The sequence below is a fragment of the Hominibacterium faecale genome, assembly GCF_020734085.1.
In the GTDB taxonomy this organism is placed as follows: Bacteria; Bacillota; Clostridia; order Peptostreptococcales; family Anaerovoracaceae; genus Hominibacterium; species Hominibacterium faecale.
This window is the reverse complement of the sequence record NZ_JAJAGH010000012.1, coordinates 173,014-227,423: the sequence shown is the minus strand read 5'-3', so window position 1 is coordinate 227,423 and position 54,410 is coordinate 173,014. Positions and strand designations below refer to the sequence as shown.

Below are 54,410 nucleotides of genomic sequence, written 5' to 3'. Positions count from 1 at the left end.
TGCCGGGAGTATCTGGAGGATCTGCGAAGTCAGGGAGGAAAGGAGATTGCCATGACGGAAAAACTATTGCGAAAGGCCACGGCTGACGAGATCGTCCGTGAGCAGGCGATTGCGAGGGACAAATTCCGCTTACAGCAGCACTGCCGTGAAGTACAGTTAAAGAAAGGCCTGGCTCAGGCGTTTGAGGACGGACAGAAGGAAGGACTTGCCCAGGGAATCTCGCAAGGGATCTCAGAAGGAATATCACAAGGAATATCACAGGGAATCTTGCAAGGGATTTCACAGGGAAAGGAAGAAGGTCAGAAAGAGCTGGTGCGGAATCTGGCTGCCAGCGGCATGGAAAGACAGCAAATCGCCAGGATGGCAAAGCTATCTCTGGAAACGGTCGAAGCCTGGTTAAAAGGCTGATCAAATCTGCCGCCGGGTGGGACCGGCATCATTTGGGCAGACCAAGATTCTTCGATGAGGAAGTAAAATACAAAGTTTAAAAGTACCCACTTTTAAGCAAGCAGCACGGCAAAGCCGCCGAAGCTGGTTGCTTTTTTTATACGTAGGAAATAGGCAGCGATATTTCCGGATTATCAATGAAGCCTACTTCTTCTAAGAATCGGCGAAACCGACTTTATTATAGTCTGGGAGATATCGAATGCGTAGCATTTCCTAGGCTTTAAAAAAGGTTGCCTTGTGAAAGTGAGCGCAAAGCGCGAATAACGTTTCCGAAGGAAACTTTTTTCCAAATATGAAAGCAGGCCCGGAAAAACCATTGACTGACAAAGTGGCCGGATGGAATAAATATATTGTATACCTATATATATGTACTTTCTTTTTGACCGCAATTGATTATAATGAGGTAACACGAAAATTTTCAGGAGGGTAACATTATGAAAGAGTATAAAATATCGCATTTAATAAAGTCAGAGGATCTGAACCACCACGGTACGCTGTTTGCTGGGAGGACGGCGGAATGGCTGGTTGAAGCGGCCTTTATCGCAGCAGCGGCCACCCATGGCCGGCCGCAGGATGTTCTGTGCGTCAATGTACATGGGTTTACCTTTAAAAAGCCGGTTCAAAAGGGGGATATCCTCACCATCCACAGTCGGATCGTAAAGACTGGAAACACAAGCCTGATGGTTCATGTGAAGGCGTTGTGCGAGATCGACTCAGGACAGAATGTAGAAGGGTTCGTGACCTTTGTGTGTGTAGAACCGGATACTAAGAAAAAACGGCTCCATGGCATTGTTTTGGATGAGCCGGAAAATGAGGAAGAGGCGGCTTTGAGGGAGCGGGCGCTAAAGGTGAAGTAGGTGATTTAGAAAAAGGGCAGTTTTTACGGAAAACGGGTTGCATGGTAACATTTAGTTCCATGTAACCTTTTTTTGTGGTTCAACGTTATAATGTAATGAATAGACTTAAATATGTAACAGTTGGACAGGTATAGCTGCTCAACCGTTACAGCTGTGCGAGAGATGCGTGTAACTTTTGGCTAATAACGAGCTGCCAACCGCCAGCCCTATGAAAAAAGTGTCGAAGAGTGTTGTAAATTAAATGATGCGGAGTTATAATGACTTGTAACCAAACGGAATACATTATTATTAGTGAGCGGAGAGGGGAGAATTCCAAAATGTTTGAATTAGTAAATAAGAAAAGAAATGACCTGAAGAAGAATAAAAAAGGTTTTACCTTGGTCGAGGTTATTGTAGTGCTGGTTATCCTGGCGATCTTGGCGGCGATTTTGATACCGACCATGATTGGATGGATTAATAAGGCCAATAAGAAAACGGCTATTGTTGAGGCAAGAAGCGTTGAACTGGCGGCGCAGACTATTGTATCTGAGAATTCAAATACACTGTCAGGTGGTGCAATAACGTCGGAAGAGGCTGCAGGAAAAGAAATTATGGCGTTGTCGGAAGTTGAAGGGACGTTGGCAACGAATATCGTAACTGATGCTAAGGGAAAAGTAAAAAGTTTTACTTATATCGATTCAACAAATAAATATAAAGTTACATACAATGGAGATGAAAAAGGGGATAAAAAATTCGTCATAACAGATAATTAAGTCGTATTTTGAAAATAAAGGTTTAAGTCAGTAAAAGCCAAAGGCTGCCGCAACCAGCGATGAAGATCGCCAGGCGGCAGCCTTTTCTGCATGTAGAGGGAATGAGGAAGGCCCCATTGGGGAAGGGGCCGGATTGGAAGTAATGTGGTGGGTTTCTGCCGGAAGGCAGAAACCTGCCTTTAAGGGGAATTCCATATCTACCAGGGCGGATACAAAAAGTGAAAAAATATCTGGTTTTTGTATCAAATTTCAAGGCGTCCAGGCCCCAAAAGTCAGAAAACTTCCGCAGAGGACGAATTTGGCCTGAATTTGCTCTAGTCAGGGGCTGAAACGATTGGTAAAAGATACAAAAAACAATAAATTTTCAATGTTTATAACAAATATGCGCATTCTTCAGGAAGGGGTTAGCTGGACGGTCCCCCTTCCCAAAGGGACCCTGCCAGCCGAATGCTGGCAGGCAAATAGCATAGAGCCTCATAATATGAACGGAAAAATCATGAAAAACAGAAAATGGAACAACAAAGCAAAAGGCTTCACATTAGTCGAAGTTATTGTCGTGCTGGTAATCTTGGCGATTTTGGCAGCAATTCTAGTACCAACAATGATCGGATGGATTAAGAAAGCCAATGAAAAGACGGCTATTGCGGAAGCCAGGAATATTTTGATTGCTACTCAGACCATCGCCTCGGAAGCTGCTGGCGACACCAGTTCTATGATAAAAGGCAGTACTTTTATAATTGATGACGATCGACAATACTTGAGGCCAATCAAGACCGAGATTCTGGAATTGGCGGAGCTCTCGGATAAACGCGATATGGTAGGTGTAATCATGCTGAAAGATTATAAAGTTGACAACTTCACCTACAAAACAGAAGATGTCACCATAACTTACCATGCCCAGGCAGGCGGATCGGGTCAAAATACTTACGAAGCAGGGTTTACCGTAACGCCAAATTAGGATAAAATAAGAAGAACGCAGTTTTTGTCGAACGAACACGATGTACCTGCACTTTCAGAACAGGCAGCAAAAAAGCAAAACGACCAAATTTAAAACGAATGGAAAAGAGGGTTACATGGCGCAACTTTACATCGCATACGCAGTCATATACGGATTCGTTCTGATCGCGGGAATCTGCATCGGAAGTTTCCTAAATGTCCTCATATACCGCATACCAGAAAAGCTGAATTTTGCAAAAGGCCGATCCTTTTGCCCGGCCTGCGGACATGAGCTGAAAGCCATCGACCTGGTACCTGTAGTCAGCTTCCTTTTTCTCAGAGGGAAATGCCGTTACTGCGGGAACAAAATATCCTTTCGCTACCCACTCATCGAACTGTTGGGCGGAGCGCTGGCGCTGTGCAGCGTCTGCCGCTTCGGACTTACCTGGCAAGCGGCAGTGGTTTTTGCTTGTTCCTGCATCCTTTTGGTAATTGCCTTCATCGACATCGACACCATGGAAATTCCCAACGGACTGGTGCTGGCCCTGCTGCTTCTGGCCCTGGTCAGCCTGATTTGGTTTCGGAACATCACATGGCTGTCTGCGCTGATTGGAATGGCGGAGATTTCGCTTCCCATGGTGCTGATGAACCTGATCATCAAAGACAGCTTCGGCGGCGGCGACATCAAACTCTGCGCGGCCTGCGGCCTGATGCTGGGATGGCAGCAAATGCTGGCGGCGGCGCTGATCGCCCTGATCACAGGAGGCATCTACGGCGCCTATCTGCTGATCGCAAAGAAAAAAGGAAAAAAGGACCATTTCGCATTCGGCCCTTTTTTAAGCCTTGGAATTATCATGGCATTATTTGCGGGAACCATCCTGATCGACAGCTATTTGAGCATATTTAACCTGGCGTAGTGCCCGGCCGGAACGGACTGCCTGCTGACCGCACCATTGCATCATCGCAGAGCACGCAGGATCGCTGAGGGAGTGGTTTACCATAATGAAAACGGGCAATAACTGGCATAATTCGTGTAAATTTTGTGGGTTCGCGGGCCCAAAATCTGCGAATTTTGGCATATTGAACGAATTTTGCAAAATCCGGCCCCGCCAGCCTTAAAAATTACACGAATTTGATTAAAAATCATAAAATTCGTGTAAGAAATAGATTCAGCCAGGCCGGGCCGGCCTGTACAAACCGGCCAGTACACGAGCACGAGAGGAGAAAGACTGTGCCTGCATATCAATTTAAAGCAGCAAGACAAAATGGAAAAGCAGTAAAAGGCACCGCGCAGGCGGCGGACCCGGCGGCCCTCAGAGCCGACTTGAGAGAACAGGGGATTTTCCTGATTTCCTGCCAGGAGGCAAAAGACAAGCAGAACGCCAAAAAGATGAAAGCAAAACAACTGGCGGAATTCTGCAGAGAGCTGGGAATGATGATCAGCTCCGGTGTTCCTCTTATCCGGGCCATCAGCATCATGGCGCAGCGCGACGTCAAGCCGCAGATCAAAAAAGTCTATACAGACTTGTACCGGGACTTGCAAAAGGGCATGATGCTGTCGGAAGCCATGGCCGAGCAGGGAAACGTGTTTCCTGATCTTCTGATCAACATGTATAAAGCCAGCGAAAGCACAGGCGGCATGGATGTCACCTCCAAGAAGATGGCAGACCACTTCGAAAAAATGCATAAAATCAACCAGAAAGCCGTATCTGCGGCCGTATACCCCATCATATTGATGTCGGTAACGCTGGTTGTTCTGTTAGTAGTTTTTCTGGCCGTACTGCCGAAATTCTTCGAAATGTACCAGGACATGGATGCGGCTTTACCGGGCATTACCCAGTTCATGCTGGGACTGAGCATGGGAATTCAAAAACACTGGCTGGTCATATTGATCGTAGTGCTGATTTTGATTCTGGTCATTCGCGGAGTTGTAGCGCGGCCCAGGGTCAAAGCGGTGCTGGATAAAAAGAAGCTGGGAATTCCCATCGTGGGAAAGCTCCTGAGGACCATCTACACCTCCCGTTTTGCCAGAACCCTCAGCTCATCCTATTCCAGCGGTATTTCCATGATCAACGCCCTGGAAAACACCAGGGATACGATTGGCAACACCTACATAGCGGGTCAGTTTGACCAGTTAATCAGCGATGTGAGGGAAGGCCAGTCCCTATCCGATTCTATCGGAAAAATACAAGGAATTGACAATAAGCTGCCGGCCAGCATCCTCATCGGTGAAGAAACTGGGCGTCTGGACTCCATGCTGGAATCCATTGCCGACACCTTTGATTACGATGCAGAAATTGCTCTTCAGAGGATGACCACCTTGATGGAACCGGTGATGATTATCATAATGGCCATAGTAATCGGCTCGGTCATGATCTCGGTCATGCTGCCGCTGCCCACCTTATACAATGCCATCGGATCGGGAGCTTAAGAGCAAGGCAATCCCAGACTTCAAAATACAACCCCTGGAAATGAGGTAGAACATGGATACAGCGATTTATATTGGAAATGAAAAAATGCAAATGGTATGCGGTGCGAAAAAGAGCGGCTCTCTAGTAATCGACACCTATGCTCAGATCGATTTGCCAGAAGGCGCGGTTCTCAACGGCGTTATCACCAATGAGGAACTCTTTATCATGTCCTTTCGCCAGTTGATGACAGAGCATCCTGACATGCTGGACCGAAAGGTACGGCTGCTCATCGGCGGCGACCAGATTTTAACGAAAGTTTCCATAGCGCCCCGAATCTCAGAAAGACAGCTGCTTGAATGGGTCAAAGGCGAATTTTCCGAATCAGAGATTAGGGAAGACATGCTGTATGACTACCGGATTATTCGGGTTGACCAAGATGGCGACCTGGCACTGATCTGCGCGGCCCAGAAGGAAATGATCGGCTCCTATATCAACATCTTCGAGGAACTGGGCATTGAACTGGAAAGTATCGGCGCCGGACTGGACAGCCAGATCAAGCTGCTCAGCTTTCTGCCGGAAACCAGCCAGGACAGTTTTATCTTCCTGACACTGGACGGCAGCAGCCTTTACGCCAGCATTTACGTGAACGGCGTATTCCGTATTTCCAACTGGACCAGACTGTTCAGCGAGCGGAGCACGCCGGCTGTCAGCGGGGAGATCGAACGCATGGTATCCAACCTGATGCAGTTTTCCCACACAGAAGGATATGCCCAGGAAATCAAAAAAATCTATGTCTGCGGATGCAGGCGGGATGAGATCTTCTTATTTAAAAACATTACAGAACGATTTTCCCTGCCCACCGATCTGCTGAGGGATAAAACGGGGCTGATTGATGCAGGCGAGCAGCGAATCAGGGTCGATGAATATGTATATGCCATCGGAACTTTATTATAGAAAAGCGGAGAACAAGCGAGATGAGGAAAGCGAAAGCGGCAAATGTAAAAAAGCTGAAAAAGAAAGAAATCAATTTTTACGAGCGGTATTATTACGATCCGGAGGCTGAGGCAAAGAAAAAATTCTTTGTAACGGCCATTATTCCGGCGGCCGCCCTGTTGGTTGTCATACTAGGTATTTTCGCGTTCTTTAAAATCAGCGATGCCATTCATAACCACCAAATCAAGGAAATTCAAGAATACCTCAGTTCGCCTCAGACGACCCAGAGCTACAATGAGGCTATGGAACTGCAGCAAAAGCGGGATGATCTGGCAAAAGTCAGCGGCTCTATGGAAGGTATTATTTCTACGGTCGAGGGACTTCCCGACATGGATACATCCGTAATTGGCAGGATCAACAGTGCCCTTTCCGGAGCAAAAGTCATTTCTCACACCTACGATTCCGGCGCTGGGACCTTTGTCATTGTTACGCGTACCAGCACGGCAGCCCAGATGCCGGGTCTAGTTAAACGGCTTAAATCCGTAGGCTGTTTTTCAGATGTAGCCTATAAAGGATACGAAGACAGCGATTCCAAGTACGTGGCGACGATCAGCTGCGTGATGTTCAGATAAGGGGGCAGGAATGGGTAAAGAAAAGAAAAAATCCATGGACATCATGGGGCAGCTGGCAAAGCTGACGAAACGGGAGCTGATTTTGATCTACGTGCTGATCATTGTGGTCATCGTGGCCGGCGGCGTTACATTTTTAATCGCTCCGGCAGTGGAGCGGCACGGAGAAGTTTCCGATGAACTGATAGCCATTGAACAGCAAAAGGAAGAGATCGACCAGATGATCGGGCAAAAAGCGTCCCTGCAGGATCAGGTTACCGGGTATAAAAAAAGCATCAGCAAACTGGCAGATCAGTTCAACGAGGTCATGGTCAATGAGGACATCGACAAATTGATTACCGGAATGATCACATCCAGCGGACTTAAGCCCATATCGCTGACCATCGGCAGCGACGAAGAAAACGATAATCAGCAGGATCAAAACACTGAGGGAGAAACCCAGGCGACAAAGGAAGAAAAAGATGCCTTGCTGGACCAGCAGAACACCAACGTGCTCACTGACCAGGATGCCGCTCTGCCTCAGACACAGCCCATCACTTCGGCAAATGATTCCGTCGTTACCACGACCGTGGTCACAGTAAAGGTGAAGGGCAGCATGGGTCAATTCTCGGCCTTGGTGGGCAGAGCTGCCGCCAAAAAAGGCGTAGCTGTGAGGAGCTTTGCACTGACCAACCAGGAAAAAGACGAGACCGCTTCCGCGCTGGCCGAGGTACTTAATGAAACGAAAAAATCAAAGGAATATCCATATACGGCAGAACTGGTATTTGAAGTTTACCAGAGCAGCCAGGTATAACCAGGAAAGCGAGGGCATAGCAGGATGGCAATGAAAAATGTTCGAATTGGAGAAGTCCTGAAAGAACATGGATATATCGACGATCAGCAGCTCGGGCAGGCATTGGAATATCAGCGTCAGAACAAAGGAAAACGGCTGGGCGGCATTCTCATGGAAATGGGCTTTGTGACCGAACAGCAGATGCTGGACGCGCTGGGTCACCGAATGGAACTGCCTGTGGTGGACATATCGGGGAAAACTCTGGATACGGAAGCGGTCAGCCTGATTCCCCGCCAAGTGGCACAGAAGTACAATTTGATCGCAGTGGAGGAGAAAGACAGTATTCTAACCGTTGCCATGAGCGATCCTCTGAACTTTTACGCCGTGGAAGACGTTCGTCAGATTACCCAAAAGACCATTGGCGTAGTTTTAGATGTGAGCGAACATATCAAGGCAGCCATCGACCGCTATTATTCAGAGATCGTCACCAAACAAGCCTTTCAAAAGGTGGACGTGGTGCTGCCGGCCGAAGAACTGGCCCAGCTGGAGCCGACGGGTGATGAGGCTCCCATTGTTCAGGCCCTCAATAACTTGCTGGTCCAGGGCTACCGGATGGGTGCCAGTGATATTCACATCGAACCCTTTAAAAAACATATACAAGTAAGGATGCGTGTGGACGGTGTCATTACGGAAATTGTAAAGCTGGCGCCAGCTCTGCAGCTGCCCCTGATCGCCAGGATCAAAATCCTATCAGGGATGGATATCGCAGAGCGGCGGCTTCCCCAGGACGGCCATTTCCAGATACGGCTGGAGGATATGGAGATTAATACGCGTGTTTCCATTGTCCCTACCGTTTTCGGCGAAAAAGCGGTTATCCGTTTTTTATACACCAATGTGGTGGTCGATCAGGAACAGACGTACGGTATGACAGAAGAAAATTTTGAAAAATTTCAGTCCATGATCGCCAGTCCCCATGGGATCATTTACATAACAGGGCCCACCGGATCGGGAAAGACGACCACGCTTTACATGGTGCTGGAGCAAATAGCGAAGAAAGCGGTCAATGTTTCCACCATTGAAGACCCGGTTGAACGAAATCTGCCCCAAGTCAATCAGATGCAGGTGAACAACACGGCCGGCCTTACCTTCGATGTGGGGCTGAAGGCGCTGCTGCGACAGGACCCGGATGTGATCATGGTCGGTGAGACCAGAGACAGCGAAACCGCATCCATTTCCGTGCGTGCGGCCATCACCGGCCATCAGGTTTTTTCCACCCTCCATACCAACGACGCCATCTCATCCATTGTTCGTCTCAGAGACATGGGAATTCCGTCCTACATGGTGGCCAATTCACTGGTGGGACTGGTAGCGCAGCGTCTGATGCGAAAGGTCTGCCCCCACTGCGGCCAGGCGTATCCGGCATCGCCCGCCGAGCTGAAGGCTCTGGGACTTGACATCGGTGAAACCGCAGCCTTGAAAAAAGGCCAGGGCTGCTCAAAATGCAATCACACTGGTTATATGGGGAGGCGTTCCATCCATGAAATGGTGCTCATCGATAAAACGCTGCGCAAGATGATAACGGAAGAAGTGGAAATGAGCGATATTCGCCATTACTTGAGAAAAGAACAGAATTTCAAAAGTCTCTATGATGCGGCGAGAACCCTGGTTTTGCAGGGAATCACCACCATGGAGGAATTCTATAAGATCGCGTATTACGCAGAAGAGGATGATTAAGATGATGGATATTCAGCAGCTGCTCACAGGAGCCAGAAAACAGAACTGTTCCGACTTGCATATTAGTGAAGGGCTGGGAATGGCCATGCGAAAGCACGGCCGCCTGATCCGCGCTGAAGAAGCCCTTTCCCGCCAGGAGCTGCGGGAATTGATTCTATCCATGTGCAGCCAGGAGCAGAGAGAGGGATTGGAGCGGGGAGAAGATCAGGACTTCGCCTTGCAGCTTCCGGATAAAACCAGGCACAGGGTTAATGTCTACCAGGATCGGACCGGGCTGTCGGCGGCAGTGCGCCTTCTAAACGACAAGATACCCACCTTGGAAGAACTCTATCTGCCGCCGGTCATGGCAAAATTGGCAGAAGAACCCAGAGGTCTGATCCTGGTGACCGGGCCAACCGGAAGCGGCAAGTCGACGACGCTGGCCGCTATGATCGATTATATTTCCCGGAAAAAAGCCGCCCATATCATCACGGTGGAAGATCCGGTGGAATATGTCTTTGACCAGAATCAAAGCATGATTCACCAGCGGGAAGTGGGTGAGGACGTGGGTTCCTTTGCCGGGGCGCTGCGCTCTGCCCTTCGTGAAGATCCGGACATTATTCTGGTGGGAGAGATGCGCGACTACGAAACCATCTCCACAGCTGTAACCGCGGCGGAAACCGGCCATCTGGTCCTTTCCACCCTGCATACCACAGGGGCTTCACAGACCATTGACCGTATCGTGGACACTTGCCCGCCTCAGACGCAGCAGCAGATGCGCAATCAGCTCTCTATGATTCTGCGGGGTGTCATCACCCAGCAGCTGCTGCCCAACGCGGCTGGAAACGGCAGGATCGCGGCTACCGAAATCCTCCTGGGTACGGATGCTGTGGGTAATCTGATCCGTGAAGATAAGTGCTACCAGCTTCCCACGGCCATGCATTCGGGAATGTCCCAGGGCATGCATACTTTGAACAGCGACTTGGCCAGATTGGTTCTCATGGGATCGATCACCCTGGAAACCGCTGAAATGGCTTCCACAGACCGGGCTGATCTGCAGCAATTCATGAGAAGAGTTTAGTTAGATATTGGGAGAAAAACATGTTTAGCAGCGCGGGAAAACAGAAAAAAGGCTTTACCCTGGTGGAAGTGATTGTTACGCTGACGATTGTCGCCATTCTGGCAGCCATCGCCATACCCACCGGGATCGGATATATGGAAAACGCCAAACAAACCGCACGGGACAAGGTGGCCCGGAGCGTATTTCTTGCCGCGCAGAAGGCGCTGACGTCCAGGATGTCCAGTGGGGATAAGCTGGTCGAAGGCGAACCTGTAAACGTCGAAGGGATCTCTCCCGAGTTTACCGATTTGGATGAGAATAAAAACAATATTGTATTCTTATCGATTAACCAGTCCCAGACCAATAAAACAGGGACGGCCATATACCAGCTGTTGGAGCCGTATTTAACCGATCCTGAGATTCTGGAAAATACCGTTCTCGTTGAGTTTAACAAAAAGACGGGAAAGGTTTATGCGACCTTTTACAGCGAAGTAGTTGCGGCCATCGGCTATGGGAGCAAAAATTCGGATACATATAATGCCTATAAGCGGAGTAAGCAGGACCGTAAAGATGGAAAGATGGGCTATTGGGGTGTGGACAGCACGGGAAAAGCCGATGGGACCGAGGAAGCTGCGGATGCTGATATTCAGATTGTCGATTATGATGAATTGGAGCAGACAAAAGGAAATAATATTAACGGCGGCAACAACTACGGATTGCTGACCGTTGAATGCCTGCTTCCGAAAGAAATGGACCAGGTGAAAAATATGGTTATTACCATAAAAGGCGACAAGGAAGAAAGCATTACAATCACAAACGACCAATCATCGCCGCAGGCAGGCAGCTTTGCTTTCTCTCAGATTGAGGCGGTGGCCAAAGATGTAGAGGACCCCAAAGGTAAGGTCGATGAAGCTTTGAAGCAGGCTTTTCAAGTGAAGAGCAGCAGCTCGGACATCTGCTATTATCCAATGTATATCGAAACACGAAAAAGTGACGATCGCAAGATCCTGGTACTCGTTCTGGATACAATTGGAGAACAATTTTCTATAACGAAAAACCACGAATCTCTTGGTATGGAAGAATTAACGGCGACCCTGATTGTCAACAAGCATTCAGAGAACAAAACCTATAGCTTTCCTGAAGCAGGTCAGACTGCTCCCCATAGCTATTTTGCAGGAAAAGCAACCGCAGACGGCAAGGAGGGATATGGAATAAAAAGCATCCGCCATTTGAATAATGTTCGTTATGGTGATGAAGCAAAAGCGACCAATTACATTCAGCTGGGCGATATCTACTGCAGTACCTATGACGGAAAGGTTCCGTACTGGGAGCCAATTGGAAACCAGGCTCCGCTTTTGGGATCGGCGGGCGACAAACCATCCTACACATGGGGTCAAAATAACGGATTTAAAGGGCAGTATTACGGCATGGGCCATGCTATCTATAATTTGACTATTCAAGATAATGGGCGCAATATGACCGGACTGTTCAGCTGCCTTTCAAAAACCGGTGTGGTCAGCGGAGTATCGCTTGATTATACGGATTCCTATATCAGCGGTTATTTGAAAAGCTCTGCTAAAAGCAAATATTTCATAAATGGAAAGCACAGAGTTGGCGGTATTGTGGGAGAAAACTGGGGCATTGTATCCCAATGTACAGCAAGAGGCGCTGTGTATGCTTCCGGAGGAGAGAGCAAGGCCGGAGGCATCGTGGGCAAGAACATGATCGGGAAAACGGAAGCGGAAGGCCCCGGTCTTGTTACCCAATGCGCAGCTGCGGTTAACGTAACTGCGGGGGTTGCAGATCTTGATTCCGATCCTAAGACAGAAGATGCTGAAGGAGGATGTGCAGGAGGCATTGTCGGCGACAACTACGGTAATATTACATATTGTGAAAACGGTACAGCGGCAGGATATAACGCAGAAAAAGGGTTGCCCTGGTTCGTCGGTACGCCGTATTTCGGCGCTGGCATGGAGCTGCATCAGATGGGTACTTATAACACGGTAACCGGTGGTACGGCAAATGACAGCCTTCAAATCAATGGCAGCAACTGTGCCGGCGGAATAGCCGGTGAACACCGGGGCTCGGAGTTTGGTCGTGATGCGACGATCCGATACTGCGTCAATGCTGCGAAAGTAGATTCGGAGAAAAACGCGGGCGGTTTGGTTGGCCAGTATTTGAGCCAATTCAAACAGCGCACACTTACTATAGAGTTATCTTATAATGCAGGTACGGTCACAGGAGGTCTTTATGCAGGCGGGGTGCTTGGAGATGTTTTCCAGGCGCAGGGGCTGCAAATGCTGGAGCAGTCAAAAGCCGATTATCATCGTATCCGGTCCTGCTATAATACCGGCGCTGTGAAAGCGGGCAGCCAAAAGGCATATCTTGGAGGTCTGGCCGGCCGCTACGGAGCCTATACGGAATTGTCGGATTGTTATAATATTGGAGAAGTAGAGAACGTTAAAGATCGTGCAGATGGTCTTTTTTACGGACGTGGCGCAAAGGCAACGGGGCCGGCTAAAAACTGTGCAACCTATAAAGGTGCGCCAGAAAGGCCCAATTTCATATTTGAAAATGCAGAGCGTATTTTTGAAGAGCCGAAAGATCTGAAAAAACATAAATTTGCCGAATTAGAATCACAAAACGGTAAAAAAGTCGGCGTTTTTGAATACACCTATCCTTATCTTAAAGTTAACGATAGTTCCTGCAAATTGAAAACGTTATTCCATCGGACTCCATGGAAGGAGGTCGCTGATGGCAGCTAAATATAGATGCAGATTGATACCGCAGGATTCAGGAAAAAAAGGCTATACTCTGATTATCGCTGTCATTATCATGGCCGTTCTACTGATTGTCGGAACTGCTGTACTCACGGCGGCGGCCAACAGCCTGAATACGGTTAATCGCAGAGTAGAAGGCAGACAAACCTACTATGTGGCAAAATCGGCGATGAATGTGATCGATCAGTCGATGCATGGAAGAGAACTAGGAATTTTGATCCGCAACAAGGCGTACAGCGCCGTTTCCGGGAGAGTCGCGGAGATTAATGATACGGTGACATTACCTGCGCAGGAGCTTTCGGTGGAGAGTATCCAGCTGACAGGCGACGGCCTTTCAGACTACTCGATTGAAAATATGGAGGTTCGTTATACGCCCAGCTTGACGATTTTGGGAAAAGACGGCACCAGCATAACGAGAGCCAGACTGGCATTATCTGACCTTACGATTCAATTTACCGCCAAGTTCGGAAAAAATACGTATCGATTAAAAGCCGTTTATGCATATGATGGGATTGTAACCATTTCGGCGGACAAGAAAATGTGGGAGCAGGAGACATGGGTAACAGAAAGCGTCAGCCAATAAAACAAATCCGTATGAATAAAAAAGGCGAGACTCTGGTAGAGACCATCGTCAGTTTTGTCATAGTCATAATCGCCCTGGGAGCGATTACTGCGCTGATCAGCTCCGCAACAACGATGAACAGGAAGGCCCAGGAAAAATCCGACAAGATTGAAGCTGCGGCGACGAAGGTGGAGCAAAATGCAGGGCAGGATGAAGCGGAGGGAACGCTGGACGTTAGCATAGGCGGGCAGACAGTTGCGATGGAAATAAAGGTGAAGTCTGCCGATTTGTTTACTTATTTTACATACGTTCCTGGAGAGATTGAGCCGGATCCAGGAGAAGAACCGGAGGAACCGCCGGATCAGGACGAAATTAAGAATGCTGTTGATTGGCCGGATCCAGAGGATGTAGGAGAGAATGGTCTGGTGTCTTTTCCTATGGGAGCTATCGTAAAATATAATAAGGAATACTATGTAGCGGTGCAGGATACCCATGTGACAAAAGCACAGGCTGCTGCCGGGCCATCACAGCATAATAGCTTTGCAAAGTTTACTGGTACTATACTGACAGACGAGGACTTGAATGCCAGCGATTATTTTGATAAGGTGTATACGGGAGATCTGTATCGCGGTAAAGACGGAAAGCTCTACGTCTATGCCGGGCCGGGAGGCAGTTGGTACTGGCCTCCCACAGTGACTTTACAGAATTGGTTTGAGGCATCATAATTGAATTCCGTCCAGCAAATAGGATGAACGACACAATATAGAAATATTATCCAGCTTTAGCGAGGCAATCATTCCATATGGTTTAGGAGGTGAACGCAGATGCAAAACAAAAAAGGTTTCACATTAATCGAGCTTATTGTAGCGATGGCAGTTGCTGCAATCTTTATCATATGCGTGATTGCGTTGATATCTCCTTCCACTAAGATTTTTAACCGTGTAGAGGATTCTTCCGATGCCAAATTATTGACAGAAAGTCTGCTGGAAGAGATTCGCAGCGACGCAAATCTGTCCGGGACCTTAACCGCCGGCGAAAAGGATGAAAACGGAAATGGAACAATACAGGCGGATGGTATTACAATCACGATAAACGACGAAGGCTATCTGGTTAAAAATGAGAATGGGCAGAGTCAATTACTGTTTGATCCCAAATTTTATAAAAATAAGACAGTGGCCATGGAAACTGTACAGAATGGCGAAAATTGCATTGACATGACATTGAATGTTTTTTCTGGCGAAAGGAAGATTTATACACTAAAAAGCCAGCTAAAACCAGTGCTTGATGTGGCAAGCGTTTACGATAAGAATTCGCCTGAAGGCATGCTGGCTTTGGCAAGAGAGGAAATCGCCCTCAATGCGACCTATAGCCAGTATGGTTTTCCGGAAAAGTGGCAGAGAAATGACGGTATCTTCCGCATGCTGCAAAAGGATGGCAAGTACTACAACGGACAGTTCCCTGAGTACAGTATCAGCAATATCTTATCGAGGGATAAGATACAGAAAACTTATGAAAGCACCAAGGACAAAAGCCTGGAAAACGGATGTAAGATTTGGCTCAATGAAAAAATGTATTTGTGTATTTTCATCACCAAAAACACCTTAGTGCCTATTGTTTACATTACCTCAGAGAGCCTTTATAAGCGTTTTGAATATCAGCAGCATACGGCTTCTTATGCAGTCTATTGGGAAGGAACCTGGTATGTTCGGCCCAACCTTCAATCATCAGCAATGACACCATTCAATGGGGTTGAATCGGATTCGATTTTATCTACCTTGCAGAGCAACGGATGGATACCGTCGGCTAAGGCCTTATAATTGAATTTTATCTCATGGATCAGGCGATGAAGCTGAATACTGTCCTTTAAAATCGCCCGATGATATTGATCCACCTTTTCCGGCTCCGTTACCAAGCCGTCACAGAGGGCCTCCAATGAAGCGCGCATACTGGTCACCGGCGTGCGCAGCTCATGGGAAATGTTGGTAATAAAGGTGCTGCGTATGTCATCCAAACGATTCCGCTCCTGCTTTGCCTTCGCCAGCCTCAAGGCCAGCTCATCCACAGACTTGGCCAGCCTCCCCAGCTCATCCTCTTGATGAATATCCGTACGCACATCATAATTGCCCTCCTGGAGCTGCCGGGCGCTTTTTTGAATTTTTTCCAAAGGCTGGGTAAGAATGCGAAAGACCACCATAGCGATGAGCAGCGTTACAGCCATGGCAATGAGAAGGCTGAAGGCCAGATTGGTCATGGACGTTTTCAGCGCATCCAATACAACCGCATAAGAAGCCTGCACCAGCACCACCCCGACCACAAAACCCCCGCTGTCTATCCTTTTGTGTTTGATTTTTATTTAAAAATGATAACAGTTCCGCATCATTTATCGGGGTGCGGAGCTGTTTTGTTTTCTGGATTTTATCTTGTGGACTGGCTTACTGCCTTTTTCTTCTTGAAACCATCAGCAGAACAAGGACTGCGCCTGCGAGGACCGCAGCGGCGACCCACAAGGTCAGAGGCTGGGATTCATCCCCGGTGGGCGGGGTGGGTTGAGCCTCCTTCGTATCTACGGTCTGTTTTGAAGGCGAACTGCTTTCCTTGCCTGGAGACAAGGTATCGGTGTGTTCGGTCGGCCCTGCGCTTTCGGAGTCGATTTTCGTATCCTGCCAGGCCAGCGTATAGATGGAAAATTTGTCGCTTGCAACAGTGAGGGTATCTGCTGCATGATCCAGGTCTGCCAGCACTTCTGTGTTTAGCCGGGAGCCTTCATCGTGGGTACGTGCGATAAAGACAGTTCTTTGATATCCATCCGGCGCTGTTTGTAACTCCTGTGGGACTGGAAATACCAGTGTGACCGGTGATTCCAGCTGTGTGAGCGGTTCTGCTATCTCGTTGCTTCCGTTTACTGCCATCTTTTTTATGACATGAATATCATAGCTTTTATATTTTTCAGCTCCATTGAGAATATGGTCGATTGCGGTCTGCTCTTCCGGTTTGGGGCTGGCGTTTTCGGATGTTATGATAATGGAAAGCTTTACGCTGCTGTCCTGGCTCAGCTTTTCCACATCTTCTGAGGTCATGTTTTCCAACAGCAGATTTTGATCTGCGACAGTTAGGGTTCCCTCAACGGCTGTTTTGACCTGGGGCAGCTGGGCAATGGCGTCGCACAATTCTTTTTTTGCAGTCTCCGAGACAGCTTTCTTTTCCTTTGCGGGCATGGCTTCATATTGCAGTTTTGCCTCCAATATGGATGTCTTTTGATCATCTGTCGGCGGATTGCCTGCGGGGACTTCAGGAAGCTTGCTTATAATATTTTCCATGCCGTTTTGGCTGTCAGGAGAAAATACAGCGCTGATTTTGCAGTCGCTTTGCACATTTTTCAATGTGTAAGTTTGATTTACCACTGCGCTGGTAACATCGGTTCCATTCACAGTGACACGTGACAGATGGTACCCGCTGTCGGGGCTAAACTGTATAGCTGCATCGCTGCCTTCGACTGCGTCAAAGGAATCCGCCGGGTTGATCTGTCCGTGGGAAGTCTTTTCCAGAGTAACGCGAAAATGCTTGTGTTCCACGCCGTTTAGTTTTATAGAGCCGGTCTTTTCCTTGTAGTTGCAGCTGTCAACGCTGTTCATGGCAGGAGTGTACTTCCAAGTATAGTCATGTATGCCGGTTTGCAGCGTTTGCCCCGGCTCCCAATTGATCGTCCCCGGGCTGTCTCCCTGAGCAAGAGAGATTTCCGGCATGCCGTCAGCAAGTTTGATTTCTCCAGTGGGGTACTGGGGATGGATGACCGGATCTGCCTGTCTCAGATCAACGGGGAAAGAATGTCTCGTTGAATAAAAGATTTTCGCCTTGCCGTTTTCAATAATATATGCGTAGACCTCGACCGTGCAGCTTATGGCATACTGCGGGCTGCGGACATCGGTTACCTCATAGGCGTTTAGATCGAAGCCATCCAGTTCGTACTTTGTGGGGGAGATGGTATCCCATTTCCATCTGTAACGAAAACAAACGTCGCCGTTTCCAGCACCTTTAAAGGGTCTTGCTTTGGGGTGAGTCGCAGTTACTGACAGGGTTTCCGAGTTGCCGTCATAAACTTTATCAATGCCGCCGCTGTAAGTGATAACCGGATTTTCCAGAAGACTAATCATATATAAATTTTCCTGCTTGATAATTTCTGTTTCCGCAACAGGCTTTACAGCATCGGCAGCCGTTCCCCAGCCTTTTCCATCAACCTGAGGGAACCGATAAGAACTGTCGGCATTCCAAATACCCTGGGCATCCTTTTTGTAGTTATATGGAAGATTGAACAAGCCATCGATCGCCTCATAGGCAGAACCGTCATTGGTTACAAAGCTGACTTTCATTTCATAGCCGACCCGTTTGGCATAGCTTGTGCCCAGGATTTTGCATACTTCATCGAAATCATCCTTATGGCACACGATTGCCGTCAGCTTGCTGCTGGAAGCTGACGAACCAAAGGTGTTGGAAACGAGAAAACTTGTGTTAGCCGGGTCAGCCTTTTTAGGCAAATAGATTGTTTTGAGACCGGTTTCCGCGAACACAGTTGCACCCAGCTTTTGAATGGAAGAGGGAATGGTCACCGATCCGTTGCTCAAGCTGCATTTCCGAAAGGCAGATACAGGCAGTTCTGTCAACTTGTTTCCCATAAATTTGAGCGAAGTAATTCCGGTGGCTCCGGAGAAAACCATTTTCCCAAGTGTCTCCACGTTTTCCGGTATGCGCAGCTCGCCGGAGATTCCGCTGCAATCGCGGAAAGCTTCCTGCCCGATTTCGATCACGCTGTCAGGGATGGACAATTGCCCGCGGATATTGGGGTTTCCATAAAAGGCACCTGAGAGAATGCGCTTCAGACCGGTTGTCTTTGACAGGTCAACGCCAACGAAACTGCATCCGCTATAATTTGAATTATAAGGTAACTTAAAGGCATTGCTGCCGATGGAGACGACGGTTTTTCCATCAATGGAGCCGGGAATGTCAAGGAAGATATTCTGCTTCTGTTCATTTGTCAAACCCGCTAGATATGTGGACTTTAGCCCGGTAAGGCTGATGCCGTTTTCAACAGCTGCATAATCATAGTTGCTTTCAGTGGGAATCACTTTTGTTTCCCCAGACTGGGCGTGAACGCTGACCAAAGACATGCTGAGGAGCAGCGTGGCCGCCAGTAACAGGGAAATGATTTTCTTGAATTTTTTTCGCATAATACCTCCAGCTTTTCATTAAAAATGTCTTAAAACCTTCTTTTATTGTACGCCTTAAAAAATAGAAGGTCAACTCAAAAAAAATTGCGGTGTAACCTTAATGTAACGTGCGCGATATATTGGAATCCTTGGCCGTAACATGCTATAATATTCATACATGAATTGATTATTAGTTTATGGCGCTCCGCTTTTTAGGCGGAAGTGCCGTCTCGCGCTATATAGCAGAAAGGAAGCATCTTTATGGAAACTTTTCGAATTGGACCGATCAGGCCGCCCAGCGAAGCGGCCAGCCTGCTTTTGCAGGTCACACAGGGCTGCACCTGGAACAAATGTAAATTCTGCAATTTATACAGGCATACCCGTTTTCAGGCCTATACCATCGACAGCATCAAAGAGGACATTGACCGGATGGCGCTGTATGGGGAAAAGGCGCTGAAGAACAAGAGGCAGGACGGAACCTGGGATATTGAGCGAATCAATACGGAACTGTCCATGATGCCGGCGGATCAGCAAAACTGTTACTATGTGGTAGCTATGTGGCTGATTAACGGCGGCAAGCACGTGTTTCTGCAGGACGGAAACACGCTGGCTTTGAGCGGAGGCCGCTTGACGGAAGTTTTGCTTTATTTAAGGAAGGCTTTTCCTCAGATCGAGCGAATCACATCCTACGGCAGAGCGGAAAATTTGTCGCGGGTTTCTGCTCAGGAATTTGCCGAGCTGAAAACGGCTGGACTGGATCGGATCCATTCGGGATTTGAGTCCGGCTCCGATGAAGTGCTGAAGCTGGTCAACAAGGGCGTTACCGCAGAGCAGCAGATTACCGCCGGCCGTAATATTAAAGCGGGCGGCCTGGAGCTTTCGGTATATTTTATGCCTGGCCTGGGCGGAAAAGAGCTTAGCCGGGAAAATGCGGAAGGCATGGCCCATGTGGTCAGTCAGGTGAACCCGGATTTTGTGCGTATCCGCACTGCCGCGGTCAAGCCGGGTACAGAGCTCTATGAGGATTATGAGCAGGGCCGATTTATCCTCTGCAGCGATGATGAAAAGGTTATAGAAGTTCGCAGATTGATTACGGAGACAAAGGGTGTGGATACCCGCCTTGTCAGCGACCACATCGTTAACCTGCTGCAAGCGGTCAAGGGGAGCTTGGCGACGGACAAGGAAAAAATGTTGGGCATCATTGATGGCTATCTGGAGCTGCCTGAAAGGGATCGGAAACTGTTTCAAATTGCAAGGCGCATGGGTTATGTGATCAGCTTGAAGGAGATGCTGCGCCTTGATGGGGCCGACCGGGTGAAGCTTGAGAAGCTGGTGGATGAAACACCTGATCGTTATGAATGGGCGGAGAAGATGAATGCTTTGATCGGCAGGTATATATGAAGGGGGATTTGTTGCTGGTATGTTGGGCGATTCAGTAATTTGCTGAGGCGGGGGATTGATGAGGCGCCGGGTTTGGCCGGTCTTGCTGAGGCCGCACATGGCTGGGCTTCCAAACCCGCCTGGGAAAAGGCGGGATGCTTTTGGTCTGACATTGAGCGGGAGCTGGGCCTGATTGAAGATTGGGAAGGAAGGGGCTGCCTGCTGAAAACTGATTTGATTCATGTTACTCTTTAAGGGTCTTTGCGATGTCTGGGATTACACAAATTTTTTCTACGAAAAACAACCCATTTTCATTACGGTCAATCAAAAAACATAGGTATTCACATTCATGCGACAGCTCCTTCGTTATGATAGACAAGCGGGCTGTAAAAAAATAAAAACTTATTTTTGTCGAACACCACTCCATAACGGAGCCCGGAGGCTGATTTACAAGCGGCGCAGCCTGGGGAGACACGGCCCGCGCCAATCCCCCGTTCGACCTCAGGGCCGAGCGGAGTATGAAAGGGAATGCGCATACAGAACAAGATCAGGTTCTTAGAATTAAAAGGAGAACGGAATGGAGAAAATCGGTAAATTTGATTTGGATTTTCAAAAGGTCCTCAATGGGATTGATGACGGAATTTTTATTTCCGATGCCCAAGGCAATATCATCATGGTCAATAAGGCTGTGGAAAAGACGGGAAATAAAAAAATGGATGAATTGGTGGGGCGCAACATCGACGACTTGCAAAAAGAAGGCTACTGCTCCGAATTCGTGACAAAGAAAGTGATTCTCACCGGTGAAAAAAGTACCATTAAACAGGAATTAAGCGACGGCAGGGAATTCATTGTAACAGGAATTCCTTATTTTGAGAACGGAAAATTACAAATGGTCGTGGCCTGCGAACGAGATATCACGGAGTTGAATTATCTGCAGCGAAGTTTATCCTGGATGGAAAAGCTGACATCCAGATATGAACATGAACTGCAAACCCTTAAACGCGGGCTGCCTCAGCTGGACAATGTGGTTTGCGCTTCAAAGAATATGGCAAAGACGATGATGCTGGCACAAAAACTAGCGAAGATTGATTCTACTGTTTTGATTCAGGGAGAGTCGGGAACCGGAAAAGAGGTTATTGCCGATGCCATTCAGAAAAATAGTTCGCGGAAAGACAATGCCTACATCAAAGTAAATTGCGGCGCGATCCCCGAAAATCTGCTGGAATCAGAAATGTTCGGGTATGTAGGAGGCGCTTTCACAGGAGCTTCCAAAGAAGGGAAAGCCGGTTATTTTGAAGCTGCTGAGGGAGGCACGATTTTCCTGGATGAAATTGGTGAGCTGCCGCTGAACCTTCAAGTAAAATTGCTGAGGGTCATCCAAGACAGAAGACTCACCCGCGTGGGCGGAACAGAAAGCATACCTTTGAATATCCGAATCATTGCCGCCACAAATCGCAAGCTGAAGGATATGCTGAAAACAGAGCAATTCCGCCAGGATCTTTATTACCGGCTGAGCGTGACGACCATCAATGTGCCGCCTTTGAGAGAGCGGAAAGAGGACATTATCGAATTGGCGGCGATGTTTTTGGATCGATATAACAAAAGGTATCGTTTGGACCGGAAGTTGAGCGGTAAGGCGCTGAAAACGCTTACTGGCTATGATTGGCCGGGAAATGTGAGGGAGCTGGAAAATCTGATCGAGAGCCTGGTCATTACAGCCGAAGGCACCATGATAACCGGCAGAGATGTCCAGGAGTACCTGTTTGATGAGACAGACGAAGGGGGCAGGCGGACGATGTCCGGCGAAGGCTCCCTGTCCGAGATGGTGGAGGCCTTCGAAAAGGGTATCTTGGAAGAAACTTATGAAAGGTACCAGGACTCGGGCATGATGGCAAAGGCTTTGAAGACAACCCGGTCCACCATCAATCGCAAACTAAAAAAATATGAGATTCGATGAACGCAAAGCTGCGTTTTGACGCAAACTTGCGCAGAGCTCGGAGCCCGAAATCTCAACCGTTGAAAAAAGAAGAATATGGCTTTAAAAAGCAAATCAAAACTATTAGGTTAATTAAAAACCCCTAAAAAGCGACGCGATGCTGCGTCGCTTTTTCCTTTACAGAAAAAAACAAATCGCTGCGAAATAAAAGATTTTAAAAATTAAAAGCCTTAAATTCCAAGGGTTTGCGGATTTAAAAATAAGAATCTTAAAAATTCAGAACTTTTGGTATGGCAGTTGCTCTATATATAGGCGGATATCCGATCTGAGGCGCCGAAAAAAGATGCGGAATGATTTCCGCAAAAAGAAAGGAATGCAAAATGGATAATTATGGAATAATCACACTCCTTCCGCCTATACTGATCATTGCATTTGCGCTCATCACCAAGAAAACCTTTGAAGCCCTGGTCCTGGGAGGCCTGGTAGGCTGCGTCATTGCTTACGGTACGGGCTTCTTCGGCGGATACCTGGATTTCCTCTACGAGACAATGTCTGATACGGGAAACATCTGGGTTATCTTGACGGTAGGAATTTTCGGAAGCTTTATTGCCATCATGAGAAAGGCAAAAGCCACTTCCGGATTTACAGCACTGGTTCTCAAATATTCCAACTCAGAGAAAAAGTCCATGATGATCTCGTGGATCATGGGGATCATCATCTTTGTGGATGAATACCTGAATGTACTGACGATTGGTAATGTAATGAGAAGCGTATGCGACAAACAGAAAACGCCGAGAGAAATGCTGGCCTATGTTATCGATTCAACGGGTGTGCCTGTATGTATGTTGATTCCAATTTCGACGCAGGCTGTTTACTGGGCTGGAATGCTGGCCGAAGAAAAAGAACTGGCGTACCTGGGATCAGGAATGGACATCTTTATTAAAACGATTCCCTTTTCCTTCTATGCAATGGCGGCTACGGTTGTCGTTCCGCTGGTGATTCTGGGGGTTATACCAAAGATCGGACCCATGAAAAAGGCCTATCAGAGAACGCTGAACACCGGCATGACTTATAACGAAGGAAGCCGGAAATTCAATCTCACTGTGGAAGATCCGGATGAGAATACAAGCAGTTTATGGGATTTCTTCTTACCGATGATCGCTTTGATCGGAGGAACCTTCTACTTTGATGTTGACCTGCTTCATGGCGTTATTATCGGCACCGTTGTCGCCTCTGCTATGTACCTGATCAAGCGGAGAATCACATTCAGCGAATTTTCCGAAGCCTTTATTTCGGGATTCGCAGATATGTTTCTGATGTTTGCTATTATCATTTCTGCGCTGACACTGCAAAAGGTTCTGGCAGCGATCGGAATGTCCGACTTTATTGTCGACACGGTTGCTCCATATATGAGCCCGGCCTTGCTGCCGGCGATGGCGTTTATTATTGTAGCGGTCCTTTCCTTCGTAACAGGAAGCTGCTGGGGTGTGCCGGCAGTTACGCTTCCCATTATCGTTCCGCTGGGAATGGCAGTTGGAGCAGATCCAGTGCTGACCGTTGCCGCCATCCTCTCGTCCGCTACTTTTGGAGCACATGCGTGTTTCTATTCGGATGCGACGGTACTGTCATCATCTGCTGCCGGAATTGAAAATATGGATCATGCGCTGACACAGATTCCATATGCCTTGATTGCCGGAGGCGTTGCGATCATAGGTTTCCTGGTTACGGGATTCATAATGGCATAATATTTTTTCCATTGAATACGGCACTGCCGCAAAGTGGAAATTAAGAGTTTGGTTCAACAATCGAGGAAAACAACTCAATTGTTGAACCAAAAAACAGGCTTGTAGGCTGCCTAAATGTAAATAACCTTGTATATCAAAGCCTTTGGCAGGAATTGCAGCCTGCAGGCCTTGGAATAGTCTCAATAACAAGCGAAAATTAATACATTGTTGGCCCAAATGCTCGACGCAGCTCGACTCTTATACTATTTTCACTATCAAGTACGGCGTTACCGTAAGGAAGAAAATAGTGAAACTTGCTCGACGCAGCTCACAAGTTACAAATTGTTAGCTTATATAAGAAAGAACTAAGGAGGAACAAAACATGATGAAACTGGTAATTTTAGGTGCTGGAATACAGGGGAGCATTGTAGCGACCGATCTGTGCGATCCGGATTTGAGCCCTGATGAAAAAGATGTTACGATCTGCGATTACGATTTCGCGAAGGCGAAAGAAGTCGCGGACAGACTGGGGATCAAAGCGCTTAAGTGCGATGTATCGGATCATGACGCGCTGATTTCCATTATTAAAGGGGCCGATGTAGTGCTCAACTGCGTACAGTATAATTGGAACATCGATATTATGCGGGCTTGCCTGATTGTGGGAGCACATTATATTGACTTGGGCGGGCTGTTCCACGTGACCAAGAAACAATTTGATCTCCACGAAGACTTTAAGAGAGCCGGTCTGACGGCTGTCCTGGGCATGGGGAGCACGCCGGGGACCATGAACGTTATGGCAGGGTATGCGGCCAGCAGGCTGGATACTGTGCGCGAGGCTCATGCGATTTGTGCCTGCGGCGATTTCACAAGAACAGAAGCGATCATAGGTATTCCATACTCCCTCCTCACTGTTATGGAAGAACATACAATGGATCCTTGGATTTTAAAAGATGGAGAGCTGCAGCCTGTATCCGCAGGTTCAGGAAAGGAAATGATTCCGTTCTCAGAGCCGATCGGTCTGGCCGAAGCCTTCTATTGTATCCACTCTGAGCCGGCTCAGTTTGCCCGGTCCTTTAAAGATAAGGGCATTCAGGAAGCCAGCTTCAAGCTTTCCCTGCCCAAGGAGTTCGAAGAAAGAATCCGCTTCCTGGCCGATCTGGGATTTTCCAGCGAAGAACCGCTGGAAGTGGGTGGCCAGCAGGTAAATCCTCTGAAAACCATGGTTGGCGTGGTCAATCGCTATCTGAGCCGCTATGACGATTCCAATGACGGTGAGCTGAACGACAGTGACGTTCTGCGGGCCGTTGTGAAAGGAACGAAAGACGGTGTTGAAAAAGAAGTAATCGTTGAATCGGTTATCCGTACCAGCGAGAAATGGGGCTTTATGGCAGGAGCCTTGGACACAGGCGTCCCGCCTTCAATCGTAGCTCAGATGATCTGTAAAGGCCAGATTACAGAAAGAGGTGCTCTCGCAGGAGAACAATGTGTGCCGCCGATTTTGTACTTTAAAGAATTGGCAAAGAGAGAAATGCCGGTTTACTGCGTTGAAAAAACGCCGCTGTCATCCGATGACTTTGAACAGCTGAACCAAGCAATGAACAAACCAAAATAAAAAACGTGTGCATGACGGAATCAAAGATTCCTATGCACACATGTCGCTGACAAGCAGCGACGCTTCGCAAGGTACGTTCTTTGAAATACAGGAAATGCTACGCAATCGATATTTCCTGTATTATAAAAAAATTACTGCCCGGGGGCTCTTATGGCTCGCCGGGCAGTATTTATATAATTCAGACCGGTGGGGCAAAGATGTCAATTTTGAAGGGAATGGCGTTTCTTGCAAAAAAATGAAAACGTTCTGCGAAATGCGGATACCGTTCGCCTGCGGTTCACTCCTCTGCGCTTTATGGACATAGCCATGAAAAAAACAGGTTAAACGTTGTGTTACCATCATTCTTTACGGGCTTTTGGTGTTCAGGAGACGGATCGGTTTATGCCGCTGATGAGGTCTGCTGTTTTAGGAGTGTTTTGTGGCCGCGGGGGAAAAGTATCAGAAAAGCCAGGGATGATCGTGAATTCTGGCATTCGGACGGCGGTTTCTTTGCATTCTTGCATTTTGCTTTTTTCGCGTTTCAACTGACGATGCAAACCGTCGTGCTCACGATTATTTCCTGCTGGAAAGAAAATATGCCAGTAGTGCGAAGATGGCCAGGCCGCCCAATGAGGCAAATCCTTCCGGCGACACGGTAAACCCCGGATAAATAGCAAAGACCGATCCGGCGACCAGCCCCAGAATGATAAAATATAACGCCTGAGGATGAAAGCGTAACATTTTTTTGATAACCTTGATTCCTACGAAAAGTCCTACGATTACCCCGAGGCCGATTGGAATCATCAAAACCAAGTCAATGCTAGCTACTGCTTCCATAACGACTGCATAAATCCCCATAAGAAGCATCATTAAAGAACCGCTGATCCCAGGAAGGATCATAGCGATAGTACTAATCGCGACGGCAGCGAAAATCCATAGACAAAGTCCGAAGCTGATTCCGCCGAAGTCCGCCAGAGATTTATTGGTAATCTCACCTTGATTTAAATAACTGATAAAGAGCATAAAGGCAAGCGCGATGACACCCAATACAAGGTTGCGTGGTTTTAGCTTTTGATCTCTTGCCTTTTTATATATAGAAGGAATACTTCCAAAAACCAGACCAATGAAACAGAAATTGAGCAGCATAGGATGAGAATTCAGCAAAGAGACAATGACGTTGCTCAGGGCAAAAATTCCGGCAACTGCTCCAATTGCCAAAGGAATGAGAAACATCAGATGCTTTTTCAGGTTTTTAAGGCTAACCGCGTACATGATCTTGTCATAAATATTGAGAATAACTGCCATCGTTCCGCCGCTGACACCGGGAATAGCGTTGGCGATCCCGATCAGAGCTCCATAAATAAAATTTTTAATATATTCCATATTAACCATCCTGTTTTAGTTTTTTGCTACGATATCTATTGTACACAGAAAAAGTTAGCCTGTCCATAAAGGAAAAGAGTGTTAAGAAAAAAGAAAGAAAAATCCATTTAAATCTTAAAAATGAGAATAATTATGAGATATGAAACGAAAATGAGACCGAAAAAACAAAGAAATCTGATGAATGAGAAAAAATCTTAAATGTTTTTAGGCCTTGAAAACATTGAAATTGACGCTTTTGTCAGAATATTGCCATAGTGAGGACAATTCTGTGAAAAAATTTGGCATGAGTTTTGTATATATATAGTACCGTAAAAAGTTATACTTCTGCTGCCGAATTCGTTGGGCAGCAAAAAGAAAGAAAAGGGAGGTCAATAAAATGACTGAAATGAACAAAAAAGCTTTAGAGCTAGCAACTCGCGTTGTGGATTACATCGAAAAGGATGCGCTGACAGACGCTGACAAAAAAGCCATCCATGATGAATCAATCGCAAACTTTAACGAAAACTACAATCCAGGTTGGCTGGAATACAGAAAATCTGTATCTACTGACTCCGCATTCATCGAATGGGAAGACGAAGGCGACGTATTCAGAGATCTGAACGGAACAGAATTTATCGACTGCTTAGGCGGATTCGGTATCTTCATCTGCGGACATAACAACCAGGAAATCAAAAAGACTGTACGCGCTCAGTTAGATAGATTCTCACTCCACTCCCAGGAACTGGTAGACCCGCTGAGAGGTTACCTGGCTAAGCTGCTGGCTATGATCACTCCTGGAGATCTGCAGTACTCCTTCTTCACCAACGGTGGTGCTGAGGCTGTAGAAATGGCTCTGAAGCTGGCTAGACTGGCTACAGGCGGAAAATGGTACATATCCACAGTTGGCGCATTCCACGGTAAATCCATGGGAGCTATCTCCATGGGAGGTAAAGGCGCTTACAGAGAAGACTATGTTCCAATGATCCAGCAGGTACAGCACGTTGAATACGGTAATGCTGATGCTACAGAAACTGCAATCAAGAACCTGCAGACAGTAGGCGAAAAGGTTGCTGCTATCATCGTTGAGCCGGTTCAGGGCGAAGCTGGCGTTATCGTTCCTCCTAAAGGCTATCTGAAGAGATTAAGAGAAATCGCTGACGAATATGGCGTAGCTCTGATCTTCGACGAAATCCAGACTGGTCTGGGACGTACTGGTACAATGTGGAGATGCGAAGCTGAAGACGTTACTCCGGATATCATGACATTCGGTAAAGCTTCTTCCGGCGGCGTAGTTCCTATCACAGGTATCATCGCAAGACCTTGGACTTATGAAAAATCCGGTGCTGGCACAGGTACAGAAGGAAAGATGTTTGACAACCCATGGATCCTGGGATCCCCGACATTCGGCGGTAACCCACTGGCTTGCGCAGCATTCATTTCCACAATCAAGTACATGCTGAAGAATGACATTCCGGGACAGGCAAAAGAAAAGGGTGACTACTACCTGGCTGGCCTGAAGAAATTACAGGAAAAATACCCGACCGTTCTGAAAGACTTCAGAGGAGCTGGTATGCTGATCTGTATGGAATTCCCAGAAGCAGAAGTTGGATACGATGTAACTAAGCACCTGTTCGAAAGAAAGATCATGGTAGCTGGTACATTAGTAAATGCCAAGACAGTAAGAATCGAACCACCTGCAACACAGTCTTACGAAACAATCGATAAGGTTCTGTCTGCACTGGACGAAGCTCTGGCACTGACAAAGGCTGACTTCAAACTGTAAACAAGTAATTTCATCATATTACCTTCGGGACCTGCAATGCGAGTTGCGGGTCCCTTTTTGTCCAGAAAACCTTTCTTACCAGGAAACTACCAACAATTACCGCTTTAGAGCTAAACTTTCTTCGTATAAAATGGTAGTCGTGCTGTATGAAATCACGCCCATCACCCCCTGATGCGCACGATGATACAGTAAAAGAGGAGAGCCCGCCATGACAGGGCTCTTTTTGCTGCAAAAAAGGAAATATCACTTTTCTGCACATGCCTTATACGTACAAGTAAACAATTTGCAGGACTCCTTTATAGGGATACTTTATACAGAATAGGGAACGCTAAAGAAAAAGATCCAAAGGAGGAAACGATGATCAAATATGATTTGTACATTGACGGAAAATGGACAGCCAGCACCGGAAGTCGCCGTATAGAAGTAGAAGATCCGGCTACACGGCAAGTGATCGGCTCAGTGCCTCGGGGAACGGAGGAAGATGTAAACCGCGCAGTGGCTGCAGCAAAGCGTGCGTTCCCGGCATGGTCGCAGATGCCGCCGCAGGAGCGAGGAGCCATTCTCAGAAAAGCAGGCGAGCTTATGGAGCAGCGTAAAGAGGAGTTTGCAAGAGTGATCTCGTTGGAATTGGGGATGCCAATCAACCATGTGGAAAAGTGGCACCTAAAAAGTTCCATCCGCGAGGCAGTCTATTTCGCCCATATGGCCGAAAATTTTGAGTATGAACAAGAAGCAGAAGGCGGATTGGTGCGCAGAGAACCCTTCGGCGTGATTGCCGGTCTGACGCCCTGGAACTATCCAATGGAGCAGATCACCATGAAGCTCTTTCCGGCCATTGCTGCGGGAAACTGTACCGTTTTAAAGCCAAGTCAGGCGACGCCGCTATGCGCATGCATGTTGGCCAATGTCTTTGAAGATGCAGGACTGCCTGCGGGCGTGTTCAATATCGTCACCGGTGCAGGCGGGGAAGTGGGGAACTGTCTGGCGCTCCACCCGGATGTGGATATGCTCACCTTTACCGGGTCCACTTCCGCTGGCAAAAAGGTTGGTGCTCTGGCTCTTTCAACGGTGAAAAAGATTACCCTGGAGCTGGGCGGAAAATCGCCGCTGATCGTCCTTCCAGGAGCGGATTTAAAAGCAGCCGCCGAGGAAGCGGTGCATTCAGTGTTCATGAATACTGGGCAGACCTGCTGTGCTTATACAAGAATGCTGATCCCAAGGCAGCATCAGCAAGAAATCGAATCGCTATTGAAAGAAGAGGCTGGAAAATATAAAGTAGGAGAACCTTCCGATCCCAAATCTGATATCGGACCGCTTATTTCCCAGCGCGCCTTTGAACGGGTAAAAGGCTATATCGAAAAGGGCTTAGCAGAAGGAGCTAAAATGATTTACGGACAGACGCCTTCTGGAATCGAGACAGGATACTATGTGAAGCCGGTTATTTTTTCTGATGTCACCAATGATATGACCATTGCCAGAGAGGAGATTTTCGGACCAGTGCTTTCCGTTATCGCTTATGATACGGTAGAGCAAGCAATTGAGATTGCCAACGATACTCCATATGGCCTTGACAGCGCGGTATACGGTCCTGACCAAGAAGCGTATGAAGTGGGATGTCGTATCCGGGCCGGAGGATTGCATATCAACGGAGCTGATTATCGGATGACTTGTCCCTTCGGAGGTTACAAAGAATCGGGCTTGGGGCGTGAAGGCGGAACTTATGGCTTTGAAGAATATCTGGAGATCAAAGCGGTATTCGGAAAATAGAGTTTGCTGTCTGGCGGCTGGAACGGATTGCTTGCCAGGGGCAATTATCATAATGCAATTTCTTTGGACCAAATGATGATAGTCAGAAAGCGATTCACCTGGGGCCTGGGCAAATATACCGGGTTCCAGGTTTACTTTTGTTCCGGTGCTGGGAGCACTCGGCATTCCTTGACCTCGTCAAATTGTGATTCAATATATTGGCGAAGTTGGAAACACAGGTCCGTTGAGGCCTGCAAGGTCGTTTCTCCCGGTAGATGAATTTTCATTTCTACATAAATCTTGTCCCCAAAGATGCGGGTTCGAATAGTTCCCAGGCGGTACAGGCCTGAATAGGATTCCGCTGCCGCCCGTATTTTTTCAGCTATCTGAGGATCGCATGCTTGGTCCACCATTTTATTGATTGCACCCATAAAAATGGAAAGTGCGGCCTTGATGACAAACAAGCAGATGATAACGCTGACCAAGGGATCGAGAATGGCTAATCCCGCCCGTGCTCCCAAGATTCCAATAAAGCTTCCGATGGAAGAGAGCGCGTCCGCCCGATTATGCCAAGCGATGGCCATCAGAGAATCCGAATTGATCTTTTTCGCCGAGGAGCGCATGTACCAATACAGGCCCTCTTTGATGGCAATGGCCACCAGGGCGGCTGCGGCTGCCAGCATGCTGGGCGCTTCCACATTTTCAAAGCTGCGGGACAAAATTTTATCCAGACCGGCGTAACCGATGCCCACGCCGACAACGCCTAAAATAATGGAAAGAATGATTGCCGCCACGCATTCCATCCGCTCGTGACCGTAAGGATGACGTGAATCCGGAGCCCGTGAAGCCACTTTGATTCCAATGATTACTATAATGGTATCCACTGCGTCCGCCGCAGAATGGACCGCATCAGAAATCAGGGCGCCTGACCTGCCCAAGATTCCGGCCATCAGCTTTAGAAAGCATAAAAAGAGATTCCCGCCGATACTGACAAAGGAAACTCGCATCGTAATCTGTTCCCGTGACTGATTTTTCATAAATTATAAATCCTTTCTCCCTATTAGTTATATTACAACAAGCGCGTTTTGTCAAAGCCTCTGGGTGATGTCCGGGCCGCCGGCTTTGGCCAGGCAGCGCGGGGGGATTTTCTGCTGTAATTATGGACAGAGATTTGTTATAATAAACGCATCGGATTGAAACGGCGTTGCCGTAAGGATGCGTTTATTGAAAGCAGCCAGACTGGGCAGGCTGCTTATAATCCCCGCATCGGATTGAAACGGCGTTGCTGCGAGGATGCGTTTATTGAAAGCAGCCAGACTGGGCAGGCTGCTTATAATCCCCGCATCGGATTGAAACGGCGTTGCCGTAAGGATGCGTTTATTGAAAGCAGGCGACAGGCAGAAATTGGACGGAGCCAGGTCTGTGGGAATAAGGGCGGGCGTGGATCATCGCGGTCTTGCCTCATTTGATGCAGTTTGCGATAATTTCTTATCGCTATTTGTAACTACACGGCCGATCAGCGATGATTTCATGTTGTTATTTGCCCGATCAGGCATAAAAAGCCCTCAAAATTATCGCTGGAGAGGCATTTTGGAAGGAATAGCGATGAAATTTGCCCTGGGGCCACACCACACCAGGTACCGGACACCGCAGACACCGTGGACCTGCAAACTACTCAGGCTGTTCATAATCCCCGCAGCATAGGCTCAAAACGAAATTTCTTGGAAAGGAATAGATTACGAATGATTACACCGGTTCGGTATGAAGACGATAGATTGATGATCTTGGATCAGACGCTGCTTCCTGGCGAGGAGCGGTACATTGAAATTAAGACGAAAGAGGATATTTGGAAGGCCATCAACAAACTGCAGGTCCGGGGCGCACCGGCCATTGGGGTGGCTGCGGCATACGGCGTTTATCGAGCCGTGCGGGATCTGGAAACAGAGAATTTCAGCGATTTCGCAAGGGAGTTTCATTGGGCCAAAGAGTATATCGCAACGGCCAGGCCGACGGCCGTCAATTTGTTTTGGGCGCTGGAACGGATGGAAAAAAAGCTGCTGGCCCTGGAGGACGGGTTGTGCTTTGAGCCGTCCTGGAATCAGGAGCTGGATTACATAAAAGAAGAACTCCGAAAAGAAGCCGATGCCATCCGCAGCGAGGATGAGGCGGCCTGTCTTGCCATGGGCGAATATGGCTTGTCTTTGCTGAAAAAGGGAATGGGCATTCTCACCCACTGCAACGCAGGGACGCTGGCGACAGCCAAATATGGAACCTGCCTGGCGCCCATTTATCTGGGCCAGGAGCGGGGATACGAATTCAAAGTTTTCGCCGATGAGACAAGACCGCTGCTGCAGGGAGCAAGGCTGACTTCTTGGGAGCTTTCCCAGGCAGGAGTCGATGTGACCTTGATTTGCGATAATATGGCGGCATCGGTCATGAAAAAAGGCTGGATCGACGCAGTAGTAGTTGGCTGCGACCGAATGGCGGCGAATGGAGACGGCGCCAATAAGATCGGCACCTCCCAAGTGGCGATTCTGGCAAAGGAATACGGAATCCCCTTTTATATGTTCGTGCCGGTTTCGACCATCGACTTGTCAACGCCTACAGGCGATCAGATCACCATTGAAGAGAGAAGAGGCGGGGAAATCTATGAAATGTGGTACCAAAAGCCCATGGCTCCTGCTGGAATCAAAACCTACAATCCATCCTTTGATGTGACCGACCATCAGTACATTACGGCCGTGGTGACCGAAAAAGGGATCGTTTACCCGCCATATACAGAAAATTTGAGAAAGGTTATCGAACAGAAATGAACAAGGGAAAAAAGATTTACGGATTCATGGTGCTGGCGGCCCTTTTCTGGTCGGGAGCCTTTATTGCGGGCAAGTATGCGGTACCGTTTATTCCAACCTTTACCCTGACCTTTATGCGGTTTTTCTTCGCTTCCCTGATCCTCTGCATCTTGTCCGGAGCAGCTAGGAAAAAGGAAGAAGACCGGTTCCGCCTGAAAAAAGAACATCTGCCAATCTTCCTTTTTACCGGAATCGTGGGAATGTTCGGCTACCACGTGTTCTTTTTCATAGCCCTGAAATACACCACGGCGATCAACTCTTCCATAATCGGGGCCATGAACCCCATCGTCACCATCGTGATCGCCGCTTTGTTTTTGAGAAACAAAATTCCGGCAAAACAGATCGCAGGAATTCTGCTTTCCTTTTTTGGCGTGCTCCTCACCATCACTGGGGCCGATGTTGAGACTTTGGTCCAACTGGACTTTAACCGGGGCGACCTGTGGATGGCGGCGGCCGTCATCTGCTGGGCAGCCTATGGCGTTTTCAGCAAGAGCAAAGGAGCTGGGATTCCGCCTTTTTGGCTGACCTACTACAGCTTCCTGGTCTGCACGTTGATTTTGATTCCCTTTGTGATTTGGGAAAAGCCGTGGCAGCTTTTGGCACAGGCGCCGCCGCAGGCGTGGATAGCCGTGCTTTATATGAGCATCTTTGCTTCCGTGGCCGGATATATGATCCAGCAAATCGCCATCAAACAGATCGGTCCTTCCAAAACCTCCATCTTCATCAACCTGGTGCCGGTTTTTTCCATGGTGCTGGCAACGTTGATTTTGGGGGAAGCATTGGCGCCTATCAAACTGGCGACGGCCGGTATTATCATTTTGGGGGTTTGCATCTGCCAGCTTTCGGGCAGCGCAGATCAGAAAGGATAGAGTTTCTATGGGATATAAAGTAAAATTGGGCGTGTTCGAGGGACCCTTCGACCTGCTGGTCTATTTGATCGAAAACGCACAGATGAATATCTACGACATTGAAATCGCGGAGATTACCAAGCAGTATCTGGCTTATATGGAAGCGATGAAAAAGCTGGACGTGCCCATGGCGGCGGAGTTCATGGTGCTGGCGGCCGCTTTGATTGAAATAAAATCCAAGATGCTGCTTCCGAGAACTTCCCCCAGCGAAGAGGGTGCGGCGCCAGAGGACCCCCGCACGGACCTGGTGGAAAAACTGCTGGAATACAAACGTTTCAAAATGCTGGCCGAGATGCTGCAGCAGCAGGAAGAAGCAGGGCTGCGTATTTTGGAAAAACCCCAGGAAGACTTGTCGGTCTATACGGGACAAACCGATGAATACCTGGACCTGGATCTGCTCCAGTTTATCACCGCCTTCAACCTTTTTCTCCGCAAAAAGAAAAAAGTAGAAGAGATCAGAAGGCATCATATTCGCAGCGAAAAGCAGCGGGTGACTGCGGAAGCGAGAATGGCCGATATTCGCGATTTTTTCCGGGAGGATCCATTCCGGGAGGCAGATTTCAAAGAACTGATCGACAAGAAGGAGGACCGATATGACATTGCGCTCACCTTTTCTTCTGTTCTGGAAATGATGAAGGAAAAGAAGCTGGACGCGGAGCAGAATTATATTTACGGCCAGATCAAGGTAAGAGCCACAGAGCATTTGATGGAAGGAGAAGACGATGACGAGTAAAAAATCCATGAAAGCCGCTTTTGAATCGATGATGTTTGTTTGGGGCGAACCGCTGGACGTGAAGCTGGCGGCGGAAATTTTCAATGTCAACTGGCGGGACGCATACGACTGCTTTTGCGAGTTGGCCAGGGAATATGAAGAGGAAGGCCGCGGCATTCGAATCCGCGAGGTCAACAAGAGCTTTCAATTTGTGACAGCGGAAGAAAACGTGGAATACATCGAGCGCTTGTGCACGCCGGTGAAACACAAACGGCTTTCCCAGTCAGCACTGGAGGTTCTGGCCATTATCGCATACAAGCAGCCGGTTACAAGGGGAGAGATCGAGGCTATCCGAGGCATTAAGTGCGAACGGGTCATTGAAGGCTTGCAAAGAAAGGAATTGGTGGCGGAAGTGGGCCGATCGACCGGCATCGGACGCCCCATTCTGTATGGTACTACCGATGTGTTTCTGAAAAACTTCGGCTTTAAAAATCTCAAGGAGCTGCCTGATATCGAGGATATTGAAGAGGCAATGAATTCCGATGAGCCTGCTGACAGCGTGGATCTCCAACAGATCGCTCTTACCTTTCCGGAAAAATAAAAGTGTGAAAATACCGAATTAAAAAACAATCCCATATCCGTTGTATCCCGCTTCTTTCAGGAGTATACTGATAAAAGCATGGAGGGATGAAACATGGAGTACAGGTTTACCAATCGGGATTTGAAAAAACTGATCATACCGCTGATCATTGAACAGTTTCTTCAAATTTTTGTGGGATTGGCCGATTCGATCATGGTGGCCAGCGTGGGCGAAGCCGCGGTTTCCGGGGTATCGCTGGTGGACTCTGTTTTCATACTGTTTATCAATATCTTTGCTGCGCTTGCAACGGGAGGCGCCGTTGTCTCAGGACAGTACATAGGGCGAAAAGAGCCGGAGACAGGCTGCAGGGCGGCCTGGCAGATGCTGATCTTCATTGCCATTTCATCGATTATCGTCATGGCCGCATGCTATCTTTGCCGGGGATTTATTCTCCATCAGGTTTTCGGCAGCATCGATGCCGATGTCTATTATAACAGCCGCACTTATCTTCTCATCGTTTGCGCGTCAATTCCGTTTATCGCGCTGTATAACGGCGGAGCAGCCATCTTCAGGGCCATGGGAAATTCCAAGATCGCCATGGAAATGTCACTATTGATGAACGGCATCAATCTCATCGGAAACGCAGTGCTGATCTTTGGGCTGCATATGGGTGTGGAGGGAGCTGCCATACCGACCCTCGCATCCCGTATCATTGCTGCCATTATTATCCTAAAGCTGTTGTGCAGGCAGGATCGTTTGCTGCATATTCCAAGGCCTTTTTTATGGAGAATAGATAGAAAACTTTTGAAAAAAATATTATATATCGGCATTCCCAACGGACTAGAAAACAGTATGTTCCAGCTGGGAAAAATTTTAGTTTTGAGCCTGGTTTCCGGGTTCGGAACAGCGGCCATCGCGGCCAATGCTATCGGCAACTATGTGGCAATGTTCGCCATTCTGCCGGGCATGGCGCTGGGGCTTACCACCGTTACCGTCGTTTCCCAGTGCGTGGGCGCCGGCGATTACGAACAGGTCCGCTATTACACGAAAAAACTGGTGAAGCTGTGCTATCTGCTGCTTTTGATTTTCAACGGTCTGGTGGTGCTTTCGCTGCCGCTGATCTTGCATGTTTACGGTTTGTCCGATCAGGCCAGCCAATTTGCCAAAGAGATTTTGATCTACCACTCCATCTGCGCGGTGACCATCTGGCCCCTTTCCTTCACCCTGCCCAATACCCTGCGGGCATCCAACGATGTGGCGCTGACCATGCTGATCGCGATCATTTCCATGTGGATTTTCCGAGTGGGATTCAGCTATCTGCTGGGCATTTATCTGGATATGCAGCTGTTTGGCGTCTGGGTGGCCATGACCATCGACTGGCTGTTTCGAGCGATCTGCTTTGCCGTCCGCTATCGCGGCGCAAAATGGCAGAAGGGTTAATGAAACGCTGGCGTGGGCGCAAAATTTGACGGTGAAAAAACGTATAAAATCTCCTGTGAAACAATAAGATGTTTTGTAGGAGATTTTTGATTATGAAGAAAATGAAACTTGCCATTATTTTAATTACCCTGGTGATCCTGGCCGTTGCCGCGGGTCTGGGGAGACATTACGTGACCCGGCAGACGGCGGCCGAGCCTGCCCCGGATGTTTCTGCGGCCCAGGCCATTTTGGTGGACGGCAAGACGGGAAAAGTTTTGTATGAGAAAAACGCCGATGAAAAAGCCTACCCGGCCAGTACCACTAAGATTATGACCGCGCTGCTGGTGCTGGAAACACTGGAGAAATACGACAGTCCCATCGACCAGAAGGTGGCTGTACCCAAAGAGGCCGTCGGTGTAGAAGGCTCCTCCCTGTACTTAAAGGAAGGGGAAAAGATCAGTCTGCAGGATCTGCTCTACGGACTGATGCTTCGTTCCGGCAACGATGCGGCAGTGGCGCTGTCCATCATAGCCGCGGGAAATACCGATCTCTTTGTACAGCAAATGAACGATAAGGCGGTAAAGCTTCATTGCAAAAACACCCATTTTGTCAATCCCAACGGCCTTTTTGATGAAAACCATTATACGACTGTGCGGGACATGTCCATCATTGCCAGAGAAGCCATGACCCATAAAGCCTTCCGGACGATTGTTGCCGCCAAATCGTGGGACGCTGACCGGGAAGAGAGCGAGTTCAATCATTTTTACAATAAAAATAAAACCGTCCATCAGTTCAAAGGCGGAAACGGAATTAAAATCGGGTTTACCAAAGCTTCCGGCAGAACCCTGGTGGCTTCCTCTGAAAGAAACGGAAAAGAGCTGATCTGTGTCGTTATGAGCGCACCAAATTGGTTTCAAGATGCATATATATTAATGGAGTATGGTTTTAAGAGATTGGAGGAATAACCATGACATATAAGGAAGAAGTATGCATCGACGCAGGATCAGAAAACTGTCCCTGCCTGCTGGCAGAATCGGGCGACTGTATCACCTGCAGCCGTTTGCAGGGAAAGGACTGCTGCGACTGTAACTGGCGCGGCGTCTGCATATATAATGAGTACATCCAAAATGGCAAGAAGATCAACAACCGCCGGGAGAGCAAGAAAACGAGGATTTTGAAAAAAATTTGGTACGGGGAAGATCTGGTGGTGCTGGTGGTGGAAGTAAGCAAAGGATTTGCCTTGAAAGCTTCACTGCCAGGCTCCTATGTGTTCCTCAAGCGCTGCCATGAGAGCGACTGCTACAGCGTGCCCATTTCGGTCATGCGGGCGGAACCGGAAAAAGGCCAGCTGCATCTGGCTGTGAAGGTTGTGGCGGGAAAGACCAAGGCCCTAGCGGAAGCGACCGACCATATTGAAATCAGAGGCGTTTACCGCAACGGTCTTTTGGGCGTTTCCCGCCTTTTGACGAAGCAGCCCCAAAAAGTTCTTTGTATTACCAAAGGCGTGGGGTTTGCACCCGCAGCCAATTATAACCAGTGGGCCTTCGGCAAGGATACCATCGATATGATTATCGATCTGGATAAGATCAATCAGGAACTGGTCAATGATTATTTGGTGGATTACCCGGTAAACAGCATTCGCTATACAGAGCTGACCCCGGATTTGGTTTGCCCGGAGGAATACGACCGGGTTCTGATTCTGGCGTCTGATTATTTTGTGGAATCCATTGCGGTTCCTGAGAAGAAGAGAATTGTCAGCAATAATTTTCATATGTGCTGCGGCGAAGGAATCTGCGGGGCCTGCACCATGGTTGATGACCAGGGAAAGAGTCATAAAATGTGCAAATGTCAGTTTTATGAATTCTAGCTTCACAGCTAATTTTCAAAAGCATGTTGTGAAAAAATACAAAAAATTATAATAAATAAGTTGACAACCAACAAATTACACTCTATAATAACACCATAATAAACATATATTTAAAACCGATGATTGAGACTAGTAAGTTTGGATCAGGACTTCACAGAGAACCGCGGATGGTGAGAACGCGATAAGGACGGCCGGACTGAATGGACTTATGAGGGTAGGACGAAAGGCACAGTGATTTGCGCCGATTAGCACCTGACGGGATCTCCGCCTGTTACAAAGGGAGCACGTATCAACAGCTGTACGTGGAGTTGAGAGACGGATTATGTCTGCTCTCAGGGTGGCATAGCAAAAGCAGCGCTTTTGTCCCATAGCAGGGATGAGAGCGCTTTTTTCATGATTATTTGGCAGCTGGACTCAATCAATCAGGAAATTTGAAAGGAGAAACAAAAATGACAAAAAACATACCCCACAGATTATATCTTACAGAGGACCAGATGCCGAAACAATGGTACAATCTGAGGGCCGATATGAAACAGCAGCATGATCCGATGATCAATCCTGCAACAGGAAAACCTGCAACCGAAAAAGATTTATATCCGGTTTTCTGTGAAGAACTGGCAAAGCAGGAATTGGATAATACGACTAGATATTTTGATATCCCTCAGGAAGTGCAGGACATCTATAAAATCTATCGGCCGTCCCCGCTGTGCAGAGCATATAATTTAGAAAAGGCTCTGGATACGCCGGCAAAGATTTACTATAAATTCGAAGGCAACAACACTTCCGGCAGCCATAAGCTGAACTCCGCCGTAGCCCAGGCTTACTACGCAAAACAGCAAGGGCTGAAAGGCGTGACCACGGAGACCGGAGCCGGCCAGTGGGGAACCGCCCTTTCGGAGGCATGCTCCTATTTTGGGCTGGATCTTGAGGTATACATGGTAAAAGTATCCTTTACTCAAAAACCCTTTAGAAAGAGTATAATGGAGACCTTCGGCGGCAATGTTTTCGCTTCTCCTTCCGACCGTACGGAAGCGGGGAGAAAGATTCTTGCAGAAGATCCGGACAATAGCGGCAGCCTGGGCTGTGCCATCTCAGAGGCAGTTGAGCGGGCTGTATCCAGCGACGGTTATCGATATGTTTTGGGCTCCGTGCTCAACCAAGTACTGCTCCATCAGTCGATTATCGGATTGGAGGCAGAACAGGCTATGGCCATGCTGGATGAATATCCGGATATCGTTATCGGCTGTGCAGGCGGCGGTTCCAATTTAGGTGGGCTTATCGCTCCATTTATGCGGGATAAAATCACTGGTAAAAAGGATCCGAGAATCGTGGCAGTAGAGCCGGCATCGTGCCCATCCTTTACCCGCGGAGTTTATAAATATGATTTTTGTGACACTGGAAAAATTACCCCAATGGCAAAGATGTACACGCTGGGATGTACCTTTAAGCCATCCGCCAATCACGCGGGCGGCCTGAGATATCACGGTATGTCGCCGATTTTGTCCAAGCTCTATCATGATAAATATATGGAAGCGGTGGCAGTGGAACAGACCAAGGTCTTCGAGGCTGCGGTGCAGTTTGCGAAGCTGGAAACGATCCTCCCGGCGCCGGAGTCTGCACATGCAATTCGCTGCGCCATTGACGAAGCAATCAAATGCAGAGAATCGGGTGAAGAAAAGACCATTCTCTTTGGCCTGACAGGAACCGGTTATTTCGATATGACCGCTTATGCTGCATATAACGAAGGCAAGATGTCTGACCATATCCCCACTGACGAAGAGCTAAAGCCTGCAATCGATGAGATTCCAACGATTCCGGGCATTCAAGAATAAAGCGGCATTTATAAATGCAAAACACGAAACCTCCTAGGTACTGCTGAGCATCGCTTGCGCACAGGCTGAAAAACGTTTCGTGTTTTTTTAGTTCTTGAGAAATGGGAAACGATTGAATATTTGACCCTCACCGGACCCATCTATAGCGCAATTCCTACAGAGCCCGTCTGAAATTTGCTGTCCGGGGACGGAGGGTTATATTTAGTTGAGTTTATGCATAAAAACTCTTAAAGATCCAATTTGCGGCAGTCCCTGAAATGTCGTTTTTGCGATGACAATCCTAAAAGATAATCAATTGACACGTTATAGTATTCCGCCAGCTGGACCGCTGCCCAAAGAGGTAGTTCACGGTCGCCTTTTTCATAGCGTCTGTAGACTTCACGCTGGCAGTGCAAGAGGTCAGCAATTTGCTGCTGTGTCAAATCATGGTCAATACGAAGGTCGGCTATCCGATTATTAATTCTCATAAAATCACCCCTTGCTAATGTTACCAAACGGTGGCATAATTATAATAAATATACCACCATGCGGTTGCATTTATTTTGTGAGTTAGGACGAAAAAGCTACAAAAGATAGCAATTTGTTGGAATGTATAACAAAATGGAAAAAAGAGGAGAAACAGATGACAGTAGAAGAATTTGAAGAACGTATTTTTGATGTGATCAACGAATCGGATGAAATATGTATCAACGATCTGGAAAGCTTTGATAAAAACGGCGGGTTAGCTGTTACAGTGGCAGATGGCAGCAGATTTGTCGTTAAATGCTTTTCTGTTGAACCGCGGGTATAAAAAGTCCGAGTGGTTTGGAAACAATATGACCTTTAATAGCGCAAGGAAGTTTGATCCTTGCGCTTTTTTGTGATAAGAAACGCCTGTTTATTAGTGAATTCTTATGTTGACATTTAATTAACATATAAGAAAAAATCAGTAAAAGCCTGAAAATTCAATGAAAAACGGATTAAATAAATAATCAGAAAATAAAATATAGCAAATTAGTTACATATGGATCAAAATAACAAACAAATTAATTACAAATACAGCAAATAAATTACGATCAAACAACAAATAAATCGTTGATTATTTAACAAGTCCAGGTGTAGAATAGAGTTGTAAGAAAAAGATAAAAGAGAAAGGATGAAAATACGCTGACAAAGCGTGGTGAAATTGTGGATCATTTTAGTTTTAATCAAATCGTTGTTGATATCATGGTAATCTTTATGATTTTGGGAGGGTTTGATAAAATAACCAAGAAAAAGTTCAAATTGGGGCTTGCTGATGAGTTTGAGGAAGGGTTTCAAGCCCTGGGTGCTTTAGCGCTTTCCATGCTGGGAATTCTGGCATTCGCGCCGGTACTGACCAAAATTCTCCTTACTGTGCTGGGTCCTGTCTATGAGTTCCTTGGTGCTGATCCAGCAATGATGGCCGGTTCTTTTCTCGGCATGGATATGGGAGCATATTCCATCGCACATGAAATGGCGGCTTATGAGGAAGTGGCGAATTTTTCAGGTTTAATCCTGGGAGGGATGATGGGTAACACACTTGTGTTTATCATACCAGTGGCGATCAGCATTTTGAAGAAAGAGGATTACCCGTTTATGGCACAGGGCATTTTATATGGAGTAACGACCATTCCGGTAGGCTGCATTGCCGGAGGTTTGGCAGCAGGATACGAGTTAACAATGATTCTGCGTAATCTGCTTCCCATTATCCTCATCGCCGGACTGATTATATTGGGACTAAAGCTGATCCCTGAAAAAATGATTAAAGGCTTTCGCATTTTTGGCGATGCCATCATTGCGATGATCACAGTAGCATTGGTATGCTCCATTATAGAAACATTAACCGGTTTTACGATTATCCCGGGGATGGCTCCGCTTTCAGAAGGGTTTGATGTGATCGGAAATATCGCTATTGTTTTGGCAGGAGCATTTCCAATGGTATGCTTTGTGACTAAGAAACTGGGAAAACCGCTGCAAAAATTGGGAACTAAGATCGGAATCAATGACACGGCTGCGGCAGGATTGGTTGCCAGCATGGCCAACAACATCCCGATGTGCGGAATGATGAAAGATATGAATAAGAGAGGGAAAATCCTCAACGCAGCTTTCATGGTCAGTGGAACGTTTATTATCGGTGATGATCTGGCTTTTACCGCCAGCGTTAATAAAGAAATGATACTGCCGGTGATCGTTGGCAAAGGCGTTGCCGGAATCGCTGCAGTAGCAGTGGCATGGTTTGCTACCAAAAAACTGGAAGAAAAGGCGAATCCTCGTAACAAAGATCATCAAGCAGAAAAGAACGCAGCATAAACGCTCAAAAGGCTGCAGCTGAATAAAGAATCGAATAAGCATCGCGTGCAAGCAGCAACCCACTGCAAACACCCGATGCTTTTCCTTTTGCCCCAGCAAAGCTTGGAAGGCAAAACGGACAGCGAAGCGGAGGAAAGCGCCGAAGTCTGACCTATTCATAAAATATTAAGATTTCCATCGATGATTCACCGGACAGAACTCTTTATATGATCACATTTTTGTGTTATTGTTTATTATGCAGGAAATATCAAAAAACGTACCTTGCGAGTCAGCGACATGTGTGTATAGGAATCCTTGATTCCGTTATGCACACGTTTTTTATGGAGAAGCGGCATAAGAAGGGATAGGAGAAGATGACAAAGGCTACAAATATAAGTAAAAAAAGAAGCATTTACATATTTGGTATTCTGGCGGCAGTGATGCTGGCGTTGTGCCTGCGGGCAGGTTACATACAAATCGTTAAGGGAGAAACCTATACGGCAATGGCTGAAAATCAACAGACGAGAAATAAAGTGGTCAGCGCCAATCGGGGGAGCATTTCCGACCGCAACGGAGATATCATGGCTGTCAGTGCCACAACCTATGTCGTCTGGGCCAGGCCGGCCAACATACCAAAAAAAGAACTGGAATCTACGGCAAAAGAACTGGCTGAGCTCCTGGATTTGGACAAGGCGGATGTTAAGAAAAAGCTGCGTCAGGAATCTGTGCTAGTGAAGATCGCCAAAGATTTGGACGAAAAAACAAAAGAAAAAGTCAAAGACTCCAAACTGAACGGTATCGAGATTACAAAAGGGAAGACCAGATACTACCCGATGAAAACGCTGGCAGCCCAAGTCATCGGCAATGTTTCCAGCGACGGCGACGGACTTGCGGGCCTGGAGCTGCAATATAATAACGAGCTTAACGGTATCGCCGGGCGGCAGGTGGAAAAAACGGATCCGGCGGGCCGGACGCTTTCCTATGGAACGAACGACACCTATCAAGCTGAGGACGGTCTGAATGTGGTGACAACGCTAGATGCGGTGGTGCAAAGCCATGCGGAAAAAGCAATCAAAACTGGAAAAAAGAATACAAAGGCTGATAAAGTTACCTGCCTGATGATGAACCCAAAGACTGGTGAAATTCTTGCATCTGCTACAACAGAAACCTATGATCCCAATAATGCCAGGATACCGCTTTCGGATACGGAAGCAAAAAAAGTGGAAAAGATGTCTCCCAAGGACAAAGCGGAGTACTTGAACAAAATGTGGAGAAATCCCTTGTTCAGCGATACCTACGAACCGGGGTCGACCTTTAAGCTGCTGACCTTATCAGCGGCTTTGGAAGAAAAGACCAGCAGCTTAAAACAGCATTTTCATTGTTCAGGGACCTATAATGTCAGCGGTACGATTCTCCGCTGCTGGAGGTACGACAATCCCCACGGTGATGAGACCTTAAAACAGGCGGTGGGAAATTCCTGCAACCCAGTATTCATTCAGCTTGGAAAACGGCTGGGTGTTGACACTTTTTATAAGTATTTGGATTTGTTCGGAATCACTGAGAAAACAGGGGTTGATTTTCCGGGAGAAGCTCAGGCACAGATTCAAAACAAGGATAAACTGACCTCGGTGGACTTTGCCACGATGTCTTATGGTCAAGGAATTTCGGTTACGCCTGTTCAGCTGTTGACAGCAGTCAGTGCTATTGGCAACGATGGCGTTCTAGTGCGCCCGCATATGGTAAGTAAACTCACCGATGCGGACGGCAATACGGTAAAATCTTACGGCACTGAGGTTGTGCGGCAGGCGATTTCCAAGGAAACGGCCGAAGAAGTGAAAGAAGCCATGGAATATGTCGTGGACGAAAGCGGCGGCACCGCAGCCAAAGTGAAGGGTTATAAAATGGGCGGTAAGACGGGAACCGCGCAGAACGAGTCCAAGGGACTTGCTTCAAAGACTTATTACGCGTCCTTTGTGGGACTGGCCCCGATCGATGATCCTGAAGTAGCCATTTTGGTGGTAGTGGATAATCCCAAGGGCAAGATTCATGGAAGCGAGGCAGCTGCCCCCATCGTTAAGGAAATCATGGAAAGCGTGCTCCCATATCTCCAAGCCCGGCCTTCCGGAAAATAAGGTGTAAAATTTAAGAAAAAAGCATAGCCAAGGTTATCGATTGGTCAAAGCTGTTTCGCCGGGCTTCTACTACTTTGAGCCATGTGAACCGGAGGATGTGGCGTACCGGCTGGATTTCAATCCCCAGGAGGGCGCTGACAAAGAATGTTACTTGCAGATGTACGCTGATTATGGTTGGGAATATATACAGGAGCTGAACGACTTCAGCTATTTTAGAAAGCGGGCTGCCGATGCGAAAGCGGCGGAACTGGCGATTTTTATCCATTGCGGAATCGGCTTTTACCGATTGAGAAAGAAATATACCGGAGAAAAGACTGAAATATAAACGGAAGCCTGCAATAACCAAAACCCCCAATCCTGCAATAACCAAAACCCCCAATCCTGCATATACTAAATCGATTGGGGGTATTTAATTTGTATAAAGTAGTAGTGATCGGGGGCGGATGGTCCGGCTGCGCGGCTGCGGTATCAGCCAGAAAAGCCGGAGCTGAAGTAACCCTTCTTGAAAAGACCGACATGCTTTTGGGCCTTGGCAACGTGGGCGGAATCATGCGCAACAACGGCAGATTTACGGCTGCAGAGGAAAACATCGCCTTGGGCGCTCATGAGCTCTTTGAAATCACAGACCGCTGCGCGCGCCATGTCAACGTGGATTTTCCGGGGCATAAGCATGCCAGCCTCTACGATGTGGTCAAAGTGGAGCCGCAGGTAAGGCGGCTGCTGAAGGATATGGGCGTGGACATCCGGCTCATGAGCAGAGCCATTGACGTGGAAAAACGCCAGGAGGATCCAGTGATCGTGGATCGCATTATTTTGGCTGGCGGCGAGATTATCGAGGGAGATGTGTTTGTGGAAACCACCGGCTCTACCGGGCCGTGCCGGCAGGCAACCGGATGCGGGCGGCCTTGGGAGGAGCATGATTGCCGTATATACAAATTTTTAAAATCGGGGTATAATAAAAATATTAGAATTTCATAACGTTGAAATGCAGAGCAGAGAGGGGAAATATCACTTGGCGAAGAAAACATATCTTTGGATAGAAGATAGAGAGAACAAATCAGGGTACACCTTTTGAAAAAATTTTCTCGATTGTATTTTTCCCGATGTAATCCTTGAAAGTAAAGAAAATAACAGCAAGCTGCTTAAAGCGGTACGCGATTTAACAGATAATGAAAATACATACATCATCGCATACGACCATTCTTTCGATAATCCGCAGGTTGTTCAGACGGCATTAAATATTTTGTATTTTCCTGATAAGATTTTTGGGATTCAGGAGTGCGGGGATAATGCGTTAAATGTGATCTATTCCTATGAGCAGGGCAACGTATACTGTGAATATCCAATGATATCCTTTCAGATGAGCCGGGTTGCATTGGTCGATCAATACGGGAAACATATAACGGATGATTACGAAGTGGTGAAGGAGTGGTGGAGCAATGTACAGTAAGCCTAAAGTAATGGAGCATTTTTCTACTGCCCATACTTCGTTTTTGGTAGACTTTGAATTTACGAACAATATCACGATCTTAACGGGCGACTCCGGAACCGGCAAATCGGCAGTATTTTCTTTCATGCAGGAAGATATGGTTGAGGAGCCGAGGCTCCTTTGCATGAATTATTTGGATATCAATAAAGATATTGCATCGATGATAAAGGAAGCAGAAGGAAAGTTGATTGTAATTGATAATGCAGATCTTTTGCTTGATAATGATTTAAGGAAATATATTGCGTTTGATGAAAAAAACCAGTATCTAATCATCGGAAGAAATCCGAACAATCTGATGGCTACGCAAGAAAATTTGTTCGAACTCGCAAGTGAGAAAAAAGGCGAGCGGACAGAATTTCGGCTAAAACGGTATCTGTGATAGAAAAGGAATTAATAACTGGTGAATAAACAGCAAGAGCAATCTTAGCTGTTTCTCAAATAAAGACCGCCGACGGAAGCAAGATATACAATTTCGCACTGCCCGGCATGAGCTTTAGCAGGTACTGAACAGCGTTTTGCCTGAGCGGCTTTTCAACCACGGGCTTGACCGATGTGGCCGAATGAAGCAGCGCTTTGCCCAGCGGCGGCATGTGGGACGGGTTCACGAGACAATCCTGGCAGATTAACGCACAGTTTCCTTCGTGACCACAATGCCGTCCTCCTGAAAGAGCAGCTCGCCGCCCAGCTTGCACAGGATTTGCAGGGCGTAATAGTATGGCGTTTTAATCCCCTGGCCGTCGATAAGGCCGGTTGATTTGGGGGAATCCAAGAGCCCTCCCTGGGATGGCGCGGAGGAATCAAAAAGCTGCTTCAGCAAGAAACCCGGCCAACTCGGCGATCATCGCATAGTTGGGATACGGGATGGAATCGTGGAGAATCAGGGATTCAATAACGTTGCAGATTCGGAAAATGATTCAATGGTGCTGAAAATACTAGCATCAATCAAAACATATTCCTTGTAAATCCGTTTCCGAATGTATAAAAATTCCCATCAAATTGATCGGGGTTACGGCTCCCAAACCTGGCGAGGTGGGCAGACAGGAAGAACCTGCGACGGCGTATGGGTCAAGGGTAAATATCATGGTCTTGAGCGGGAAGTTTACATCTATCAGGTCGCGGATATTATTTTGTTAAGCCGTATCTTTAAACACCGCTTTCTTAGACCAGCCGGTGTTGTGTCCGGCGCAGCCTTCATAGGGCTTGGCGGCGCTCTGCTCGGGCATTTGCCATTATCGCCTATCTGGTAGGGCGCAAAACAGAAAAGCCAGAAAAAACCAAAGCAACCCGCACTTGATCGGCGCCTTGACAGAACACCCCAATCTATATAAGATAAAGAAGCGCGATCAGTAACGGCTGATCGCGCTTCAAAAGGCTTTGTCTTCCGTTAGATGCTGCGAAACATTGGCCGGAAAGACAAGTCTTTATAAAAATCTGCTGATTTTAATCGATTCGATTGTATCTTTTACTTGTGAGAGCACATCCAGCTCCTGGCTCAGTGTTTTCTGCAGTAACTGGTACTCAAAATCCAGCAGATTTTTTAATTCTTTGAGAACCGTATGCATGTCACCTTTGCGCAGAGCATCAGCCAGAGGCAGCAGATCGGCGAATTGATGAATTTTGCCTGTGCCCCAGAACAAATCGTCTCTGGCAGGATCCTGGCAGTTCATCAGCCAGCCATAGACCTGGGAATCAAATTGCCATGCAATCTTGAAGAGATCCACTTCCCATAGCTCTTCTACGATCTGAGCCGCCTCCTTTTCGGCAAATCCTGCCAGAGCCTTCTTTATGGCGCAAAGATTGGCGGCGATTGCATCATGGGCGAAGATCACATCGTCCCAGGGAGACAATTTCATCAAATCCCTTTGTATGAGCCGGTAGGCCTTAAATAGCTTTACCCGCTCCTCACTCAAATGGGGCAGCCAGGATAGGGGAATCTGACCCTTTGCGTAAGCCTGGTTTACGGCTTTGATTTCATCAAACAGCCCATCTGCCATGGCAGACACTTGTTCGGTTTCCTTCGCCAAGGCAGCAATGGAAGCCTGCAAGAACTCTTCCTCAAATTCATCCAAGCTCTCGCTCAGCCCATCCAGCGCGTACTTATAGTTAAAGGGCGGCAGAATAAAGGAATCAAAAGCGTAGACCATTTCCGCATAGCTTTCAGCTACATAGGAGATGATTTCCTTTTCTTTTTCAAAGATGGTATAGTCGTCAAATTGAGTATGGTAGTTCTGATAGCTCCATTCAGCGGGGCCTCTGCCGCAAATGATCCCGGGAACTCCGTTAATGGCATAATTGTAGTCGTCCGACCAAGGGCCGTTGAGTCCTAAAAGCGCCTTTCCGCCCGGCCATGATGTTTCCGGCACCTCCATAGTTTTCATAAATTCATCAAAGAAGCCGTGATATTCAGGTGTGCTGGCGATATTGTAAACTGGCGTTCCCGGCCGGATTGCATCGATGTTGAAAAAGGCCGCCATCTTTCCAAACCATTCCGGGTGCTTTCTATTAATGCTGTTCCATGAACCGATGCACCAGTCGTAGCGGGATTCGGTCACACCGTATTCTTCCGAGCCGTGGGCGATGAAGGCCAAAGTGTGCTCAGGCTGATAGCCGCTGTCGATCATAGCCTTGGCGATTCCCAGGATGATACCAACGCCCAGCAGGTCGTCCTGGTAAGAATGAAAATAGCCGTCCATATGGCCGCCCAGAAGGATTATACGATCTTTATCCTTGCCGGGAATGTATCCGACCACATTGGAGCTGGTACCGTGAAAATCCACCTGAATCTGCAAGCTCATATTGGCAGTGACAGGCCCCTTTTTCAATAAGTCCCGCAAGACAGCTGCATTTTTGCGGGAAATGTTTCCTGCAGGAAGGCTGTATTTGCTCTGGGAATCAAAGCTGTTGATGGCATCCTCTTTCGTGCCGTAAAAATCGCCGGCATAGGAGATCACGCAGCCGATGGCGCCCCGAACCTCCGCCTGACAGATGGGCAGGCTCATCCAATAATCCTCAAGGATATCAAAGGTACAGAATACAATTTTACCCGTTACGTCAAGACCTTCATAGTCGGCTGCGGTTCCCCGGCCCACATCCACGATTTCTCCGCAGATGCCGCCCTCTGGGGTTCCTTTGATTCCGCAGTAAGAGGACATGGGCATTTCGATTCCTTCCACTTTCAGCTTCCCCGAAGTGAATTCCCAGGAATGGACAGGGAAAGGATCGACGGTAACGTTTTTCAGACCGATTTCCTCCATCTCCTTTTTAATGTGCCGCGACACATTCCATTCGCCGCTGCTGCCCGATACGCGAAAGCCGTATTCGCCTCCGTCGTTTCCCATAAGGCTTAACGTTTTGGTCAGATTGTGGATATATTCCAGGTTTTCATTTTGTATGATTTTGTTGAGCATTTCAGTTCCTTTCCGGCAATCAGCCTTTTACATAACCAAAGATAATAAATAAAACTAACGTGACCGCTACCGGGAAAATGTACACCGGCAGAGAAGTTTTGGCAAAATCCTGGTTTTGAATCTGGGTGGTGGTGCAAACCAGGGAAACTTCCGATCCATAGAAACATGCGCTGGAGCCGAATACACAGCCGGAAATCATAGCGCCGGATACCAGGATCGAGTTGGCGTCCAGAGCCTGGGCGATGGGGATGATGACTGGAAAAGCGATGGCCAGCATACCCCAGAAGTTTCCTGCGGCAAAGCATAAGAATCCGACTACGATAAAGGCCACGACAGGCAGCAGTCTGGGATCCAGGGCATCCTGCACCAGTCCGATAATAAAGGCCGGCAGCCCCAGCTCATTGTTCATCTCTTTGAGGATAAACGCGGCCGATATGATGCCGATTACCCCCAGCATGTCTTTAAATCCGCTCACGATACAGTTCAAGAACTCTCCCGGCTTGACCAGTTTCTGCGGGAAATACATAATGGCGCATACGATGAAGCAGGAAAAGATTCCGTATAAAATTTCCCTGGTAATCGTTGTAATGACAGCCAGCACCAGGAGCGGAACCAGGAAGTTAATTGCTTTGCCTTTGACTGATGCATCCTCTTCTTCAGCAGCGGCTTCCCGCTCTGCTTTTACCATGCCCAGCATGCTGTCCGGCAGGAGCTGTCCGGTGTTTTGCGCCCGCAACTCCGCTTTTTTCATTTTTCCGAAATGGGGGATAATGCCTGCGATGTACAAGGGGACAACCACCATGGAAACGATGGCGTAGAATATGTACGGCAGCGTTTGGAGGTAAACGGTCATTCCTTCACCAGCGGCGGCCACGCCGTTGGATTCCAGCTGGCCGGCCATGAATACGCCCCAGGTGGAGAAGGGAACTAAGGTACAGATGGAGCAGCCGGTAGCGCAGATGACAAAAGCCAGCAGCTCTCTTGGAACTTTGAATTTATCGGTAACATTTCTCATGGCAGAGCCTACGGCCAGCGCGTTTAACCAGTCATCGGCAAAGATAACCAAATCCAGAAACCAGGCCATAAACAAGGACTGCTTTTTGGATTTACACAATCGGGTGGCAAAACGGGAGAAGCCCAGCGCGCCTCCCGATGCTTCGAAAAGTGCGATAATGCCGCCGAACAATCCGCAGACAAGGAACAGCCACTTCCATGTGCCGTCCCCCAGCACCGTATAAATAGCGTCAATCCATTTCATGAAAAAGTCTTTTCCATAGAGAATGACAGCGCCGACAATGGAGCCTGCAACCAGGGACGCCATTGTCCGCTTAGTTACAAAAACAAGTACGATAACGCATACAACAGGAATAAAACTGATAAGACCATAATTGTCCATTACAACCTCCTTTGTGTTTGATAAAAATTAACGAATTTCATTGATTGCAAATGCAAAGACCTCCTTTCTCTAACGCGCACCGCGTATTCACAAATGAATATTCTGTATATTCAGATTAGCATTTCTATTTCAATTGGACAAATACCAATACGATATGATTTCTATACAAAATACGTATGCCCCGGCCCTGGGAGAGCTGGGATATAATGAATAGGAGCTTTTGCAAAATCAAATCAGACAAAGGAGAAGAAAGAGATGGATTATTACATGGAAGCATTGCAAATACACGAAAAATACCGGGGAAAGATGCAATGCTCCGGCAAGATGGAGGTTCGGACAAAGAAAGACTTATCGGTTCTGTATACGCCCGGGGTAGCGGCCGTTTGCCGGGAAATCTGCCGAAATCCACAGGACGCATATCGCTATACAAATAAAGGAAACACCGTGGGAGTGGTGACAGACGGATCAGCGGTTTTAGGACTGGGCAACATCGGCGGGCCTGCTGCCATCCCTGTGATGGAGGGAAAGGCACTGCTCTTTAAAACCTTCGCTGACATTGATGCAATTCCCATTTGTCTGGCGACGCAGGATACGGAAGAAATCATCGCAATCGTCAAAGCCATTGCACCAACCTTAGGCGGCATTAATCTGGAAGATATCGCGGCGCCCCGCTGTTTTGAAATAGAAAAACGACTCCAGGAAGAGCTGGATATTCCGGTCTTTCACGATGATCAGCACGGAACGGCCATCGTTGTAGCAGCAGCGATTATAAACGGGATCAAGCTTGTGAAAAAGAACATGGTGGACTTGAAGATCGTCGTCAGCGGGGCGGGAGCTGCAGGAACCGCCATTGCAAAGATGATGATGTCCATGGGCGCAGGTGAGGTGATTGTCTGTGATAAAATGGGCGCCATCGCAGCTGGCGATGAGACTCTCACGACGGAAATGAGGGAATTGGCCAGGGTGACCAATAAGAGACGCCAGTCGGGAAGTTTGAAAGAGATGATGGTGAACGCGGATGTATTTATCGGAGTTTCTGCTCCTGGAATTGTCAGCGAAGAGATGGTTAACTCCATGAATCGGGATGCCATGGTATTTCCCATGGCAAATCCGGAGCCGGAAATCCTTCCCCAGCTGGCAAAAGGGGCAGGCGCTCGGATTGTGGGTACGGGGCGCTCGGATTATCCCAACCAGATCAACAATGTGCTGGCTTTTCCGGGAGTGTTTAAAGGGGCATTAAAAGCAGGAGCGAAGAGGATTACTGAAGAGATGAAGATGGCGGCGGCCCGGGCCCTTGCTGATGGGATTTCGGCGGAGGAATTGAACGAAGAGGCAATCCTGCCGGATGTGCTTTGTCCGGGGATTGCAGACCGGGTGGCAGAGGCGGCAGCCCGGGCCTGGAATCGGTAGACATATTTTTTCAATATGAAAAACATAGCATTTTCGTATTTTTAATCTACAAGGATACATGCTACGATTTAAACAACGAGAAGCTTCTTTAACCTTTGAATAATTAGAAAAGAGGGAGTCGTATGTCAATATTCTTGTCAATTTTACCAATTTTATGTTTGCTGTGCGGGCTGCTGATCTTTAAACTGTCAGCGATGAAGGCGAGCGCCATATCGTTTTTGGTCGCTACCCTGATCTTTTACATAAAATATCAGAGCGGAACAGTGGGCCTGGCCATCTCCATGGCAAAAGGCTTCAGCCTGGCGCTGTTTGTGATTTTGATTATCTGGGGAGCCATGTTCCTCTATAATCTGGTCTATCAAGTACAGGCTTTGGAAGTGATCAATAAAAATCTGGAGCGGGTTTTTACAAACCGGTTTCTCCAGTTCATTTTATTAAGCTGGATTTTTTCGGCGTTTCTACAGGGAATTGCGGGGTTCGGCGTTCCGGTCATCGTCGTCACTCCTATATTAATCGCCCTGGGATTTGATCCGGTTGTATCGGTGGCAGCTGTCCTGGTGGGCCATTCCTGGTCCATCAGTTTTGGTTCCATGGGCTCTTCCATCTATGCGATCAATATGGTGACCCATGCGCCGCTGGATCAAATCGTGATATTCATGGCTGTTTTCGGGTGCTGTGGGATGTTCTGCACAGGAATGACGGTCTGCTGGATTTACGGGGGAGGAAAACAGCTTGTCAGAGGGCTGCCCTATATCGTTTTGCTGACGCTTTTCATGGGCGGCATGCTCTATACTCTGGCCAGCTTCTCCATGTTCTCTGTCATCGGATTGTTAACCGGCTTTACCGGTCTGGTTGCCTGCTTTTTAATCAACAAGTTCAAGCGGGGTAAGTCAGAAACAATAAAACTATACAAGGGAAAGCTCAATTTGTTCCAGGCAGTGCTCCCATATCTTTTGATCGTGGTGCTTTCAATCCTGTTTTATATCCTCGATCCAAAGATTTCTCTGGGCTTTGATTTTCCTCAATATCAGACCGGGCTGGGCCGCATTGTGGCGGAAGAAGCGGATTATGTCACCTTCAACCTGTTAAAGTATCCCTTCTCCATTATCATGATGGCTTCCGTCATCAGCATGGTTCTTTTCCATAACAAGAAAGTGCTGGACGGAAAGAAGGTGAAAATAATCCTTTCGCAGACTGTAAAAAAATGTGTGCCTACAACGGTGACGATTGTGTTTTTGCTCAACATGGCCGTGATCATGATGGATTCGGGTATGATCAGTGAAATCGCCCAGTTCCTCGTTTCCGTAACAAAACAGTTATATCCTCTTGCCGCGCCGTTCATCGGACTCTTGGGAGCCTTTGTTACAGGCAGCAATACCAATTCGAATATTATTTTCGGATCTTTACAGGAAACAGCGGCAAGCTCTCTTGGGATGAGTGTGGCGATCATGTGCGCCGTGCAGTCGATTGGAGCCTCCGTAGGCTGCGCCATAGGACCGACGACTGTTTCGCTCGGTTCTACGGCCGCGCAGATTCAAGGGG

46 protein-coding genes and 1 pseudogene (1 of these 47 running past the window's edge) are annotated in these 54,410 nt (G+C 47.7%); 39 read left to right on the top strand and 8 right to left on the bottom strand.

The window, feature by feature from the left end; translation table 11 throughout:
- The 15 genes from LG211_RS16665 to LG211_RS16595 form a co-directional block, all read left to right on the top strand.
- Positions 1 to 408 (top strand): hypothetical protein (locus LG211_RS16665; protein ID WP_465250811.1); only part of this gene is annotated, 408 nt, incomplete at its 5' end.
- Between the two features lie 473 nt (positions 409 to 881).
- Entirely contained in the window at positions 882 to 1,304 is a 423-nt protein-coding gene (locus LG211_RS16660; RefSeq protein WP_148396921.1) for an acyl-CoA thioesterase, read from the top strand.
- 317 nt (positions 1,305 to 1,621) lie between these two features.
- The gene (locus tag LG211_RS16655; RefSeq protein ID WP_253020327.1) at positions 1,622 to 2,056 is read left to right on the top strand and encodes a prepilin-type N-terminal cleavage/methylation domain-containing protein; all 435 of its coding nucleotides are present in this window, start codon (positions 1,622 to 1,624) and stop codon (positions 2,054 to 2,056) included.
- 481 nt (positions 2,057 to 2,537) lie between these two features.
- A complete protein-coding gene (locus LG211_RS16650) occupies positions 2,538 to 3,014 on the top strand; it encodes a prepilin-type N-terminal cleavage/methylation domain-containing protein (protein WP_269478032.1) in 477 nt (158 codons plus the stop codon).
- A 115-nt stretch (positions 3,015 to 3,129) separates the two neighbouring features.
- The gene (locus LG211_RS16645) at positions 3,130 to 3,909 is read left to right on the top strand and encodes a prepilin peptidase (protein ID WP_148396918.1); all 780 of its coding nucleotides are present in this window, start codon (positions 3,130 to 3,132) and stop codon (positions 3,907 to 3,909) included.
- A 314-nt stretch (positions 3,910 to 4,223) separates the two neighbouring features.
- Positions 4,224 to 5,423, top strand: coding sequence for a type II secretion system F family protein (locus tag LG211_RS16640; protein ID WP_269478031.1), 1,200 nt, complete (start codon positions 4,224 to 4,226; stop codon positions 5,421 to 5,423).
- A 52-nt stretch (positions 5,424 to 5,475) separates the two neighbouring features.
- Positions 5,476 to 6,357, top strand: coding sequence for a type IV pilus biogenesis protein PilM (gene pilM, locus LG211_RS16635; RefSeq protein WP_148396916.1), 882 nt, complete (start codon positions 5,476 to 5,478; stop codon positions 6,355 to 6,357).
- A 20-nt stretch (positions 6,358 to 6,377) separates the two neighbouring features.
- Entirely contained in the window at positions 6,378 to 6,968 is a 591-nt protein-coding gene (locus LG211_RS16630; protein WP_148396915.1) for a hypothetical protein, read from the top strand.
- 10 nt (positions 6,969 to 6,978) lie between these two features.
- Positions 6,979 to 7,758 carry a hypothetical protein gene (locus tag LG211_RS16625; protein WP_148396914.1) on the top strand — a complete coding sequence of 260 codons (780 nt, stop codon included), beginning with the start codon at positions 6,979 to 6,981 and terminating at the stop codon, positions 7,756 to 7,758.
- A 30-nt stretch (positions 7,759 to 7,788) separates the two neighbouring features.
- Positions 7,789 to 9,471, top strand: coding sequence for a GspE/PulE family protein (locus LG211_RS16620; protein WP_227755549.1), 1,683 nt, complete (start codon positions 7,789 to 7,791; stop codon positions 9,469 to 9,471).
- 1 nt (position 9,472) lies between these two features.
- The gene (locus tag LG211_RS16615; protein WP_227755548.1) at positions 9,473 to 10,531 is read left to right on the top strand and encodes a type IV pilus twitching motility protein PilT; all 1,059 of its coding nucleotides are present in this window, start codon (positions 9,473 to 9,475) and stop codon (positions 10,529 to 10,531) included.
- A 20-nt stretch (positions 10,532 to 10,551) separates the two neighbouring features.
- Positions 10,552 to 13,275, top strand: a complete 2,724-nt coding sequence (locus LG211_RS16610; RefSeq protein WP_269478030.1) for a prepilin-type N-terminal cleavage/methylation domain-containing protein — start codon at positions 10,552 to 10,554, stop codon at positions 13,273 to 13,275.
- Positions 13,265 to 13,873, top strand: coding sequence for a hypothetical protein (locus LG211_RS16605; RefSeq protein ID WP_227755546.1), 609 nt, complete (start codon positions 13,265 to 13,267; stop codon positions 13,871 to 13,873). Before LG211_RS16610 ends, LG211_RS16605 begins: the two co-directional genes overlap by 11 nt.
- The gene (locus LG211_RS16600) at positions 13,846 to 14,577 is read left to right on the top strand and encodes a type II secretion system protein (protein WP_269478029.1); all 732 of its coding nucleotides are present in this window, start codon (positions 13,846 to 13,848) and stop codon (positions 14,575 to 14,577) included. The genes LG211_RS16605 and LG211_RS16600 overlap by 28 nt, the downstream gene beginning before the upstream one ends.
- A gap of 99 nt (positions 14,578 to 14,676) precedes the next feature.
- On the top strand, positions 14,677 to 15,669 hold the full coding sequence (locus LG211_RS16595; protein ID WP_253020321.1) for a type II secretion system protein: 993 nt from the start codon (positions 14,677 to 14,679) through the stop codon (positions 15,667 to 15,669).
- Here LG211_RS16595 and LG211_RS16590 read toward each other — a convergent pair.
- Both LG211_RS16590 and LG211_RS16585 read right to left on the bottom strand, forming a co-directional pair.
- Positions 15,570 to 16,166 (bottom strand): histidine kinase dimerization/phospho-acceptor domain-containing protein, encoded by a 597-nt coding sequence (locus LG211_RS16590; protein ID WP_253020320.1) that lies wholly within the window; start codon positions 16,164 to 16,166, stop codon positions 15,570 to 15,572. The genes LG211_RS16595 and LG211_RS16590 overlap by 100 nt on opposite strands.
- Before the next feature lie 118 nt (positions 16,167 to 16,284).
- The gene (locus LG211_RS16585) at positions 16,285 to 19,074 is read right to left on the bottom strand and encodes a leucine-rich repeat protein (protein WP_269478028.1); all 2,790 of its coding nucleotides are present in this window, start codon (positions 19,072 to 19,074) and stop codon (positions 16,285 to 16,287) included.
- Between the two features lie 240 nt (positions 19,075 to 19,314).
- Here LG211_RS16585 and LG211_RS16580 point away from each other — a divergent pair, with 240 nt between their 5' ends.
- The 5 genes from LG211_RS16580 (at position 19,315) to LG211_RS16560 (ending at position 25,705) form a co-directional block, all read left to right on the top strand.
- A complete protein-coding gene (locus LG211_RS16580; RefSeq protein ID WP_269478027.1) occupies positions 19,315 to 20,454 on the top strand; it encodes a radical SAM protein in 1,140 nt (379 codons plus the stop codon).
- 72 nt (positions 20,455 to 20,526) lie between these two features.
- Entirely contained in the window at positions 20,527 to 20,688 is a 162-nt protein-coding gene (locus LG211_RS16575; RefSeq protein ID WP_227755542.1) for a hypothetical protein, read from the top strand.
- Positions 20,689 to 21,010: 322 nt separating this feature from the next.
- On the top strand, positions 21,011 to 22,390 hold the full coding sequence (locus LG211_RS16570) for a sigma-54 interaction domain-containing protein (protein ID WP_148396904.1): 1,380 nt from the start codon (positions 21,011 to 21,013) through the stop codon (positions 22,388 to 22,390).
- 359 nt (positions 22,391 to 22,749) lie between these two features.
- Positions 22,750 to 24,114: a Na+/H+ antiporter NhaC family protein gene (locus LG211_RS16565; protein ID WP_227755541.1), complete on the top strand. Its 1,365-nt coding sequence runs from the start codon at positions 22,750 to 22,752 to the stop codon at positions 24,112 to 24,114.
- Between the two features lie 361 nt (positions 24,115 to 24,475).
- Positions 24,476 to 25,705 (top strand): saccharopine dehydrogenase family protein, encoded by a 1,230-nt coding sequence (locus tag LG211_RS16560; protein WP_148396902.1) that lies wholly within the window; start codon positions 24,476 to 24,478, stop codon positions 25,703 to 25,705.
- A gap of 552 nt (positions 25,706 to 26,257) precedes the next feature.
- Here the strand turns inward: LG211_RS16560 and LG211_RS16555 are convergent.
- On the bottom strand, positions 26,258 to 27,067 hold the full coding sequence (locus LG211_RS16555; protein ID WP_227755540.1) for a DUF368 domain-containing protein: 810 nt from the start codon (positions 27,065 to 27,067) through the stop codon (positions 26,258 to 26,260).
- Positions 27,068 to 27,443: 376 nt separating this feature from the next.
- Between LG211_RS16555 and LG211_RS16550 the strand changes: the two genes are divergently transcribed.
- Positions 27,444 to 28,829 carry a putrescine aminotransferase gene (locus LG211_RS16550; protein ID WP_148396900.1) on the top strand — a complete coding sequence of 462 codons (1,386 nt, stop codon included), beginning with the start codon at positions 27,444 to 27,446 and terminating at the stop codon, positions 28,827 to 28,829.
- Between the two features lie 357 nt (positions 28,830 to 29,186).
- Positions 29,187 to 30,596, top strand: a complete 1,410-nt coding sequence (locus LG211_RS16545; protein ID WP_227755539.1) for an aldehyde dehydrogenase family protein — start codon at positions 29,187 to 29,189, stop codon at positions 30,594 to 30,596.
- A gap of 131 nt (positions 30,597 to 30,727) precedes the next feature.
- Here LG211_RS16545 and LG211_RS16540 read toward each other — a convergent pair whose 3' ends face one another.
- The gene (locus LG211_RS16540; RefSeq protein WP_148396898.1) at positions 30,728 to 31,612 is read right to left on the bottom strand and encodes a cation diffusion facilitator family transporter; all 885 of its coding nucleotides are present in this window, start codon (positions 31,610 to 31,612) and stop codon (positions 30,728 to 30,730) included.
- Positions 31,613 to 32,317: 705 nt separating this feature from the next.
- Here LG211_RS16540 and mtnA point away from each other — a divergent pair.
- The 8 genes from mtnA (at position 32,318) to LG211_RS16500 (ending at position 40,745) form a co-directional block, all read left to right on the top strand.
- Positions 32,318 to 33,388: an S-methyl-5-thioribose-1-phosphate isomerase gene (mtnA, locus tag LG211_RS16535; RefSeq protein WP_148396897.1), complete on the top strand. Its 1,071-nt coding sequence runs from the start codon at positions 32,318 to 32,320 to the stop codon at positions 33,386 to 33,388.
- Positions 33,385 to 34,296: a DMT family transporter gene (locus LG211_RS16530; protein ID WP_269478026.1), complete on the top strand. Its 912-nt coding sequence runs from the start codon at positions 33,385 to 33,387 to the stop codon at positions 34,294 to 34,296. Before mtnA ends, LG211_RS16530 begins: the two co-directional genes overlap by 4 nt.
- Before the next feature lie 7 nt (positions 34,297 to 34,303).
- The gene (locus LG211_RS16525; RefSeq protein ID WP_148396895.1) at positions 34,304 to 35,068 is read left to right on the top strand and encodes a segregation and condensation protein A; all 765 of its coding nucleotides are present in this window, start codon (positions 34,304 to 34,306) and stop codon (positions 35,066 to 35,068) included.
- The gene (scpB, locus tag LG211_RS16520) at positions 35,058 to 35,648 is read left to right on the top strand and encodes an SMC-Scp complex subunit ScpB (protein ID WP_148396894.1); all 591 of its coding nucleotides are present in this window, start codon (positions 35,058 to 35,060) and stop codon (positions 35,646 to 35,648) included. Before LG211_RS16525 ends, scpB begins: the two co-directional genes overlap by 11 nt.
- A 93-nt stretch (positions 35,649 to 35,741) precedes the next feature.
- Positions 35,742 to 37,067, top strand: coding sequence for an MATE family efflux transporter (locus tag LG211_RS16515; protein ID WP_148396893.1), 1,326 nt, complete (start codon positions 35,742 to 35,744; stop codon positions 37,065 to 37,067).
- Positions 37,068 to 37,159: 92 nt separating this feature from the next.
- Positions 37,160 to 38,011, top strand: a complete 852-nt coding sequence (locus LG211_RS16510) for a D-alanyl-D-alanine carboxypeptidase family protein (RefSeq protein WP_227755536.1) — start codon at positions 37,160 to 37,162, stop codon at positions 38,009 to 38,011.
- Between the two features lie 2 nt (positions 38,012 to 38,013).
- Positions 38,014 to 38,913, top strand: coding sequence for a hypothetical protein (locus LG211_RS16505; RefSeq protein ID WP_148396891.1), 900 nt, complete (start codon positions 38,014 to 38,016; stop codon positions 38,911 to 38,913).
- 449 nt (positions 38,914 to 39,362) lie between these two features.
- Entirely contained in the window at positions 39,363 to 40,745 is a 1,383-nt protein-coding gene (locus tag LG211_RS16500) for a TrpB-like pyridoxal phosphate-dependent enzyme (RefSeq protein ID WP_148396890.1), read from the top strand.
- Between the two features lie 227 nt (positions 40,746 to 40,972).
- Here the strand turns inward: LG211_RS16500 and LG211_RS16495 are convergent, their stop codons facing one another.
- The gene (locus tag LG211_RS16495; protein ID WP_269478025.1) at positions 40,973 to 41,212 is read right to left on the bottom strand and encodes a helix-turn-helix transcriptional regulator; all 240 of its coding nucleotides are present in this window, start codon (positions 41,210 to 41,212) and stop codon (positions 40,973 to 40,975) included.
- Positions 41,213 to 41,367: 155 nt separating this feature from the next.
- On the opposite strand from LG211_RS16495, the gene LG211_RS16490 reads away from it, so the two are divergent.
- The 7 genes and pseudogenes from LG211_RS16490 (at position 41,368) to LG211_RS16460 (ending at position 47,034) form a co-directional block, all read left to right on the top strand.
- Positions 41,368 to 41,535, top strand: a complete 168-nt coding sequence (locus LG211_RS16490) for a hypothetical protein (protein WP_227755535.1) — start codon at positions 41,368 to 41,370, stop codon at positions 41,533 to 41,535.
- Positions 41,536 to 41,912: 377 nt separating this feature from the next.
- A complete protein-coding gene (locus LG211_RS16485; RefSeq protein ID WP_269478024.1) occupies positions 41,913 to 43,055 on the top strand; it encodes an ethanolamine utilization protein EutH in 1,143 nt (380 codons plus the stop codon).
- Between the two features lie 353 nt (positions 43,056 to 43,408).
- A complete protein-coding gene (locus LG211_RS16480) occupies positions 43,409 to 45,166 on the top strand; it encodes a peptidoglycan D,D-transpeptidase FtsI family protein (RefSeq protein WP_269478023.1) in 1,758 nt (585 codons plus the stop codon).
- A 22-nt stretch (positions 45,167 to 45,188) separates the two neighbouring features.
- Positions 45,189 to 45,491: pseudogene (locus LG211_RS16475) on the top strand (DUF2812 domain-containing protein); the annotation flags it as partial.
- An 89-nt stretch (positions 45,492 to 45,580) separates the two neighbouring features.
- On the top strand, positions 45,581 to 46,144 hold the full coding sequence (locus LG211_RS16470; protein WP_465250810.1) for an FAD-dependent oxidoreductase: 564 nt from the start codon (positions 45,581 to 45,583) through the stop codon (positions 46,142 to 46,144).
- A gap of 265 nt (positions 46,145 to 46,409) precedes the next feature.
- Positions 46,410 to 46,616, top strand: a complete 207-nt coding sequence (locus LG211_RS16465) for a hypothetical protein (RefSeq protein ID WP_227755533.1) — start codon at positions 46,410 to 46,412, stop codon at positions 46,614 to 46,616.
- Positions 46,606 to 47,034 carry a P-loop NTPase family protein gene (locus LG211_RS16460; protein ID WP_269478022.1) on the top strand — a complete coding sequence of 143 codons (429 nt, stop codon included), beginning with the start codon at positions 46,606 to 46,608 and terminating at the stop codon, positions 47,032 to 47,034. Before LG211_RS16465 ends, LG211_RS16460 begins: the two co-directional genes overlap by 11 nt.
- 243 nt (positions 47,035 to 47,277) lie before the next feature.
- Here LG211_RS16460 and LG211_RS16455 read toward each other — a convergent pair whose 3' ends face one another.
- The 3 genes from LG211_RS16455 to LG211_RS16445 form a co-directional block, all read right to left on the bottom strand.
- Positions 47,278 to 47,424 carry a hypothetical protein gene (locus LG211_RS16455; protein WP_269478021.1) on the bottom strand — a complete coding sequence of 49 codons (147 nt, stop codon included), beginning with the start codon at positions 47,422 to 47,424 and terminating at the stop codon, positions 47,278 to 47,280.
- Positions 47,425 to 48,076: 652 nt separating this feature from the next.
- Complete coding sequence (locus LG211_RS16450; protein WP_148399109.1) at positions 48,077 to 50,062, bottom strand: M28 family peptidase; 1,986 nt, start codon at positions 50,060 to 50,062, stop codon at positions 48,077 to 48,079.
- 19 nt (positions 50,063 to 50,081) lie between these two features.
- A complete protein-coding gene (locus LG211_RS16445) occupies positions 50,082 to 51,458 on the bottom strand; it encodes a Na+/H+ antiporter NhaC family protein (protein WP_148399110.1) in 1,377 nt (458 codons plus the stop codon).
- Between the two features lie 255 nt (positions 51,459 to 51,713).
- Between LG211_RS16445 and LG211_RS16440 the strand changes: the two genes are divergently transcribed.
- Positions 51,714 to 52,868 (top strand): NAD(P)-dependent malic enzyme, encoded by a 1,155-nt coding sequence (locus tag LG211_RS16440; protein ID WP_269478020.1) that lies wholly within the window; start codon positions 51,714 to 51,716, stop codon positions 52,866 to 52,868.
- A gap of 122 nt (positions 52,869 to 52,990) precedes the next feature.
- A protein-coding gene (locus LG211_RS16435) for an L-lactate permease (protein ID WP_269478019.1) crosses the window boundary here: on the top strand, positions 52,991 to 54,410 show its 5' portion. 92 nt of this gene lie beyond the right edge of the window; only the first 1,420 of its 1,512 coding nucleotides appear in the window; the start codon lies at positions 52,991 to 52,993; its stop codon lies beyond the right edge, outside the window.

Coding starts and splice junctions, on each gene's coding strand:
- LG211_RS16495 (WP_269478025.1), bottom strand. CDS start 41,212: ATGAGAATTAATAATCGGATAGCCGACCTTCGTATTGACCATGATTTG.
- LG211_RS16570 (WP_148396904.1), top strand. CDS start 21,011: ATGGAGAAAATCGGTAAATTTGATTTGGATTTTCAAAAGGTCCTCAAT.
- LG211_RS16615 (WP_227755548.1), top strand. CDS start 9,473: ATGATGGATATTCAGCAGCTGCTCACAGGAGCCAGAAAACAGAACTGT.
- LG211_RS16540 (WP_148396898.1), bottom strand. CDS start 31,612: ATGAAAAATCAGTCACGGGAACAGATTACGATGCGAGTTTCCTTTGTC.
- LG211_RS16525 (WP_148396895.1), top strand. CDS start 34,304: ATGGGATATAAAGTAAAATTGGGCGTGTTCGAGGGACCCTTCGACCTG.
- LG211_RS16490 (WP_227755535.1), top strand. CDS start 41,368: ATGACAGTAGAAGAATTTGAAGAACGTATTTTTGATGTGATCAACGAA.
- LG211_RS16625 (WP_148396914.1), top strand. CDS start 6,979: ATGGGTAAAGAAAAGAAAAAATCCATGGACATCATGGGGCAGCTGGCA.
- LG211_RS16610 (WP_269478030.1), top strand. CDS start 10,552: ATGTTTAGCAGCGCGGGAAAACAGAAAAAAGGCTTTACCCTGGTGGAA.
- mtnA (WP_148396897.1), top strand. CDS start 32,318: ATGATTACACCGGTTCGGTATGAAGACGATAGATTGATGATCTTGGAT.
- LG211_RS16440 (WP_269478020.1), top strand. CDS start 51,714: ATGGATTATTACATGGAAGCATTGCAAATACACGAAAAATACCGGGGA.
- scpB (WP_148396894.1), top strand. CDS start 35,058: ATGACGAGTAAAAAATCCATGAAAGCCGCTTTTGAATCGATGATGTTT.
- LG211_RS16660 (WP_148396921.1), top strand. CDS start 882: ATGAAAGAGTATAAAATATCGCATTTAATAAAGTCAGAGGATCTGAAC.
- LG211_RS16500 (WP_148396890.1), top strand. CDS start 39,363: ATGACAAAAAACATACCCCACAGATTATATCTTACAGAGGACCAGATG.
- LG211_RS16480 (WP_269478023.1), top strand. CDS start 43,409: ATGACAAAGGCTACAAATATAAGTAAAAAAAGAAGCATTTACATATTT.
- LG211_RS16505 (WP_148396891.1), top strand. CDS start 38,014: ATGACATATAAGGAAGAAGTATGCATCGACGCAGGATCAGAAAACTGT.
- LG211_RS16530 (WP_269478026.1), top strand. CDS start 33,385: ATGAACAAGGGAAAAAAGATTTACGGATTCATGGTGCTGGCGGCCCTT.
- LG211_RS16445 (WP_148399110.1), bottom strand. CDS start 51,458: ATGGACAATTATGGTCTTATCAGTTTTATTCCTGTTGTATGCGTTATC.
- pilM (WP_148396916.1), top strand. CDS start 5,476: ATGGATACAGCGATTTATATTGGAAATGAAAAAATGCAAATGGTATGC.
- LG211_RS16585 (WP_269478028.1), bottom strand. CDS start 19,074: ATGCGAAAAAAATTCAAGAAAATCATTTCCCTGTTACTGGCGGCCACG.
- LG211_RS16565 (WP_227755541.1), top strand. CDS start 22,750: ATGGATAATTATGGAATAATCACACTCCTTCCGCCTATACTGATCATT.
- LG211_RS16655 (WP_253020327.1), top strand. CDS start 1,622: ATGTTTGAATTAGTAAATAAGAAAAGAAATGACCTGAAGAAGAATAAA.
- LG211_RS16620 (WP_227755549.1), top strand. CDS start 7,789: ATGAAAAATGTTCGAATTGGAGAAGTCCTGAAAGAACATGGATATATC.
- LG211_RS16560 (WP_148396902.1), top strand. CDS start 24,476: ATGATGAAACTGGTAATTTTAGGTGCTGGAATACAGGGGAGCATTGTA.
- LG211_RS16545 (WP_227755539.1), top strand. CDS start 29,187: ATGATCAAATATGATTTGTACATTGACGGAAAATGGACAGCCAGCACC.
- LG211_RS16600 (WP_269478029.1), top strand. CDS start 13,846: ATGGGTAACAGAAAGCGTCAGCCAATAAAACAAATCCGTATGAATAAA.
- LG211_RS16450 (WP_148399109.1), bottom strand. CDS start 50,062: ATGCTCAACAAAATCATACAAAATGAAAACCTGGAATATATCCACAAT.
- LG211_RS16515 (WP_148396893.1), top strand. CDS start 35,742: ATGGAGTACAGGTTTACCAATCGGGATTTGAAAAAACTGATCATACCG.
- LG211_RS16550 (WP_148396900.1), top strand. CDS start 27,444: ATGACTGAAATGAACAAAAAAGCTTTAGAGCTAGCAACTCGCGTTGTG.
- LG211_RS16645 (WP_148396918.1), top strand. CDS start 3,130: ATGGCGCAACTTTACATCGCATACGCAGTCATATACGGATTCGTTCTG.
- LG211_RS16510 (WP_227755536.1), top strand. CDS start 37,160: ATGAAGAAAATGAAACTTGCCATTATTTTAATTACCCTGGTGATCCTG.
- LG211_RS16650 (WP_269478032.1), top strand. CDS start 2,538: ATGAACGGAAAAATCATGAAAAACAGAAAATGGAACAACAAAGCAAAA.
- LG211_RS16605 (WP_227755546.1), top strand. CDS start 13,265: ATGGCAGCTAAATATAGATGCAGATTGATACCGCAGGATTCAGGAAAA.
- LG211_RS16595 (WP_253020321.1), top strand. CDS start 14,677: ATGCAAAACAAAAAAGGTTTCACATTAATCGAGCTTATTGTAGCGATG.
- LG211_RS16555 (WP_227755540.1), bottom strand. CDS start 27,067: ATGGAATATATTAAAAATTTTATTTATGGAGCTCTGATCGGGATCGCC.
- LG211_RS16580 (WP_269478027.1), top strand. CDS start 19,315: ATGGAAACTTTTCGAATTGGACCGATCAGGCCGCCCAGCGAAGCGGCC.
- LG211_RS16460 (WP_269478022.1), top strand. CDS start 46,606: ATGTACAGTAAGCCTAAAGTAATGGAGCATTTTTCTACTGCCCATACT.
- LG211_RS16630 (WP_148396915.1), top strand. CDS start 6,378: ATGAGGAAAGCGAAAGCGGCAAATGTAAAAAAGCTGAAAAAGAAAGAA.